Source organism: Hyalangium gracile (assembly GCF_020103725.1).
Taxonomy (GTDB): domain Bacteria; phylum Myxococcota; class Myxococcia; order Myxococcales; family Myxococcaceae; genus Hyalangium; species Hyalangium gracile.
The window spans coordinates 57,672-115,342 of the sequence record NZ_JAHXBG010000005.1; the positions used below are offsets into that span (position 1 = coordinate 57,672).

Sequence of the window (57,671 nt, forward strand, 5' to 3'; positions counted from 1 at the left end):
GGCCGATGCCGCTGCCCTGCGGCTTCGTCGTGAAGAAGGGCACGAAGAGGTTGGCCGTGTCCGCCAACCCCGGGCCCTCGTCCTCCACCCACAGCTCCACCGCGTCGGCCGAGGCCCTCGTCCAGGACACCCAGACACGGCCCTTGCTCTCCCGGGCCGCGTCCACCGCGTTGCGCACCAGGTTGATGAGCAACTGCTCCAGCTGATCCCCATCCGCGCTCACCGTGAGCGCCGGGCCGGGACGCACCTCCACCGGCAGCCGCGTCTCCAGCGCCACCACCCGTCGCACCCAGGACTCCAGCTCCAGCGGCCCCAGCCTCGGCGGAGGCAATTTCGCCAGCTTCGCGTACGCCGACAGGAACCGGGCCAGCGACTCGCTGCGCCGCTCGATGATCCCCAGCCCCGACTTCGCGTCCTCGTCCCAGTCCGCTGGCCGCCCTCCCTGCACCAGCGCGTCCCGCAGCGCACCCGCGATGGACTGGATGGGCGTCAGCGAGTTGTTGATCTCGTGGCTCAGCACCCGAACCATCCGCCGCCACGCCTCGCGCTCCTCCTCGCGCAGCGCCAGCCGCAGGTCCGCCAGCACCACGAGCTGGTGCGGCAACCCGCCCTGCCGGAACGTGCCCCGCCGCAGCTCGTACGGCCCGCCCTCCACCGCGAACGTCCGAGTGAGCCGGCGCGGCACCGGCCCCTCCAACAGCTCGGTCAGCCCCAGCGTCCCCGCGCTCTTGTTCACCAGGTGCGCGCGAGGCAGCCCCAGCAGCCGCTCCCCGGCGCGGTTGACCAGCTTCAGCGTCCCCTCCGCGTCGAAGGTCAGCACCGTGACCTCGATCTCCTCCATCACCTGCGTGAGCAGCGCGCCCGCCTCCAGCGCGCCCAGCCGCTGCTCCCGCAGCGTGTCGCCCAGCGCGTTGACCTCCAGCATCACCTCGCCGAGTGGATCGTCCCCGCGCGCGCCTCGCCCGCGCACCGAGTAGTCCCCCTCGCGCAGCGCGGCCAGCAGGTTGGCCACCGTCTGCAGCGGCCGGGACACCCGCTCACGCACGGCGAGCGCCGCGCCCAGGTGCACCGCCACCACCACCACGGAGAACGTCCACTGCACCTTCGCGCTCACGTCTCCCGTCCACAGGAGCACCAGCGTGGCAATGGAGCCCGGCAGTCCCGCCAGCAGCGCCAGCAGGAAGATGCGGAGATCGTGCGGGAGCGATCTCCGGGGGCGGCTCACCGCGCTCCCTTGATGCCGTAGTACTGCATCCGCCGGTACAGAGCGCTGCGCGAGAGCCCGAGCGCCTTCGCCGCGTCACTGACGTTGCCGTCGTTCCGGGTGAGCGCGCGCTCGATGAGGTAGCGCTCCACCTCCTCCAGCGTCATCTCCTCCAGGCGCGACGAGCCCTCGCGGCTGGTGCGCCGCAGCAGCAGATCCTCCGGCGTCACCTCGTCCCCGCTGGCCATGAGCAGCGCGCGCTCCACGGTGTGCTCCAGCTCGCGCACGTTGCCGGGCCACGAGTAGGCCATCAGCGCCTCCAGCGCCCCCTGGGACAGGCGCATCCCCGCGCGGCCATAGCGCCGGCCCTGCTCGGACAGGAAGTGCGCGGCCAGCGGAGGAATGTCCTCGCGCCGATCCCTCAGCGGCGGCAGCTGCACCTCCACCGTGTTGAGCCGGTACAGCAGATCCTCGCGGAAGCGGCCCTCGGCCACCGCCCTGGCCAGATCCACGTTCGTCGCCGAGACGACCCGCACCGACACCCGCCGCACCTTCGAGGAGCCCACCGGGTGCAGCTCGCCCGTCTGCAGCACGCGCAGCAGCTTGGCCTGCTGGGTGAGCGGCATGTTGCCGATCTCGTCCAGGAAGAGGATGCCGCCATCGGCCAGCTCGAAGCAGCCGATGCGGTCCGTCTTCGCGTCCGTGAAGGCGCCCTTCACGTGGCCGAACAGCTCGCTCTCGAAGACACCCTCGGAGAGCCCGCCCGAGTTCACCGCCACGAAGGGGCTGTCCGGGCGCCCCGAGGCCGCGTGGAGCCAGCGCGCCACCACCTCCTTGCCCGTGCCGTGCTCTCCGGTGATGAGGACGTTGGCTCCCGAGGGTGCCACCCGCTCCACCAACCGCCGCACCGCCTGCATCGGGCGGGACTCGGCCAGGAAGGCGGGCCGCTCGCCTCCCTTGCGCAGGTGGGTGTTCTCCTCCTCCAGCCTCCGGGAGCGTTTCAGCGCCCGACGCAGCTCCAGCTGCGTGCGCAGCAACGTCAGCAGCCGCGTGTTGTCCCACGGCTTCTGCACGTAGTCCCGAGCGCCCGCGCGCATCGCCTCCACCGCGCCCTCCACGCTGCCCCACGCCGTCATCACCAGCACCGGCAGCGTCGCGTCCAGCTGGCGCACGCGGGCGAGCAGATCCAGCCCCTCGCGCCCGGAGGTGGTGTCGCGCGCGTAGTTGAGGTCCATCAGCAGCACGTCCACGTCCTCGGCCTCCAGCATGGCGAGCACGCCCGCCGGAGACTGGGCCGTCAGCACCGCGTACCCGTCGCGCTTGAGCAGCAGGCGCAGCGCCTCCAGCACGTCGACCTGGTCGTCGGCGATGAGGATGCGTGCTCGCGAGTCGACCTCGGGTCGGGGAGCACTGTCAGGGGTGGAGGGAGCGGTGTCGGACACTGTGTTTTCCTGAAGAAGACGGACTCTGCCAGAAGGCCCGCGAGGAGGGGGAGCGGGATTCTTGGCCCTGGCAGGCTCGGACAAGCTCGGAGGGCAGGCGTGGGCTCACCCTCTCTCCAGTCCGTTCAGCGCGCTTCCTGGATCCAGCCATCGGCCATCTGCACGACGCGGCTGCCGTAGGCGGCGTTGGCCTCGGAGTGCGTCACCTGCACCACCGTGGTGCCCGCGCGGTTGAGCGCCTGGAACATCTCCATGATCTGCCTGGCCTGCGTGGAGTGCAGGTTGCCCGTGGGCTCGTCGGCCAGCAGCATCTTGGGGCTGGCGATGAGGGCCCGGGCGATGCCCACCACCTGCTGCTGCCCGCCGGAGAGCTGGTTGGGGTACAGGTCCTTCTTCCCCACCAGCTGGAAGCGGTCCAGCATGTCGCCCACCAGCGCCTCGCGCTCGGAGCGCTTGAGGTTGCGGTACGACAGCGGCACCTCCAGGTTCTCCGCCACGGTGAGCCCGTCCAGCAGGTGGTACTGCTGGAAGACGAAGCCGATGGTGCTCTTGGCCAGCTCCGCGCGATCCTTGGGCTTCATCGCGTGCACGGCCCGGCCGTCCAGGAAGTACTCACCCGTCCACTCGGCGTCGAGCATGCCCAGGATGGACAGCAGCGTGGACTTGCCCGCGCCCGAGGGGCCCATCAGCGTGACGAACTCGCCGGGCTGCACGTCCAGCTGGATGCGGCGCAGCACCCAGGTCCTCCCTCCCGCGATGGGGTAGGACTTCTCGACGTTCTTCAGGGAGATGAGGGGTTGGGACATGGAATTCACTCCGCACGCAAGGTCAAAGCGGGGTCCACCTTCGCCGCGCGGCGCGCCGGCAGCCAGCTGGCCAGCAGCGCCACGCCCGCCAGCAGCGCGGCCACGCCCACGAAGGTCAGCGGATCATGCGCCTGCACTCCATAGAGGAGCGCGCTCAGCAGCCGCCCCAGGCCCAGCGCCAGCAGCAGGCCCACGCCCACGCCCAGCAGGGTCAGGCGCATGCCGTGCTTCACCACCAGCCCCAGCACGTCCCCCTGGCGCGCCCCCAGCGCCATGCGGATGCCCAGCTCCCGGGTGCGCTGTGTCACCGTGTAGGCGATGACGCCATAGATGCCCAGCGAGGCGAGCACCACCGCCACGCCCGCGAAGATCATCAGCAGCACCATGGAGAAGCGGCGCTGGGCCACCGAGCCGTCCACCACCGCCTCCATGGGCGCCACGTCATACAGCGGCAGATCCCGATCCACCGCGCGCAGCTCGGCCTGCAGCGTCGCCAGCAGCGACTCCGGCGCCTGGCGGGTGCGAACGACGAGGTAGGCCCCCAGCACCGGCCGCTGCAACACCGAGTAATAGGCGGTGGCACGCGCGGGAACATCCAGCCCCCACTCCCTCACGTCCTTCACGATGCCCACCACCGTGGCCCACGGCGCATCCGGCGTGCGGCTCTGGGGACGGATGCGCTGGCCGAGCGCCTCCTCCCCCGGGAAGAAGGCGCGGGCCATCGTCTCGTTGATGACCACCGCATGAGGCGCGGTGAAGCCATCCGAGTCCGAGAGCATCCGCCCCCGAAGCAGCGGCACGCGGAGCACCTGGAGGTAGTCCGCGCTCACGACCCGGTACTCCACCGCCGGACGTTCCGGATCGCCCGGTGACATGGGCTTGCCTTCCACCTGCGTGGTCCAGTCACTGCGGCCCGTGAGCGGCAGCAGCGTCGACAGGCCCGCGGCCTCCACGCCAGGCGCCGCCCGCGCCCGCTCCAGGAACTCTCGGAGCACCGCCGCGCGCTTGGGCTCCTCGCTGTAGCGCTCCTCAGGCAGGGACAGCCGCGCGGTGAGGACTCCCTGGGGCTCGAAGCCCGCATCCACCGCCTGCAGCGCCACGAAGCTGCGCAGGAAGAGGCCCGCGCCCACCAGCAGCACCAGCGCCAGCGCCACCTGGGACACCACCAGCACGGAGCGCACCCGCCCCGAGCCGTGGCCCGTCGTGCCTCGCTCGCCCTCGCGCATCGCGCCGTGCAGATCCGCGCGGCTCGCCTGGAGCGCGGGCACCAGCCCGAAGAGCACTCCCGTCAGCACCGAGATGGCCGCGGTGAACACCACCACCCGGCCGTCCAGCCGCACCTCGGCGGCCCTCGGCAGCCCGTCACCAATGATGGCCAGCAGCACGTCCATGCCCCACATCGCCAGCAGCAGGCCGAGCACGCCTCCCGACAGGGCGAGCACCAGGCTCTCCGTCAGGAACTGCGTCATCAGGCGCCTACGGCCCGCCCCGAGCGCCGCGCGGATGGAGATCTCCCGGCTGCGCGCCGCGGCCCGGGCCAGCAGCAGGTTCGCCACGTTGGTGCAGGCGATGAGGAGCACGAAGCCCACCGCGCCCAGCAACAGCCACAGCGTGGAGCGCACCCCGCCCACCGTCTGCTCCTCCATGGACAGCACGGTGTTGTGCCACCCCCCCTTCGTGCCATAGCCCTGGGGGTTCGCCGCCAGCATGTCCGCCACCACGCGCTGCATGTCCTTGCGCGCGCCCTCCACCGTCACCCCCGGCTTCAGGCGGGCCACGATGTCCAGGAAGCGCTGGCCCCGGGCCGGCGGCTCGAGCAGCTCCGGCGTGGGCGCGAAGGGCACGTAGAGGTCCGTCCGCTGGGGGTACTCGAAGCCCGCGGGCAACACGCCCACCACCGTGTAGGGCTGTCCGTCCAGGCTCAGCGTCGTGCCCAGGATGTCCGGCTTGGCGCCGAAGCGCCCGCGCCACACCCGGTGCGTGAGGACGACCACCCGATCCCGGCCCTGCGTCTCCTCCTCCGGAGAGAACCCGCGGCCCATCATCGGCGACACGCCGAGCGTGGGGAGCAGGGAGGCGGAGGCGAGGGTGGCGCGCAGGCGCTCGGGCACGTCCTGGCCCGTGAGCGTGATGTCCGCCACGGCGTAGGCCCCCACCGACTCCAGCGTCCGTGGCCGCTCCTGGTAGTCCCGGAACTCGAGCACCGAGGTTGGAATGTTGTTCAGCCCCAGGCTGGGGAAGTTCCCGAAGATGCGCACCAGCCGCTCCGGCTCGGCGAAGGGCAGCGGGCGCAGCAGCACGCCATTCACGACACTGAAGACCGCGCTGTTCGCGCCAATGCCGAGCGCCAGCGCCAGCACCGCGGCCAAGGCGAAGCCCGGCGTCTTGCGAAGGAGGCGCAGCGCGTAGCGCGCGTCCTGAAGGAGGTGATCCATGGAATGTGGCTCCTCGAATGAGTGAGGCCCGGGTGCTCACCCGGGGCCCTTCCCCCTGCCCCCCTCCGAGGGAGCCGGGATTCAGCGCAGGCGCTCGTCCTGCACGACGCGACCGTCGAACAGGCTCACCACGCGCGTGCCGAGCCGCGCCTGGGCGGGATCGTGCGTCACCATGATGAGCGTGGCGCCCCCCTGGTGCAGCTCGGACAAGAGCTGCATCACGGACTCGCCGTTCTTCGAGTCCAGGTTACCGGTGGGCTCGTCCGCCAGCAGGATGAGCGGATCGCCCGCCACCGCGCGAGCCACCGCCACGCGCTGCTGCTGACCGCCCGAGAGCTGCCCCGGCATGTGGCGCGCCCGGTGGCTCATGCCCACGCGCTCCAGCGCCTTCTCCACCCGCGCCTTGCGCTCGTCGGCGGCCATGCCCCGATACGTGAGCGGCAGCTCCACGTTCTCGAAGACGGACAGGTCGCCAATCAGGTTGAAGCTCTGGAAGATGAAGCCGATGTGCCGGTTGCGCACCAGCGCCCGCTCCGTGGAGGACAGGTCCAGCACCGACTTGCCGTCCAGCAGGTAGGTGCCCTTGCTGGAGGTGTCCAGCAGCCCCAGCACCGCCAGCAGCGTCGTCTTCCCCGAGCCGGAGGGGCCCACGATGGACAGCCACTCGCCCGGCCGCACCGTGAGGTGCACGTCCGAGAGGGCGTGCGTCTCCACCTCCTCGGTCTCGAAGACCTTGGTGACGCCCTCCAGCTGGATGAGCGCCTTCTGGGGCACCGCGTCCGCCGCGCTCGCCGGCGCCGTCACCGCCACACCACTGGCCTTCGCGCTCTCCGGAACCGTCGTGTTCATCGCACTCTTACCCGATCCACCGCGTCCCATGCGGTCATGTCCGAGAGGACTACCTGATCGCCCTCGGTAAGTCCCTGCACCACTTCAATGGCGTTCACCGAGCCCCGGCCCAGCTGCACCGGGACGCGCACGGCCTCGTCGCTGCCCGGCATCAGCCGGAAGAGCGACACCGTGGAGTTCGGCTGCGCGCCCGCCGGCCGCCCGACGGACAGCACATCCCCCAGCCGCTCCAGCTCCACCGTCCCCTCCACCGTGAGATCGGGCCGCGCCCCCCGGGGCAGCTCCGCCGGCAGCGTCACCTCCACCCGCACCGTGCCCTGGCTCGCCGCCGGAGCCACGCGCGCCACCGTGCCCTCCACCACCCCGTTGCGCGTGTCCACCTGCGCCTTCTGCCCCACCTGGATGTCCCGCGCCTGCGTCTCGGCGATCCGCAGCTCCGCCTTCAGCCGCTCGGGCTTCACCACCTTGGCCAGCACCGTCCCCGGCGTCACCCACTGCCCCAGCTCCAGCGGCAGCTCCGTCAGCACCCCGGCCTCGCCCGCCTTCACCTGCATCGACTCCACCTGTGTACGTCGGAACCGGGCGACCGCTTTCAATCGTTCGATCTGTCCCTGCTGCGCCGCGAGCTGCTCTCGCGTGCTGGCCTGGAGCACGTTCAGCCGCCGGCGCTCCAGCTCCAGGCGGGTGGACAGCTCCCCGGCCTTCTCCCGGGCCTGCTGGGCCTCCAGCGTGGGCACATAGGCGCGGTCCAGCAGCGCCACGGTGGCCTGGGCCTGGCGGCCCGCGTGGGCGGACTCGGCCTCCAGGCTGGCGATGGCGCCCTCTTGCGAGATGCGCTGCGTCTCCAGGCTGGTGCGCAGGGCGATGAGCTCGGCCTCCGCGCTGGCGAGCTGGCGCTCGGCCTCGAGCGCCTGCAGCTGCACGTCCGGGTTGGACAGCTCCATCAGGAGCGTGTCCGGCTGCACGGGAGCGCCCGGGCGCACGTGAATGCGCTCGACGCGGCCCGCCGTGTCGGCGGTGAGCCAGCGGATGTGCTCGGGAACGAGCGTGCCCGCGCCCTTCACCTGGCGCAGCATGGGGCCGCGCTTCACCGTATCCATCCACACGCTGCCCCGCTCCACCGTGGGTGCGGCGGCGCGGAGCTGGGAGAGGCCCAGCGTCACACCCGCGAGCGCGAGCACCCCGAGGGCTCCGAAGATCCAGGGCTTGCGGTTGGGTTTGCGAGTCCGAGGAATGTCCACGGGCGAGTGACAAAGCGAAGGCCGTGCCAAGGCGGGATCGGGCTCCAACCCTCTGGAACTCCTGGGGATTGTCCCCCTCGTCCCAGAATCGCTGCCCGATTGCGCGAAGTGCCGTCCCAGAAACGAACACCGCGCCTTGAGGCCTCCCGCATCCTTATATGCGGATGTCGCTCCCCTGCTCGCCGCTACGCCCCGCGTGGGTTCGTCTCGGAGTTGGGGCGTCACTTCCCAGAGGCGGGCAGTCCTCGAGGGCGCGCGCTGCTCGCTCCGAGGCTCAGCCTCGCCTGAACGTGGCGCTCATGGCTGGATGAAGTCGATGAGCAGGAACGCGCTGCTGACGACGTAGACGGCGATGACGGAGCACATGACGACGAAGGGGTTGGAGTCATTCTGGATCTGGGAGCCGAACATGGGGTGCCTCCTGGTGGCGTGCATCGCGCACGCGCACTCTCACAAGGCAAGGCCCGGGCCAGCCCTCCCCGCGTGGCTGCGACGCCGGCCCGCGACAGGCCCTCCGCAATGCCGAGCAGTTACGCGTCCTTGTGAAGCACGGCGCGACGCGGCCTGGCCGAGCGCACGAATCGCCATGTCATTCGTGGGATGAGCCGCTTCGAGAGCGGACAATCTGGCAGCGAGGCCGCAGCCGAGCCGTCGGTGCGCGGCTCACGGCAGGTGTGGAGCGACGTGCGCTGAGTCGCTCGACGCGCTCTCCTCCGCGGACGGAGCCGCGAGCCACCGGGCGAGACTGCCGAGCCCCACCGCCGCCGAGAGGTAGAGGAAGGGCAGCCAGCCGGGGATGCCCAGGAAGAGCACCTCGTGGTGGACGAAGGTGCCCGCGTGCACGAGCAGGATCTCGACAGTGGGACCGAGGATGGCGGTGAGCACCGCGATGCCCACGCCGAGCAGCGTCCGATCGCAGATCCACCAACCAAGCACGAAGATGCCGCCCAGGATGGCGGAGCGCAGGGTCCAGGCCCAGGGCGCCACGGTGAGCCAGTAGGCCGCGATGAACAGCCCCATGCCCAGGGCAGCCTTCCACGCGGGCAGCGGAGGCTCGTCCCGCCCGAGCAACGGCCGCGCGACACCTCCGGCATAGGCACCGGCGAACAGCAGCGGCACCCACCAGGCGGCCCTGGCCATGAAGGGCGTCGTATAGGTCAACGCACCGAAGTGCGAGTGGATGCCGTCGAGCAGGGAGCCCAGCGTCGCCCCCAGGCCGGTGAGGATGAGGGCGGTTCTGACGAGGCGAAGCCTTCTTCCGTGCATGCCCCCACTATAGGTGACGGCGCACGTAGCCCTGACGAATCGCAGGAGCCGCGGGGCCCGGCCACCGCAGAGGAAGCGCCTGGCAGGTACTCCTGTCCCGGCGCTCCCTCACGCTCCGTGAGACGCGATCAGCGTCGCGCCGTGGCCCGACGCGCGGTGCGAGGAGGCTCCGGCGTCACCCACCGCTCGTCCACCGTGGCGAAGCCCACCACCAGCTCACCCGCGAGCTGTCCCGGCCCCTTCTTGTCCGGGCGCCGCAGCCAGTCGTTGAGCACGCGGCCCTTCCCATCTCGCCGGACATCCCGCAGGGACAGGTGCAACTTCGAGCGCTTCACTCCGCCCCCCGCGCGGTGCACGAACGTCACCAGGCCATCGGGCGCCACGCGCTCCACCACTCCCACGTGCGTGAGCCCGTCGTTGCGCCGCCCGTCGCGGTTGCGATCGTACGTCTCCTGGAAGAAGACGAGATCTCCAGGGCGCGGCTGCGAGCGGAGCGCACCCAGCGCCTGGGCCTTGCGGTACATGGCCGCCACCCCGCTCTCTCCGGGCCGCACCTCCTCGGGCAGCAGGTTCAACCCCGGCCTCCAGTAGGCCAGGTAGGTCAGCCCGGAGCAGTCGTCATTCACCTCGCGGCTCACCCGGGCGAGCGACGGCAGCCCCACCCACATCGCCGCGCGAGAGACGGCCTTGCGACCGATCTGGGATCGCGCATCACCCACGCCCCGGCGCGCTGCCTCGGCCTCTGGCCCACGCAACAGCAGCACGCCCACCATCACACTCAGCAGGATTCGTCGGTACACGCTGAGCGAGAGGGAGCAACCCACGTGCCGGGCCGCGCCTGCCTGGAGCCGTCCAGCAGCCGACGTTGCCATGAGACGAAGGAGCAGGAAGTGGAACGCGGCTTCCCTTCACGTTCCCCAAAAACGGTCCGCGCCACCGGAGCGAGCGCTCCAAGGTCCACCCTCCCCGGTGGCGCGGCCGTAGAGCATCGGGGCGCGAGGCCCCAAGTCCCGTAAACGCGACGATTAGCTATCAGAAGCTGACAGGGCCAGGGACTCCGAGTCAACCTGTTGGGTCGCTTGCCCGAGTGCTTCCACCCACCGCTCCAGCAAGTCCATGAGCGCGCTGCGATCCTCTCCGGCCAGCGGGAGGAGCAACCGGGCGATGCGCTCCTGGACGATGCCGTCGACCTGCTCGGCCAGGGCGCGCCCCTTGTCGGTGAGACGCACACTCACGTGCCGGCGATCATGCCGCATGATCTTCACGCGCGCCACCAGCTCCGCCTCCTCCAACCGGTCGACCAGGCGAGACATCCGGGGCATGGCAATCCCCCCCAGTCGCTCCGCCAGCAGGTTGATGGTGAGGAAGCCCTCCGCCCGGAGCCACCAGAGCGTCTCGAAGTGAAGGGGCTCGAAGTTCCCTTCGGCTGGAGCCGCAAGCGGGCTGGAGAAGACGCCTCTGCGGCCTACATCGATCAAGAGGTGACGCAAGCGAGCCACCTGCACTCTCACCTCTTCCGACAGGTCGGACATCCGGCAAACCTCCCTCACGGGCCCCCCGTACCGGCCCCCAACAGGCGGTCCAGCCGGTCTTCAACGGGCCTCATACTGCCTCAACGTCCCGCGGATGGGGGCATATCGGCCGACTTTTCGTGAGCGGAGGCGCTGAACCTCACGGGTCGGGTGCCGGACTCCCCTTGCCCGCCAGTGCGAGCAGCTCGGAAACGGTGACGAACCGGTAGCCCTGGGCCTTCAGTCCCTCGAGAATCCGGCGGGTGGCCTCGATCGTGCCCGGCTTCGTGGCCCACCCGTCGTGCAGGAGGATGATGGAGCCCGGCCGGGTGGCCTCGAGGACGCGCGAGGTGAGGAGCGAGGCATCCTGGGTGGCGTGGTCGTCCGGCACCACGTCGAAGATGATGTGCTTGCGGTTGTCGCGCGCCAGGAGCCAGGGCAGGACGAGCAGCTTCTTGCCAAACGGGGCCCGGAAGAAGATCTCCCCGCGCGCGCCCACCTCTCGCAGCAGGGCGTCCGTGCGGGAGATCTCCTCCTGGATGGTGGAGGGCGAGCGGAACACCAGCCGCTTGTGCGAATAGGAGTGGTTGCCGACCTGATGGCCCTCGGAGATGACGCGCGCGGCCAGCTCGCGGTGGGCCTCGATGTTGCGCCCCACCATGAAGAAGGTGGCCTTCACCTGGTGCTGCGCGAGCAGCGCGAGCAGCGGGGGCGTGTTGGCCGGGCTCGGCCCGTCATCGAAGGTGAGCGCCACCACCTTCTCGGACGTCTCCACGCGATGGTGCAGCTCACCGAAGACCTGGAAGGTGCGCGCCTTGGACAGCTGCCACAGGCCGAACAGCACCACCAGGAGGGCCAGGACTCCGATACCCCATCGTTTCCGGTTCATGTCGGCTCAGCGCTTGGAGGACCCGGAGGCCCGGCGAGCGAGCACACCCTTTATGTCGTCCAGGGAGATGCCCAGGGGTCGGACGGCCACGAGCAGGTGGTAGAGCACGTCCGCCGCCTCCTCCGCGGCGCGGTCCTTGTCCCCGTCGGCGCAGGCGGTCACCAGCTCCGCGGCCTCCTCGCCGATCTTCTTGAGGCGCAGGTTGCGGTCGTCCAGGAGCCGGCGGGTGTAGCTGGGCTTCTCGCCCTCCACGGGTGCCTTGGCGGCGCGCTCGGCGATGGTCGTGTCCAGGGCCACCAGGGCGTCCGGGCGGCCCGGGCCGAAGCAGGTCTCCTCGCCCGTGTGGCACGCGGGTCCAGCCTTCTCCACGCGCGCGAGCACCGCGTCGCCGTCGCAGTCGGCCGTGAGGGACACCACGCGCTGCACGTTGCCGCTGGTGGCGCCCTTGTGCCACAGGCCGCGAGTGCGCGAGCGGTAGTGCATCTCGCCGGTGGCCAGGGTGCGCTCCAGGGCCTCGCGGTCCGCGTGGGCCACCATGAGCAGGTCGCCCGAGCGAGCGTCCTGTGTCACCACCGTCACCAGCCCGTTGCCCTTGGTGAAGTCCAGCTTGGAGAGATCCAGCATCACTGCCTCTTCGTGGCGCCGAGCAGCTCGCGCACCTGTGTGGCGAGCGCTCCGTTCGTCGCAATGCCGTTGCCGCCGAACGAGGTGCGCGCCCCCGTCCAGTCGGAGAACACCCCGCCCGCCTCCTCGATGATGGGCTGCAGCGCCGCCGCGTCCCAGGGCGAGAGGAACTCGTCCACCATCACCTCGGCGCGGCCCGTGGCCACCAGCAGGTAGCCGTAGCAGTCACCCCAGGTGCGATCCATGGCCGCCTTGGCCGCGAGCGCCCGCCAGGCGTTGCCCCGCTCCGGGGACTGGATGAAGCGCTCGTCCGTGGAGAGCACCACCGCCTGGGACAGGTCCGACACGGAGGACACCTTGGTCCGCTTGTCGTTCCAGTAGCAGCCGGCGCCGGGCGAGGCCACCAGCAGATCTCCCACGGCCGGGAAGTACGCGGCTCCGGCGAGGATGCGCTCGCCCTCGGCCACGGCCACCAGCGTGCCCCAGAGCGGGACGCCGCGGATGAACGTCTTGGTGCCGTCGATGGGGTCCAGGATCCACCGGCGCTGGGCGCCCTTGCGCGTCTCGCCGAACTCCTCGCCAAGAATACCGTCCTGGGGGAAGCGCGCCTCGATCCACTCGCGCGCGGTCTGCTCGGAGGTGCGGTCCGCCACCGTCACCGGCGTGCCGTCTCCCTTGATGTCCACGCTGACGCCCTTGCGGAAGAAGTCGAGCGCCACGTCCCCGGACTTCCGAGCCACCTCGGCGGCCGCCTGCATCAATCCCTGCGTCTCCGTCGTCATGCGACGCTCCTGATCCTCAAGCCGCTCCCCTGGAGCAGCGTCTTGATCGCCCCGACAGTGGTGAGGCCGTCGTGGAGGATGCCCGCCACCAGCGCCGCGTCCGCCCGGCCCTCCGTGAGCGCGTCCCGGACGTGCTCCGCGTTCCCCGCTCCACCCGAGGCGATGACCGGGACGTCCACCGCCTCGGCGACGGCCCGCGTCAGCTCCAGGTCATACCCCGAACGGGCCCCATCGCGATCGATGCTCGTGAGGAGGACCTCGCCCGCGCCACGTTTCACACACTCGCGAGCCCAGGCGACGGCGTCCAGGTCCGTGGGCGTCCTGCCGCCTCGGGTGTAGACGCGCCACCGGTCCGCCTCGCGCCGGGCGTCGATGCTGGCCACCACGCACTGGGCGCCGAAGCGATCCGCGCAGGCGGTGAGCAGCTCGGGGTTCGTCACCGCCGCCGAGTTGATGCTCACCTTGTCCGCGCCGGCCCGCAGCGCGCGGCCCACGTCGTCCACGGTGCGCACTCCGCCGCCCACGGTGAGGGGGATGAAGAGGCGCTCGGCGGTGCGCTGGACGACGTCCCACAGCGTCTCGCGCTCCTCGGCGCTGGCGGAGATGTCCAGGAAGGTGATCTCGTCTGCGCCCTCGGCCTCGTAGCGCAGGGCCAGGGCCACGGGGTCTCCCACGTCGCGCAGGCCTTCGAACTGGACGCCCTTGACTACCCGGCCGCCCTTCATGTCCAGGCAGACGATGAGCCGCCGCGTCAGCATCACTTCACCTCCAGGGCGACCGAGCCCTTGGTGCTGAACACCGTCCCCGAGTCCACCAGCGCGTCGCGCAGGGCGAGCCCCACGGCCTTGAAGGCCGCCTCGGTGAGGTGGTGGCTGTCGCGGCCCCGGAGGACGCGGATGTGGAGCGTCACCTTGGCGTGCTCGCAGAACGAGCGCATCCAGTGGTCATACAGCCGGTTGCGCAGCGGGCCGCGGTAGTAGAAGCGCCCGCAGGTGTCGATGGCCGCGTGCACCAGCGCGTCGTCCATGGGGATGGTGCGCTCGCCGTAGCGCGCGGCGGTGGGCGGGATGACCTGGTACACGGCGGTGCCAACGGCGATGGCCACGTCCTCCATGATGTGGTGGCGCAGGTCTCCGCGAGCGTGGAGGTTGAGGTCCAGCCCCGCGTACTTCGCGAAGGTGCCCAGCATGTGGTCGAAGAACTTCAGACCGGTGTCCACCTTGGCCAGGCCCTGACCGCGCGTCAGCTCGACGCGGATCTGGGTCTCCTTCGTCTCTCGAGTCACGACCGTCATGCGAACTCCCGTGCGACCGAGGCCGCGTCGAGCTTCCCGGTGTAGAGCGCCATGCCGATGACGGCGCCGTGGGCCCCCGCATCCGCCAGGGCCCGGAGATCCTCCAGCGTCGTCACCCCGCCCGAGGCGTAGATGCGGTGCCGGCTGCCCCGCACCACCTCCTGCATCAGCGGCAGGTCCACGCCTCCCATCTGCCCCTCCTTGTGGACGGCGGTGACGAGCAGTCCGCCCAGGGGCAGAGGCTCCAGCGCGGCGAGCACGGCGGCGATGTCCCGGGCGCTCCCGGCCGTCCAGCCGCGCGTCACCACCTCGCGTCCCTTCACGTCCGCGGCCACCACCACCTTGCCCGGGAAGCGGCTGGCGACCTCGGACAGCCAGGCGGTGTCCTCGATGGCCCTCGTGCCCACCACCACGAACGAGGCACCGCTTGCGAGCACCGCCTCCACCCGGGCCGTGTCCCGCACGCCGCCGCCCACGGTGAAGGTGAGGCCCGGCTCGTGGCTCAGCAGCCGGGAGATGGCCTCCTGGTTGGAGCCCTTGCCCAGCGCGGCGTCGAGATCCACCACATGGAACGTCTTGAAGCCCAGGGCCCGCCACTTCTTCAGCGCGTCGAGCGGATCATTCACGCGCACGCGCTCGGCGTCGTACGAGCCGCCCACGAGCTGCACGCACGCGCCCTCGCGCAGGTCGATGGCCGGAATGGCGATCACGGCGCCACCTCCCGGAGGAACGCCTGCACGAAGCGCACACCCGCGGCGGAGCTCTTCTCCGGGTGGAACTGCACCCCGAGCACCTTCCCGCGCCGCACCGAGGCCGGGAAGCGATCCTCCTCGTGCGTCGTCCAGCCCGCCACCACGTCGGACTCCTCGGCGCGGCAGACGAAGCTGTGGGCGTAGTAGACGGTGTCCAGCCGCGAGCCCGGCACCGCGGCGTCCTCCTCGACGGAGTTCCAGCCGATGTGCGGCACGTGCTTCGCGCGCAGCCGCGTCACCCGGCCCTTGAAGATGCCGAGCCCGCGGCCCTCACCCTCGTCACTGCCCTCGAAGAGCAGCTGCATGCCCAGGCAGATGCCGAGACACGGAAGGCCCTGCTCCAGGGCCTGGCGCATCCGCTCGCGTCCGGGCTCCAGTCGAGCCGCCGCGGCGCCGAACGCACCCACGCCGGGCAGCACGAGCACGTCCGTGTCCAGCGCCATCACCGGGTCGGTCTGAACGCGCACCTCGGCGCGCGTCTCGGTGGCGAGCGCCTTGGCCAGCGAGTGGATGTTCCCCGCGCCATAGTCGAACAGAGTGACTCTCACCGCCGAGCCTCCCGCAGCGCCTGGAGCGCCGTCTCCATCATGGGCCAGGGGCCACAGGCGATCCGGAGCGCGTCTCCCACTCCGGTCAGCCCCTGGAAGGCCCGCACGTTCACGTCCAGCTCGCGCATGCGCGCGGCCACCTTCGGCGCGTCGGGCAGCGGGACGAGGAGGAAGTTGCCGTCGGAAGGCAGCGGCTGGAGCCCCTCCGCCTTCAGCGCCTCCACCAGTCGGCCACGGATCTCCTTGATCTCCTCGGCCCGAGCCTTCACCCAGGGCAGCCCCTCGGTGAGGGCCGCGATGGCCACGCGCTCGGAGACGCCGGTGTGTTTGTAGGGCCCGCGCGCCTTCTCCACCTCGGACACCAGCTCGGGGCGGCCCATGGCGTAGCCCACGCGCAGGCCCGCGAGGCCGAACGCCTTGGACAGCGTCCGCGTCACGAGGATGTTCGGCCGGGAGCGCACCAGGTCCGCGTAGGTGTCGCTGGCGAACTCCGCATAGGCCTCATCCACGAGGACGAGGCCTGGGGCCGCATCCACCAGCCGCTCGAGCGCGGTGCGAGAGGCCACCGTGCCCGTGGGGTTGTTGGGAGAGCAGACGTAGATGAGCCGGGCCCCCGTGGCGAGCAGCCCGTCCACGTCGATGTCGAAGTCCGGGCGTAGCCGCACGGGCACGAACTGGAGCCCGTTCACCTTCGCGAAGTAGGACAACATCGAGAAGGACGGATCCGGGACGGCGATGCGCTCGCCCGGCTCCAGGAAGGCGCGCAGGCAGCAGTCGATGAGATCGTCCGAGCCGCAGCCCGTGGTGAGCCACGAGGGCTCGAAGCCCGTATAGGAGGAGAGGGCCTTCTTGAGCTCCGGCGCGTAGGTCTGCGGGTAGCGCGAGACGACGGAGGTGGCGCACTCGCGCAGGACGCGCTCGGCGACCGGAGGCATGCCGAAGAGGTTGGTGTTGTCGCTCAGGTCCACGCTGCACTGCACGCTGGGTGGCGAGTAGAGCGGAATGTCCTGGTAGGACGGCCGGCGAGGGATCATGGCGTCCTCCAGGCCCGAGCGGCCTCGGCGTGGGCGAAGAGACCCTCGCTGTCGGCGAGCAGGCCGACGTCCTCCGCCAGCCGAGCCGCCGCCGCATGATCCACGCGCTGGTAGGTGGTCCACCGGTAGAAGTCGAGCACGGAGAGCCCTGAGTATGCGTGGCCCAGGCCCGCGGTGGGCAGGACGTGGTTGGCCCCCGTCATGTAGTCCCCAAAGGCGACGGAGGTGCGCTCTCCGAGGAAGACGGTGCCGCAGTTGCGCACGAGCGCCAGGTGCTCCCGCGGCATGGCCGTGGCGATGAGCAGGTGCTCGGGGGCGAACTCCGAGACGAAGGCCCAGGCCTGGTCCAGCGAGTCCACGCTGAGCACGGCGCCGCGCTCGCGCAGGGCGGTGGCGACGATCTCCCGCCGCTGGGCCCGGGCCGCCGCGCGCTCCACCGCCGCGGCGATCGTCTCCGCGACCGTCACGCTCACCGCCAGCGTGACACAACAGGCGTCCGGATCGTGCTCGGCCTGGGCCAGCATCTCGCGGGCCACGGCCTCGGGATCGGCGGAGCGGTCCGCGACGACGAGGATCTCGCTCGGGCCGGCCGGCGCGTCGATGGCCACCGCGTCCACCACCTGGAGCTTGGCGGCGGCGACGTAGGCATTGCCCGGGCCGACGATGCGGTCCACGCGAGGCACGCTCTGGGTGCCATGGGCCATGGCGGCCACCGCGCCTGCTCCACCCAGGGCGAAGACGCGGTCCGCGCCGGCCAGCGCCGCCGCCGCGAGCACTCCGGCCGCGGGCAACCCATCCGGCCCCGGAGGCGAGCAGACGATGACCTCCCCTACCCCGGCCACCTTCGCGGGGACGACGCCCATCAGCACGCTGCTGGGGTACACGGCGCGGCCGCCGGGCGCATAGACGCCGACGCGCCCGAGCGGATCCGGTCGCCGGCCGACCACGACGCCGGGCTCCGTCTCCACCTCGGTGGCGAGGGGGCGCTGGGCCTCGTGGGCCTTGGCGATGTTGCGAGCGGCGCGCTCGAGGGCGTGGCGGACCTTCGGGTCCAGCGAGGCGAGCGCCGCTTCCCAGCGAGCCCGAGGCACCTCGAGAGCCGTCAGGGTGGCGCGATCGAACTCGCGCGCCATCTCCAGGAGCGCGCGGTCTCCGTCGCGGCGGACGCGGGCGATGATGTCCCGGACGCGCGAGGCGACCTGGGCATCCGACTCTCCCGAGCGATCGAGCAACTGGCGTCGGGCCTCGGGCGACAGGGCGGAGAGAGGACCTCGGTACTTCAGGGCTCCAGGGTTCACGGCATCAACCTCTCGATGCGGGTGACGAGGATGCCCTCGCAGCCCAGGGCCTTGAGGGCGTTGATGGTGCGGTAGATGGTCTTCGAGGGGACGACGGCGTGCACCGCGACGTAATCACCGCCGTTCATGATATCCACCACGGTGGGTCCATTGAGGCCCGGGAGCACCTCGCGCACCTGGGGGAGCACCCTGCGTGGCACGTTGGCCATCAGGTAGCGCTTGCCTCGGGCGGCCAGCACCGAGCCCAGGGCCTGCTTCAGCTCCTCCAGCCGCTGGACGGCCTCCGCGTCGTTGTTCTTGCAGGCCACCAGGCGGGCGCTGGACTCCAGGACGGTGACCACCTCGCGCAGGCCGTTCATCTTGAGCGTGGAGCCGGTGGAGGTCAGGTCCACGACGATATCCGCGATGCCCAGGTGGGGAGCGATCTCCGCGGCGCCGGACACGGGCACGACGACCACCTGCTGCCCGCGCTTCGCGAAGAACTCCTCGGTGAGTCGGGGGAAGCAGGAGGCCACGCGCATGCCGTCCTTCACGCCCTCGGCCGAGGTGATGCCGCTCTCCTCGCGGGCCGCCACCACGAGGCGGCACCGACCGAACTCGAGATCCATGAGCATGTCGAGCTGGCGCCCGGACTCGTTGACGAGATCCCAGCCGGTGACGCCGGCGTGGGCAGCGCCGTCGGCGACGAACTCGGGGATGTCCTGGGCGCGGACGAAGATGGCCTCGAACTCGCCTCCCAGGGAGGCGGTGAGGGCGCGCTCCCCTCGGACGCGGACCTCGAGTCCGGCGTCGTTGAACAGCTCACGAACCTCTTCGGAGAGGCGACCTTTGTTGGGGAGGGCGATCTTCAGCATCGGGACTTTCCAGGGGTGTCGGGGAGGAGAACGCTGGAACGAAAAAAGCCCGTCCAGGGAGGGACGGGCTTTCGGTCACTGCGGCAGGGCCGGGAGGATGAGGCGTGTCAGGCGTTCATCCAGGCATGCGCGCGGCGAGCGGTCCCGTCAGGGCCGAGCCGATGATGCGCATGATGGTGATGAACGGAAGTGAGACGCACGGTCCGATGAGTAACGGAAAGCCCTGGATGCGTCAACCTTCCCCTGCAGACGCTTGCAAACCCTGGAGGGAGCAAGCAGAAGCGGGCGCCATGAGTCTCCCGGACGTGATCATCGTGGGTGGAGGCGTGATGGGATGTGGCCTCGCCCTGAGGCTGCGCCAGGCGGGCGTGAACGTCACCGTGCTGGAGCGCTCCATCCCCGGCGCCGAGGCCTCCAGCGCCGCGGCGGGCATCCTCGCGCCCCAGATGGAGTCCGATGGCCCGGGCCCCTTCCTGGATCTCTGCCTGCGCAGCCGCGCGCTCTACGGCGGGCTGGCCACGGAACTGCGCGAGCTCACCGGCGTGGACATCGCCTACCTGCCCTGCGGCGTCCTCAAGGCCGGCTTCACCGAGTCCGAGCTCCACCACCTGGAGGCCACCGCGGCCTGGCAGCGGGCGCTCGGCCTGCGCGCGGAGCTGCTGGACGGAAAGCAAGCCCGCGAGCTCGAGCCAAAGCTCTCCCCGGAGGCACTGGCCGCCGTGCACTTTCCGGACGATCACCAGGTTGACAACCGGCTCCTCGTCCGAGCCCTCTCCATGGCCGTGGCGCGCGTGGGAGCCACCTTCCGCAGCGGCTACGTGCGCGGCGTGGTGGAGGAGAACGGCCGCGCGGTGGGCGTGGATCTGGACGGCGATGTCCTCCGGGCGGGCGCCGTCGTGGTGGCCGCCGGCTCCTGGTCCGGGCTGGTGCAGGGCACGGCGATGAGCCCCCACGCGGTGCGCCCGGCCCGTGGACAGATGCTCCAGTTCCAGACGCGGCTGCCCGTCGCCTCGCGCATCCTCACCTCCGAGAAGGGCTACCTCGTCCCCCGCACCGATGGGCGATTGATCGCCGGCAGCACCATGGAGTTCGCCGGGTTCGACAAGCAGGTGACCGCGGAGGGCGTCTCGCGCATCCTGGCCATGGCGCTGGAGCTGTGCCCGGAGCTCGGGCAGGCCCCGCTCACCGAGATGTGGGCTGGCTTCCGCCCCTACACCGAGGATCGGCTGCCCATCCTGGGGCCAGGCCCCCTTCCGGGCCTCTTCCTGGCCACCGGCCACTTCCGCAACGGCATCCTCCTGGCCCCCATCACTGCGAAGCTGATTACGCAGTGCATTATTGGAGACCGGCCTTCCGTGGATCTCTCGCCCTTCCGGTACGATCGGTTCAGTGCTAGGGCACCGGGCTGAAGCAACCTGCCGATTCTCTGAGTGGGGGGCGTCCGGGAAGGCAGGGAAGGTGGTAAGTTCTCGTACCTATTGGCGATCTAAACCCGGAAACCACTAGAATCCCCACCCGTGGAAGCCATTCCCCCTGCCCCTCCTCGCATCCTGATCGTGGACGACGACGATTCCGTCCGCGATGTCATCTCCGTCCTCCTCACGGAGGAGGGCTACAACTGCGTGGTCGCCAGCGGCGCCGAGATGGCCCTGGACATCGCCAGTGAGGCCGAGACGCCGCTGGTCATCAGCGACATGAAGATGCCGGGCAAGGATGGCCTGTGGCTCCTGGAGAACCTCCGCGAGCGCCATCCGGACACTTCCGTCATCATGCTGACCGGCTATGGCGACACGGAGTCCGCGGTGGACTGCCTGCGCCGCGGCGCGGTGGACTACCTGCTCAAGCCACCCAAGCTGACGGACCTCATCCGCGCCATCGAGCGCGCGCTGGCCAAGCGGCGCATCGAGATGGCTCGCAAGCGCTACCAGAAGAAGCTGGAGCGCAAGGTGCGCGACCGCACGGCGGAGCTTCGGCTGGCGCTGCGGGACATCGCGAACACGTACCAGAACACGCTGCTGGCGCTGGTAGCGGCGCTGGACGCGCGCGAGCACGAGACGTCGGACCACTCGCAGCGCGTGGTGAGCTACACGTCGGCGATCGCGCAGCGCATGGGGCTGGGCGGCAAGGAGCTGGAGGAGATCGGCCGCGGCGCGCTGCTGCACGACATCGGGAAGATCGGCGTGCCGGACGCGGTGCTGCTCAAGCCGGGCAAGCTGACGCCGGACGAGTGGCTGGAGATGCGCAAGCACCCGGACATCGGCTTCCAGATGATCCAGGCGATTCCGTTCCTGGACACGCCGGCGCAGATCGTGCTGTCGCACCAGGAGCGGTGGGACGGCGCGGGCTATCCGCGCAACCTGCAGAAGCACGAGATCCACATCGGCGCGCGCATCTTCGCGGTGGCGGACACGCTGGACGCGATGACGAGCGACCGGCCGTACCGCAAGGGCACGACGTTCGCCAACGCGATCCAGGAGATCAAGCGCTGCGCGAACACGCAGTTCGATCCGGAAGTGGTGCGGGCGTTCCTGGACATCGGCGAGGAAGGCCTGGTCCGGATCAAGATGGAGATGGCGGAGCGCAAGCTGAAGCCGCCCGAGGTGGAGGCCCAGGCGCAGGAGGCCGAGGCCGAGCTGGAGAAGCTCACCGAGGACGACGACATGGAGCTGACGCCGGCGCCCGCGTCCCCCACTCCGCTGCCCGGGAACAAGGTGGCCTGACGGGCCCAGGGGTCTGTCCGCGAGGGAGGACCCTGAGGTGGAACGAGACCAGGGTTACCGACTCGTCCTCTTCGAGCGCAGGACGGGTCAGAAACCGCACTCATCGAGTGAACGGGGCGTGCATCCCCCCGTCATCAGGTCCATATTCCACTTCAAGGATATACTCTCCCCCCCTCTGATGATGCTCCCCGCGCCATCCATCCCCGCTCCCTCGCGAGACCCGCTCGCGCCTCCCCTCCTGGATGCCCAGGGGCGGCGGATGACGTACCTGCGGCTGAGCATCACCGACCGCTGCAACTTCCGCTGCACCTACTGCTCGCCCGCTTCCTGGGGAGGCAAGAAGGATCTGCTCTCTCCCGCCGAGTTCGGACGCATCGTCTCCGTCTTCGCCGCCATGGGCATCCAGCGCGTGCGGCTCACCGGCGGCGAGCCCCTCATCCGCCCCGACATCCTCGAGATCGCCCAGCGCATCTCCGCCACGCCCGGCATCCGCCACGTGGCCATCACCACCAACGCCAGCCACCTCGAGCGCCTCGCCCTCCCCCTGCGCGAGGCCGGCGTCACCCAGCTCAACATGAGCCTGGACACCCTCTCCGAGGAGACCTTCCGCCGCATCTCCAGGCAGGGGGACTTCGCCGCCACGCTGCGCGGCATCGACGCCGCGGCCCAGGCCGGCTACGCCTCGCTCAAGCTCAACGTCGTCGTCATGCGCGGCATCAACGACGGCGAGGCCCCGGCCCTCGTCCGCTACGCGCACGAGCGGGGCATCACCCCCCGCTTCATCGAGCTCATGCCCTTCGGCCAGGGCACGCCCGTGCCCACCGCCGAGCTCGTCGAGCAGCTCCAGGCCGCCGGCCTCCCGCTCGTGTCCGAGCCGGCGGATGACGCCTCCAGCCCCACCTCGGGCCCGGCGCGCTACTGGCGCGCTCCCACCGGTCGCGTGGGCTTCATCTCTCCCCTCACCCAGAACTTCTGCGGCGGCTGCAACCGCGTGCGCGTGGCCTCCAATGGAGACCTGCGCAGCTGCCTCGGCGGACGCGCGCAGGCCCCGCTGCATCAGCTCATCCGCGGCGGCGCCTCGGACCCGGAGCTGGCCCTGGCCATCCGCCAGGCCCTGGGCGAGAAGCCAGACGGCCACCGCTTCACCGAGGCCGGCAACGGCTCCACGCTCCTGCCAATGATGGGCATCGGCGGCTGACCGTCGGGCCGCCGCCCCGCTCACGACGCGACAGAGCACCGGAACGACCTCTCCTTCGAGGCTCGCTCGGCGCTCCGTGGCGATGCTCCCTCGCGGGAGCTACTTGATCATGCGGATGGCGAACGGATACCGGTACGCCACGCCCTCGTTCACCTTCATCCCCGCCATGATCCCCAGGACCACCGCGGCGATGAACACGAGCGGGAACAGCAGGGCGCCGATGCACGCGAAGGCCAGAATCGACGAGACCATGTAGCCAATGAAGACGCCGATCTGGAAGTTGAGCGCCTCGACCGCCTGCGCGCGAACCCAGGCGGACTTGTCGCCCTTGGTCAACATGATGACGAGCGGCACCAGCACCGGGAAGACAATGCCACCAATGTGCGCGATGAGCGCCATGGTCTTGTCGTCCTGACTGGGTGCCGGCGAGCCCATCAGGAACGGCTGTTCACTCTGCTGCTGGTCCATGTGAGTCCCCTCCAAAACCGTCCGAGGCGCACATATCGCGCCCTGCAGGCCGTCTTTTGCCAGCGCCTGCGTCAAATGTCACGTAGGGGACAAGTCACGATCCGCTGAAGCCTTGGAGCCCCAACGGATCGCGGCCCTCGCTCAGCGGTAGATCTCCCCGCCCGCCTTCTTGAACTCCTCGCTCTTCTCGGCCATGCCGGCCTCCAGCGCCGACTCCGTCGCCACCCCGCTCTGCGCCGCGAAGTCACGCACCTCCTGGGTGATCTTCATGGAGCAGAACTGCGGGCCGCACATGGAGCAGAAGTGGGCCACCTTGGCTCCCTCGGCCGGCAGCGTCTCGTCGTGGAAGGCCCGCGCCCGCTCCGGATCCAGCGAGAGGTTGAACTGATCCTCCCAGCGGAACTCGAAGCGTGCCTTGGACAGCGCGTTGTCGCGCGCCTGCGCCCCCGGGTGGCCCTTGGCCAGATCCGCCGCGTGCGCCGCGATCTTGTAGGTGATGACGCCCTCCTTCACGTCATCCCGGTCCGGCAGGCCCAGGTGCTCCTTCGGCGTCACGTAGCAGAGCATCGCCGTGCCGAACCACCCGATCATCGCCGCGCCGATGCCGCTGGTGAAGTGGTCGTACCCCGGCGCGATGTCCGTCGTCAGAGGCCCCAGCGTGTAGAAGGGCGCCTCGTGGCACACGGCCAGCTGCTTCGTCATGTTCTCCTGGATCAGGTGCATGGGCACGTGCCCCGGCCCCTCGATCATCACCTGCACGTCGTGCTTCCAGGCGATCTTCGTCAGCTCGCCCAGCGTCTCCAGCTCGCCGAACTGCGCCGCGTCGTTGGCGTCCGCGATCGAGCCCGGGCGCAGGCCGTCGCCCAGGCTGAAGCTGACGTCATACGCCTTCATGATCTCGCAGATCTCCTCGAAGTGCGTGTAGAGGAAGTTCTCCTTGTGGTGCGCCAGGCACCACTTCGCCAGGATGGAGCCACCCCGGCTGACGATGCCCGTCAGCCGCCTGGCCGTCAGCGGGATGTACGCCAGCCGCACGCCCGCGTGGATGGTGAAGTAGTCCACGCCCTGCTCGCACTGCTCGATGAGCGTGTCGCGGTAGATCTCCCACGTCAGCTCCTCCGCCTTGCCGCCCACCTTCTCCAGCGCCTGGTAGATGGGCACCGTGCCGATGGGCACCGGAGCGTTGCGGAGGATCCACTCGCGCGTCTCGTGGATGTTCCGGCCGGTGGACAGGTCCATCACCGTGTCCGCGCCCCAGCGGATGGACCACACCATCTTCTCCACCTCCTCCTCGATGGAGGAGGTGACCGCCGAGTTGCCGATGTTGGCGTTGATCTTCACCAGGAAGTTGCGGCCGATGATCATCGGCTCCAGCTCCGGGTGGTTGATGTTGGCCGGGATGATGGCGCGGCCCCGCGCCACCTCGTCCCGCACGAACTCCGGGGTGATCTTCCGGGGGATGGCCGCGCCCCAGGACTGCCCCGGGTGCTGCGCCGCGAGCGAGGCCTCCACCTTCAGGTTCTCCCGCACCGCCACGAACTCCATCTCCGGAGTGATGATGCCCTTGCGCGCGTAGTGCAGCTGCGTGACGTTGGCGCCCGGCTTCGCCACGCGCGGCTTGCGGCGGTGGGCGAAGCGCAGCCCGGCCAGGCGCGGGTCCGCCTCGCGGCCGCGGCCGTACTCGGAGGTGATGCCCGGCAGCTCCTCCGTGTCTCCCCGGGCCGCGATCCAGCCGGCGCGGGTGGGCGCCAGGCCCTCCTTCAGATCGATCCGCGCCTCGGGATCCGTGTACGGGCCGCTCGAGTCATAGACATGGACCGGCGGGTTGGGCGTCACGCGCGCCTCCGGGCCGTGCCCGTGACGGGTGGGCGTCTGGCTGATCTCCCGCATGGGCACCCGCAGCTCCGGGTACCGCTCGCCGGGGACGTAGACCTTGCGCGAGGCCGGCAGCGCCCCTCGCGAGATCCCCTCCAGCACCTTGCCATCGACCTTGAGGCTCCTGGACGCTCCGCTCATACGGCTCCTCCTCGCGGCGGCATGGGAGGCAAGCGAGGCGTGGAGCGCCCGCCGCTTCCCTCCGCCGGCATGACCCGGTTCAGGTTCCAAGGGTCCGGCCGCACTCCCGGCCGTCTCAGCCCCTCCCTGGGGCACCCCTAGCGACGCGGGGCGGTGTATCTCACACGAGCGGACCGTTCAACCCGCCCGCGCAGGATCTGCGGGGTAGCAGGCAGCCGCGCAAAGCTTGCGCCCTCTGGTGGACGTCCTCACCGTCCCTTCGGGAGGCCCAAGTCTTGGACCCGAAAGTGCATAACGGGTCACCACGCATTCCTGGCGCTGGAGCCCACATATATGAAGACCGTTGGCGAGCTGATGACGCGGGAGCTCATCACCCTCAAGGAAACGCAGAACCTGGCCATCGCGGACGAGCTGCTCCGCCTGCACCGCATCCGGCACCTGCCGGTGGTGCGCGATGGCAAGCTGGTGGGGCTCATCACCCACCGCGACCTCATCAAGGCCACCGCCCTCAAGTGCCCGGACCCGACGAAGAACCCCCTGTGGGCGGCGGACATCATGAACCGCGAGATCCGCACGGTGCGCCCGGACATGGCCCTGCGCGAGGCGGTGAAGGTGATGCTGGACAACAAGTTCGGCTGCCTGCCCGTCGTGAGCGAGGACGGCAAGCTCATGGGCATCCTCACGGAGGCGGACCTGGTGCGCTACGCGCAGCAGCTCATCGCTGACCTGGACCGCATGAGCGAGGCGGCGGAGTACGAGTAGCCGCTCGGCTCCTGCCTGCTAGCAGTGCCTGCATCGAACCGCGAAAGGCTGGCATTCCCATGGCCATCGTCTTCGGAACGGACTTCTCGGAGCACGCCACGGTGGCCGCCCTCGCCGCGGCCGCCCTGGCCCGCCGCACCGGTGAGGCGCTCCACCTGGCCCACGTCCTCGAGTACGGCAGCGGTGGAGGCTCGAGCGCCATCCACGAGGCCATGCGCCGAGAGGCCGCCGCGCGCCTGGAGCAGCAGGTCCAGGAGCTGCGCCGACGCGACGTGTCGCTCACCCCGCACCTGCTGGACGGAGCGCCCGACGAGGTGCTCGTCGATCTGGCCGCCCAGGTCCACGCCTCGCTCATCGTGCTCTCCCACCACGGGCAGCGGGCCCCTCGCTGGCGCATCGGCAGCGTGGCGGACCGGGTGGTCCAGGCCGCGCGCTGCCCGGTGCTGGTGCTGAAGGCCTCTCAGCCGATCGAGGCCTGGGCCCGGGGAGAGCGCTCGCTGCGGCTGCTGCTGGGGCTGAACTTCTCCGCGCCCTCGGACGCCGCCGTCGCCTGGGTGCGGCGCATGAGGACGCTGGGGCCGTGCGAGGTGATGGCCGCGCACCACTACTGGGGCGCGGACGCGCACACCCGCTATGGCATGCCCATCTCGCCCGAGGCCGAGGTGACGCCCGAGGCCGAGCAGGCGCTGCGCCGCGATCTCACGGCGCGCATGGGGGACATGCCCGGCAGCGGCTCCGTCTGGGTGCACCTGGAGCCGGGGCTCGGACGCCCCTCCGAGGCGCTGATCCACCTGGCGCGCAAGGAGGCCGTGGATCTGGTGGTGGTGGGCACGCACCAGCGCTCCGGCGCGAGCAAGTGGTGGCATGGCTCCGTCTCCCAGCACGTCCTCCATGACTCGCCCACCTCCGTGCTGTGCGTGCCCACCAGCGCCGCCACGACGCGCGTCATCCCTCGGCTGCGCCGGGTGCTGGCGCCCACGGACCTGTCCGAGCTGGGCTCCAGCGGCGTGCGCCACGCCTACTCGCTGGCCCCGCCCGGCGGCACCGTCTACCTGCTCCACGCTCTGCCGCCGCCCGCGGGCGCCCCCATCGGCGCCGGGTATGTCCTCCCCGAGCCCACCTCCGCCCAGGAGCGCGCCGAGCGGGAGCAGATCGCCGCGGAGCTCAGGGCCCTCATCCCTCCCGAGGCCACCGCTCGCGGCATCACCACGCGCGTGGAGCTCGTCACCGGCCGCAAGGTCTCCGAGGCCATCTGCCAGGCCGCGGAGCGCCTGGACTGCGACGTCATCTGCCTGGCCACCCACGGACGCTCGGGCCTCACCCGCGCCCTGGCCGGCTCGGTGGCACAGGAGGTGCTGATGAACGGCACGCGGCCGCTGTACGTCGTCCGCCCACCCCGAGACGAGTGACGGATGAGCTCGAGCCCCACCCACGCGCTGCAGACGGAGGCACCGGAGCCTCCCCCCGCCGCCGCCCCCGCGAGCGCCCGCCAGAGGCACTGGGTGCGCCCCGCGCTCGCCGTCGTGGGAGTGGCCACGAGCCTCCTGGTGGCCTGGCTGGGGGTGGACAGCCCCACCATCGCGCGCTCGATCGCGATCGCCGGGGTGTGTCTGACGCTGTGGCTCACCGAGCTGGTGCCGCCCTTCGTCCCCACCCTGCTGCTGCTCGGGGGCACGGCCGCGCTGCTGGGCCCGCTGGAGCCTGGGTACAAGCTGTCCGCGGTGCTCGCGTGGTGCGCGGATCCCGTGCTCGTGCTCTTCCTGGGCGGCTTCACGCTGGAGGTCGCCGCCTCGCGGCATGGGCTGGATCAGGCCGTGGCCCAGCACGTGCTCCGGCTGGCGCGGGGGAGCCGGCGGCTGCTGATGCTCCTCGTCACCGTGGGCGTGGCCTTCCTCTCCATGTGGATGTCGAACATCGCCGCCGCGGCGATGATGCTGGCCTCGCTCCGGCCGCTGCTCCACGCCTCGCACCACGACACCGCCCTGAAGCGGGCCCTGCTGCTGTCCGTGGCGCTCGGGGCCAACTTCGGCGGCATGGCCACGCCGGTGGGCACTGGCCCCAACGCGATCGCCATCTCCGCGGCCACGCCCTACTCCCAGGTGACGTTCGTCAAGTGGATGGCCTTCGCCCTGCCCCTCACCGGGCTGATGCTCCTGGTGGGCTTCGTGCTCCTCGTGGTGAGCTACCGGGTGCGCGGCCGCTTCGAGCTGCCCGCCGCCCCCACCCGGAAGCTGGACACCCGCGCCCACTGGGTGCTCGGCGTGTTCGTCGCCTGCGCCGGCCTGTGGCTCTCCGAGCCGCTCCACGGCCTGTCCGCGCCGCTCGTGGCGCTGGGGGCCACCGCGGCCCTCTTCGGCTCGGGCCTGCTGCGCCGGGAGGACCTGGGGCGGCTGGACTGGTCCACCCTCTTCCTCATCGCCGGTGGCATCTCCCTGGGCCGGCTCGTGGAGCACTCGGGGGTGGTGGCCACCGCGCTGCGGGGCGTGGACTGGAGCGCCTGGCCCCAGGTGGCCCAGGTGGGGCTGCTCGTGAGCCTGGCAGCCCTGCTCTCGGCGCTGATGAGCAACACCGGCACGTCGGCGCTCCTGATTCCCATCGCCGTGCAGCTCTTCCCCTCCGCCTCCATGCCCATCCTCGTGGCCATGGGGTGCTCCTTCGGCGTCCCCTTCATCATCAGCACCCCGCCCAACGCCATGGTCGCCGGCGAGGGGGGCGTGGAGTCCTCGGACCTGCTGCGCATGGGCCTGCCGCTCATGGCGCTGGGCTGTCTGGTCGTCACCCTCACCGGCCCCTGGGTCCTCCGCTTCTTCGGCCTCTCCTGAGCCATGGCACACATGTTGAATTGAGCCGCATCTCCACCGTCCCGGAGCCCTCATGACATCCATCTCCGCCATCGAGTTCGAGACCCGCCTCCAGTGGCAGGGAGCGGATCGCGCCACGCTGTCGACCGAGCACACGCCCGCGCTGCCGCTCGGTGGGCTCATCGCCGGGCACCCGACCCCGGACCGGTGGTCCCCCGAGACGCTGCTGGTGGGGGCCGCGGAGGGCCGCACGCTCCAGAGCTTCCTGGAGCGGGCTCGGACCGAGGGGCTCGAGATCCTCTTCTACCAGAGCAGTGCGATGGGCCGCCGCGTGGAGGGCCAGGACGCGCCCCCTCACTTCACGGATCTCATCGTCCGGCCCCACGTCGCGGTCCGCACCGAGGCGGACGCGGAGCGGGTGCGGCGCATCTTCGAGGAGCTGCCGTGCCGGTGCTTCCCCAGCACCATCCTCCACCTCACGCCTCGCATCGAGCCCGTCGTGGAGGTGTGGGATGGCCCTCGCGCCGCGGACCGAGGCCCCCCCGCCGCGCTCGGGACGAACGCCACCGCCTGAAGCCGCCCCCTCCTCCACTCCTTCCGCGGGCCCCCGGCTCGCACTCAGGCCTATCCCCCACCGGGTGGTGACCTGCTAGCGTGAACCTCATGGCTGCTGAACGCATCCTGGTTGTCGATGACGAAGACAATGCCCGCCGTGCCATCGTCACCATCCTCGGCGAGGAGGGGTACGAGGTCACCGAGGCCTCCAACGGCGCGGACGCGCTGGCGCGCATCCCCGAGTTCTCGCCCGCGGTGGTCCTCTCGGACGTGCGCATGCCGCAGATGGACGGGCTCACGCTGCTCAAGAAGGCGCGGGAGCTGGGCTCGGACGCCACGTTCGTGATGATGACGGCCTTCGCGAGCGTGGAGACCGCCGTCGAGGCCATGCGCGCGGGCGCCGACAACTACCTGGTCAAGCCGCTGGACGCGGACGCGGTGCTCGTCATCCTCGGCAAGGCGCTCGAGAAGCGCAGCCTGGTCCGAGAGACCCAGACGCTGCGCGATCAGGTGCGCCAGCGCACCCGCTTCCACAACATCATCGGGGACTCGCCCCAGATCCAGGGCGTGTACGACGTCATCCGCCGCGCGGCGAACACCCGCGCCACGGTGCTCATCCTCGGCGAGTCCGGCACGGGCAAGGAACTCATCGCCCAGGCGCTGCACCAGGAGTCCCCGCGCAAGGACAAGCCCTTCGTCCGCGTGCACTGCGCGGCGCTGTCCGAGAACCTGCTGGAGAGCGAGCTGTTCGGCCACGAGAAGGGCTCGTTCACCGGCGCCGTGGCGCGCAAGGAGGGCCGCTTCGAGCTGGCCGACGGCGGCACCCTCTTCCTGGACGAGATCGGCGAGATCTCCCCCGCCGTGCAGGTGAAGCTGCTGCGCGTGCTCCAGCAGCGCGAGTTCGAGCGCGTGGGCGGCACGCAGACGCTCAAGGTGGACGTGCGCATCGTCGCCGCCACCCACCGGGATCTGCAGGCCGAGGTGAAGGCGGGCCGCTTCCGAGAGGACCTCTTCTACCGGCTCAACGTCGTCTCGGTGACCCTGCCCCCGCTGCGCGAGCGCAAGAGCGACATCCCCGCGCTGGTGAGCCACTTCCTGGAGAAGTACAGCGACACCTACGGCAAGCAGGTGAAGGCGCTGGCGCCGGGCACCCTCCAGGCCCTGCTGGCGCACGACTGGCCGGGCAACATCCGTGAGCTGGAGAACGCCATCGAGCGCGCGGTGGTACTGGCCCAGGGCCCGGAGCTGACCACGGACGATCTGCCCCCCGTGCTGCGAGGCCCCCGGCCCTCTGGCTCCAGCGCGAACAACCTCATCCCCGGCGCCTCCATGGCCACCATCGAGCGGGAGGCCATCCTCCGCACGTTAGAGATGGTACAGGGCTCCACCAGTCGCGCTGCGGAGATCCTGGGAATCAGCGTGCGAAAGATCCAGTACCGGCTAAAGGAGTATGGCAGCGGCAAGACGCCCTCCTCCCAGGAGGACGCGGAGGAGGCCGCGGCGGAGTCCAGCGGCTGAGGAACGGAGGAACGCGTGGGGTTCTGGTTGGAGATGCTGATCGGCCTGGTGGTGACGGTGCTGCTCGTCGTCTTCCTGGGCCCCGGGCTGTGGAGCTCCCGCGTGGACATCCGCAAGTCCGATGACAAGCGGGACCAGGGCCCCAGGCCGGGCCCGTAGGCCCCCAAGCTCGGAGCGCGGAGCGCGGAGCGCGGAGCTCAGCGCACGGCCGCCGGGGCGATGAGCTCACGAACCTCGCCGTGCCAGCTCCCCTTCTGGAGCAGGGGCAGGACGCTGCCTCGCTCGTCCGTCCAGGTGATGGACGGCGGGCCCGCCAGCTCCAGGCGGCGCACCTTCGAGGTCGCATTCACGAAGGTCGGTCCCCAGGAGAACTCCGCGTCCGGGCTCAGGAGCATCCACACGCTGCGCGCCGTGCGGTCCGCCGGATCGTAGACGACGAGCGTGGCGTGCATCCCGAACTTCCGGGCGTGCGCCAGCGCGATGGGGACCAGGTCCAGGTGCGCGTTGCTGATGTGCAGCGCCAGCACCCCGTGGGGCCCCAGGTGTCGGCGGTAGACGGAGACCGCCTCGTCGGTGAGCAGGTGCACGGGGATGGAGTCCGAGCTGAAGGTGTCCACCGCGAGCACGTCGAAGCCCTGGGCCTCGCCCCGCTCCAGCTCCCGCTCCAGCGAGATGCGGGCGTCGCCCTCGATGATCTCCACCCGCGCGGGAGTGTCCGCCAGATAGCTGAAGTAGCCCCCCTCCCCACGCGCCAGGGAGATGATCTTCGGGTTGATCTCGTAGAAGCGCACCGAGTCCTCCGCCCGGGCGAGCGCGGCCGAGGAGCCCACGCCCAGCCCCAGCACGCCGATGCGCAGGCCGGGAGCCAGGCCTACCGCCTCGCGCAGGCGACGGTGCTCGGCGATGGCCAGCCCCAGCCCGCTCTCGAGCGTGAAGTAGGACATGGGGAGCCGCCGCTTCGTGTCCCCGGTGTACTGGACGCCGTGGGCGATGGCGCCGTGCTTGAGCGTGAAGCGGTGCTCGTCCGGCTTGCCCCGGCCCTGCTCCAGCACCTGCACCACCCCGAAGAAGTTCCGCGCCGTGAGCCGCACCTCGAAGCGGAAGTCCGCCACCGCCACGCCCAGCCCCACGATGACGAAGGCCAGCAGGAACATCCTCAGGCTCCGCCGCAGCCGCGCCAGCCGCTCCTCACCGGGCGGGCGCACGAACATCGTCACCAGGGCGATGAGGCAGCAGGCCGCCAGCGCCAGCGGGTACTCCGCGTAGGTGACGAAGAGGCGCGGCGCCACGATGGTGACGATGAGCCCGCCCAGCACTCCGCCCACCGACACCCAGAGGTAGAAGGCGCTCAGGAAGCGAGGCGCCGGCCGCAGGCGGTACAGCTCGCCGTGGCACACCATGCAGCCGGCCAGCAGCGCCGCGCCGTACGCGAGGATCTGCAAGCCCAGGGGCGTGTGCGGCCCCAGGAGGACCACGCGGGTGACGCCCGCCACCGAGGCGATGAGGAGCAGGGAGAAGAACGCGCGCGAGTAAAGCGCCTCCCGCTCGAAGGCGAGGATGAAGGTGAGCAGGTAGATCGCCAGCGGCAGCACCCAGAGGAACGGACCGGCCGCCACGTCCTGCGAGAGCTGGTTCGTCGTGGCCAGCAGCAGCACCGACGCGCACGCGCTCAGCCCCAGCCACGCCAGCGTCCGCCCCAGCCCGGGCCGAGCCCCCTCCTCCACCGGAGGGCTCGCCGGCTCCGGCGACTCCGTCCGCTCCGGTGCGGAGGCAGCGGCGCGCTTCCACAAGTCCCAGGCGCACACCGCGCAGCCCACGACGAAGAGGACGAAGCCCGCGGCCCAGCCCCAGCCCTGCACGCCGCGCGGCACATATGGCTCGACGAGGAAGGGGTAGCTCAGCAGCGCCAGCAGCGAGCCCGCGTTCGACAGGGCGTAGAGCCGATAGGGCGAGGCTCCCGGCCGCGCCCGGGCAAACCAGCTCTGCAAGAGCGGCGCGCTGGTGGACAGCACGAAGAAGGGCAGGCCGATGGTCACCGCCAGCATCGCCAGCAGCCGGCCGGTGAGCCCCTCCACCCCTTCCGGCCGCCACTCCGGCCCGGGCGCCACCGGCGAGCCCACCCACAGCGCGCGCACCGCGAGCACCCCCACCGTCAGCCCCAGCAGCCCCAGGTGCAGCCTCACCTGGGAGCGCGGCGCCAGGCGCGTGGCCACCCCGTGCGCGTACGCGTAGCCGGCCAGCAGCGCCGCCTGGAAGAAGAGCATGCAGGCCGTCCACACCGCCGGCGTGCCGCCAAACCACGGCAGCGCGAACTTGCCCACCAGCGGCTGGACTCCAAAGAGCAGGAAGGCGCTGGCGAAGAGCGTGAGGGCGTACCGGGGCATCGGCCGGGTAGGCTACCCCACCCGTGAGTCCGGGACAGGCGTGGCCTTCGGCAACCGCAGCACGAAGCGCGCTCCGCCACCCGGCGCGTCCCCCACCTCCAGCGTTCCGCCGTGCTGCGTCACGATGGAGTGCACGATGGAGAGCCCCAGCCCCGAGCCCTGCGCCTTGGTGGTGAAGAAGGGCTCGAAGATGCGGTCTCGCACCGCCGGGGGAACGCCCGGCCCCGTGTCATCCACCATCACCCACACGCCGCGGGCTTCCTCTCCCGCGGAGATGCGGACCTCGCCGCCCGCCGGGGTCGCATCCAGGGCGTTGAGCGCCAGGTTGATGAGCACCTGCCGCAGGCGCTCCTCCTCCCCCGGCACCCGGGCCACGCTGACGGGCCCCGCCACCTCGAGCTTCACCTTGCGCGCCTCGGCCTGGCCCCCGAGCAGATCCACCACCCGCCGCAGCAGCGGCTCCACCTCCACCGGCTCCGGACGGAAGTCGCGCGGCCGCGCGAACTGGAGGAAGTCCTCCAGGATGTGGTCCAGCCGGCGGATCTCGTCACGCACCAGGTTCAGCGGCTCGAGCAGGCTGCCCTGCTGGGCGTCCGGCAGCTTGCGCACGCGACGCTCCAGCACCGAGAGCTGCAGCGCCGCGGCGTTGAGCGGGTTGCGGATCTCGTGGGACAGGCCCGCCGTCATCGTCCCCACCGCCGCCAACCGCTCCGTCACCTGGGCCCTCCGCGCCAGCTCGCGCTTCTCCGCCTGCAGCCGCACCTGCCGCATGGCCTGCTCCAGCGTGAGCAGCAGATCCTGGGGCGCGCACGGCTTCATCAGGTAGGCGCAGGCCCCGGCGCGCACCGCCGCCACCGCCGTCTCCAGCGTGGCGAAGCCCGTGAGCAGCACCACCTCGGACTCGGGCATCTCGCGCTTCAGCTCGGCGGCCAGCGCGGTGCCATCTCCGTCCGGCAGGCGCAGGTCCACCAGCGCCACGTCGAAGCCGGCCTTCGCGTGCTCGCGGGCGGCGCGGCAGCTCTCCGCGATGCGGACCTCATAGCCCGCGTCTCCCAGCAGCTCGCGCAGGTTGTCGAGGAAGGCCGCGTTGTCGTCCACCACCAGGACGCGCGGACGACGGACATCGGGGCTCATGCGGCGGACCTGTGCGCGGAGTACGTCCGCTCCAGCGCGGCCACGAGCGCCGCGGTGTCGAAAGGCTTGTGGAAGACTCCCGCGGGCGTCTGCTCCAGCGCCACCTCCGGGTAGGCCGTGATGACGAAGACGGGCATGTCCGGGAAGCGGCCCTCCAGCCGGCGCAGCGCCTCGCCGTCGGGGCCTCCGGGCAGGCGCAGGTCCACCAGCGCGGCGAAGGGCTTCACCATGGAGAGCCGGTCCGCCTCCATCACCGAGCGCGCCGTCACGCAGGAGAAACCCCGCGCGCGCAGCACCTCGCAGAGGTTGTCCGCAAGCGCCGAGTCGTCCTCCACCAGCGCCACCAGCCCGTCCCTGCGCGCCGAGGACAAGAGCCCCATCAGCGTCTGCACCGGCACCGGCTTGGGCAGCACCGCCAGCAGCCCCTCGTTGCGCGCCGCCTCCAGATCGTTCTCTCCCGGGTACGCGGTGATGACCACCACGGCGATGCCCGGGTCCACCTTGCGGATGTGGTGCACGGCGACCGCGCCGCTCATGCCCGGCATCTTCATGTCGGTGAGCAGCGCGTCGAAGCGCGTCTCCCTCACTCGCGAGAGCGCCTCGGCGCCATCGGTCACCACCGTGGCCGCGTCGCCCATGTCGCGGAGGATCTCGGCGATGTTCTCCGCGAAGGCTCGGTTGTCATCGAGCAGCAGGTAGTGTCGCACGCGGCTCTCCCTGAGGATTGAGCGGTAGTCGGAGCAAGAAGCGTGCGCCCGCGCCCGGCTCGGAGCGGGGCGCGTAGGCGATCGTCCCTCCGTGGCGCTCCAGGATGCGCCGGACCAGGGGCAGGCCCAGGCCGATGCCCCGCGCCTTCGTCGTCATGAGCGGCTCGAAGAGGCGCCGCCGGATGGACTCGCTCACCCCGGGCCCCGAGTCCTCGAAGATCAGCTCCACGAAGCCGGGCGCCGTCGTGGCCGTCAGCTCCACCGTCCCCGTCTCTCCCAGCGCCTGGACGGCGTTCTCCAGCAGGTTGAGGAAGACCTGGCGCAGCTGGTTGGGGTCCCCCGTCAGCTGGGGCAGCTGCTCCAGCCCTCGCTGGCTCACGGTCACCCCCGGGGGATGCTGCACGGCGGAGACCGCGCTCTGCCACACCTCCGCCAGCCGCACCGGCTCGTGCTTGAGCGGCCTGTCGCGGATCATGTCCAGCAGATCCGAGACGATCCGGTTGGCGATCACCACCTGCTCGCCGATGCGGTCCAGGTGCTTGACGACGCGCTCGTCCACCGACGCCAGCCGCCCCTTGAGGATGAAGAGCGACGTCTCGATGACGCCGAGCGGATTGCGCAGCTCGTGGCCGATGGAGCCCACCAGCTGCCCGAAGGTGGACAGCCGCTCGTTGCGCGCCTGCTGCGCCAGCAGATCCTCCCGGTAGGTGTGCAGCATGATGGCCAGCTCCAGGTCGAGGATCTTCGACAGCGCCCGGCGCACCGCGCCCAGCTCCTGTGGCCGCTCGCGGTAGTGCTCGTCGATGAGGGCGTTGAACTCCTGCCGCAGCACGTTCATCGCGCCGAACATGTAGTGCTGGGGCAGCGCGATGCGCACGTGCATGCGCCCGATGCGGCAGCGCAGCTCGAAGTACGCCTCGTCCCACGGGCCCCGCAGCAGCTGATCCATCCAGATCTGCAGCGTGCCCTTGAGGTGGCCCACCTGGCTCTCCCCGCCCTCGAGCGCCGTGCGGGCGCCCTCGTGCTCGAGGATGCGGGCGTAGAACACCTCGGCGACGCGAGCGAAGTGCCCGCGCGCCACCGAGTGAAGGGCGAGCAGGAACTGCTCGTCCTCGGGCCCGAAGCCCACGTATCTCTTGAGCTCCTCGAACAAGGTTTCCGCCATGCGCGGGCAGCCTAGCGCCAGCAGGGGCGCCGAGCAGCCAGTTCAAGACATGAAGGGCTGACGCTCGCCGTGACGCCTACCCCGCTACGGGTGAAAAGACCCATGGGAGCTGGTCCACCCGGCAACCGGCCTGCCGGGCCAGCTCCATCAAGAGCAGCTCGCGGTGGACGCGCAGCTCCAGCCGCGTGCGCTGCTGGTGCTTGAGGAAGTGAAGCCCGTGAATCACCTCGAGCATGCTGGCCTCCCCCGAGGCGAGCGCGAGCAGCGACGAGCCCAGCGCCTCCTCCGCGATGGGCAGCAGCTGGTGCTCCACGTCATCCAGGCGGCGCTCCACCGTCCCCAGCCGCCCCAGCACCCGCTCCATGTCCCGGCTCAGGCTTCCAGCGCGCCCCTTGGGCTTGAAGGCGGGGCCCGCCAGCGCCTCGCGATCCAGCGTCCCGTCCGGAGACCAGGGCTGCGCCTTCTCGCCCCCGAGGATGGCGCGCTCCGGGTCCTCCCGGTCCAGCTCCTCGAGCAGCTCCGTCCGCGCGTCCCTCAGGTCCTCGATCTCCTGCTGGGAGGCGAGCGCCTCCGCCTCGAGCCGCACGCGCTCGTGCACGTAGATGACGTCCTGGGAGGCCTGGGCCGAGAGCTGGATGAGCGTCTCCAGGAAGTCGCCCACCCCCTGCTCGATCTCCGTGGCCGACCGGTTGAAGCGCAGCCACAGCTGGATCCGGGCCTCCTCCTTGCCGGGAGACTCGAGGAAGCGCGACAGGCTCAGGCCGCGCGACGAGGCGGGAGCCGCGGGCGCGGGCGGGCGCTTGGGGGCTGGCTGCACGGCCAGCGGTGAGCCCGGCTCGACGCCGCCCGCCTGGCTGGAGGGCACGTACAGAAGCGTGGCGAGCAGGAGGATGCAGACACCGCGGGCAACCATGGGGGACTCCGTCCGCCGGAGAGAAGCTCCGGCACACCTCCCTGGAGCAATCCTCGCGCCACCCCCGAACTACCCGAGAGGCCACTCCGGCACGCGCAAGTCTTGCGGCAGGCCCGGGAACCCGCGCAGGCGCTGCACTCAGTCTCCCCAAAATTCCGTATTAGCGGTAAAACCTGCTGCCGCTTCATTCCAGACGTCCTGGAGCCCCCCCGGGAAGCGGACAGTCCGCATCTCATAGCCGTGGAAATGTTTTAATCCTTACTCCGACTTGCATCACTTAGGGGAAACCAAGGCTCGAGCCGCGGCTCCCCCCCGGATCGAAAGACTTCTGTGCCCCAAGGGGAATCCATGAACGCAGTCGCGCACGGGAGCAGCATGGGGGATCCGTCCTCGGCGCTCTTCGCAAGCGCCGAGGTGGTGGGCCGCCGCTACCAGGTCCTGGAGGTGGTGGGTCGAGGTGGAATGGGCACGGTCTACCTCGCCCGGGATCGGCTCGCCGGCGTCGTGGCCTTGAAGCGGCTGCACCGCTCGGTCGACGAGATCGCCGAGGACGCCACCCGCAGCTTCGGCTCCAAGACGGCGCCCCCGGAGATCGCCATCGGGCTGGCCGACGAGTTCAAGGTCCTCACCTCCCTGCACCACCCGCACGTCATCAGCGTGCTGGACTACGGGTTCGATGACCAGGCGCGCCCGTACTACACGATGGATCTGCTCAAGGGCGCGCAGACCATCACCGAGGCCGGCAAGCACCAGTCTCACGAGGTCCGGGTGGGCCTGCTCGCGCAGGTGCTCCAGGCGCTGGCCTACATGCACCGGTGGGGCGTCATCCACCGCGATCTCAAGCCGGCCAACGTGCTCGTCGTCGACGGGCAGGTGAAGGTGCTGGACTTCGGCCTGGCCATCGCCCGCGAGCGGCTCGATGGGCAGGGCACGGTGGGCACGCCGGGCTTCGTGGCGCCGGAGCTCTTCGAGGGCCACCCGGCCTCGGCCGCCTCGGATCTGTTCAGCCTGGGGATGATCGCCTACCGGCTGTTCGCCGCGCCGGCTCCCGGACGCCCCGCGGGCCTGCCCCCCGGCTTCGAGGAGAGCCCGCTCGGGCAGGTGCTGCGCAAGCTGAGCGCGCCCGACCCCGGCGAGCGCTACCGCGGCGCCGAGGAGGCCCTGGCGGCGCTGACGGAGGCGACCGGCCACCAGATCGTCACCGAGACGTCCGCCACGCGCGAGAGCTTCCTCCAGGGCGCGCGCTTCGTCGGCCGCGAGCGCGAGCTGCACAAGCTGGAGGACGTGCTCGATCAGGCGCTGCATGGCCGCGGCAGCGCGTGGCTGGTGGGCGGCGAGAGCGGCGTCGGCAAGTCCCGCCTGCTGGATGAGGTGCGCACGCTGGCCCTGGTGCGCGGCGCGGTGGCGGTGCGAGGCCAGGGCGTCACCGGCGGCGGCAGCCCGTACCAGGAGTGGCGCTCGGTGCTGCGCTGGCTGGTGCTGCTGGCCGAGCCGAACGACTTCGAGGCGGGCGTGCTCCGGCCGCTGGTGGAGGACCTCGAGACGCTGCTCGGACGCGCCGTGCCCGCCATGGTCGAGCTGGACCCGGAGATGACGCAGGCGCGCCTCTTCGCGGTGGTGGAGGATCTGTTCCGCCGCGTGCCGCAGCCCACGGTGCTCATCCTGGAGGATCTGCACTGGGCGCACGGCGAGTCGCTGCGCCTGCTGGCCCGCATCGCGTCCCTGGCCCGGACGCTGCCCCTGCTCATCCTCGCCAGCTTCCGCGACGACGAGCGCCCCGAGCTGCCCACCGAGCTGCCGATGATGGAGGTGCTCCGGCTGCCCCGGCTCGGAGAGAGCGCCATCGCCGTGCTCACCGAGTCGATGATCGGCGCGGCGGGCCGCTCGCCGCAGATCGTCGAGATGCTGCGGCGCGAGACGGAGGGCAACCCCTTCTTCCTCGTGGAGGTGGTGCGCGCGCTGGCGGACGAGACGGGGCAGCTGGCTCGGATCGGCAGCGCGCCGCTGCCCGCCAAGGTCTTCCCCGGCGGCGTGAAGCAGATCGTCCAGCGGCGGCTGGCCAGGCTCCCGCCGTCGGCGCGCGAGCTGCTCCAGCTGGCCGCGGTCATCGGGCGCAGGCTCGATCCGAAGGTGCTGAGCCGGTGCGCGCCCACCATGCGCATGGACGCCTTCCTGTCCGAGTGCGCGAGCGCCGCGGTGCTGGACTTCTCCGAGGGCCAGTGGCGCTTCGCGCACGACAAGCTGCGCGAGGGCGTGATCGCGGATCTGCCGGCCCGCGCCGAGCCGCTGCTGCACCGCCAGGCCGCGATGGCCATCGAGGCGGTGTACCCGGAGTCTCCGGACTGGATGGTGGCGCTCGCCTTCCACTGGGGCAAGGCCGGGGACACGGCGAAGGAGATCCACTACGCCCAGAAGGCCGGCGAGCAGGCCCTGGCGGCCTATGCCAGCCGCGAGGCCATTCCCCACCTGGAGCGGGCCCTGGCGCTGCTGGCGCCCACGGGGGCGGATGCCCAGGCCCTGGCGCCCGAGAAGCGCGCGCAGCTGGCGCACCTCGAGGCGCTGATGGCGGACGTCTACTTCCAGCTCGGGCTGCTGGACAAGTGCCGCGCGCACGCCGAGAGCTCCCTGCGGTACTTCGGCTGGAGCGTGCCCTCGTCCTCCGTGGGCTGGGGCACGGGCGTGGCGGGCCAGCTCATCCAGCGCTTCGCCCAGGCCACGGTGCCGGAGGCGTTCGAGCTGGGCGCGCACGAGAAGCTGGAGCACCGCGCGGAGGCGGGCCGCATGCTGCTGCGGCTCACGGACATGTTCCTCTTCTCCCAGGACATGCCGCGCCTGCTCTGGTCCGGGCTGCGCATGCTCAACATCTGCGAGCCGCTGGGCCCCTCCCCCGCCCTGGCGCGCGGCTATGCGCTGATGTCGCTGGTGGCCAGCCTGCCGCCCACGCGCCCCATCGCCGAGATCTGGCTGCGCCGCTCGCAGGAGATGGCCGAGCAGGTGGGCAGCCCCATCGACGTGGCCTACGTCCTGTCGCGCAGCGCGGCCAGCGGCATCGGCACCGCGCGCTGGCACGAGCTGGAGAGCTGGGGCGAGCGCTCCATCTCCATCGCCAGCAGCCTGGGCGACTACCGGCAGCTGGAGGAGACGTGCGCGGTACTCACGTGCGCGAACACCTGCCGCGGGCGCTACAAGCGCGCCATCGAGCTGGCCGAGCGGATGGAGAGCTCGGCGCGGCGGCGCGGCGCCACGCAGACCCAGCTCTGGGGCCCGGTGATGCGAATCGGGCCGATGATGCGCATGGGCCGCTCCATGGAGGCCGTCCTCCTGGCGTCCGCGGAGCTGCCTCGCATCGAGGCCAACGTGGACGTCGCGTCGAAGATCGTGCTCTACGGCACGCTCGCGCTGGCCTGGCTGCGCCAGGAGAACGTCGAGAAGGCGCGGCAGCTGGCCACGCAGACGCTCCAGGTGCTGCAGTCCATCAAGCCCGTCACCTTCTTCCTGTACCCGGGCATCATCGCGATGAACGAGGTGCACCTCACGCTCTGGGAGCGCTCCGCCCCGGGCTCCGCCGAGCGGGAGCAGCTGATGAAGGAGGCGCGGGCGGGCATCCAGATCCTGCGCACCTTCGCGCTGCTCCTGCCGTTCGCGCGCTCGTTCTCGTGGCTGTGCCGCGGCAGCGAGGCGTGGCTCTCCGGCCGTCACGCGGTGGCGCGCCATGCCTGGCAGCGGGCGCTGGCCGAGGCGGAGGCGCACAAGATGCCCTTCGAGGAAGGACGCGCCCGGTACGAGCTCGGACGGCACATGGATCTGCAGGATCCCAACCGGAGGACCCACCTGCTGAAGGCCCGAGGGCTCTTCTCCGAGCTGGGCATGCCGGACGAGATCGCCCGGGTGCAGGCGGAGCTGGACCGCGGCTGAGCCTCAGCCCGGCGGGTTGAGCACGAGATCCAGCAGCCGCAGCGTCATCCCGCCGGTGAAGTCGATGGTGGCCCCGTTGAACCAGTCCACCTCGTCTCCCAGCAGGAGCGAGACGAAGCGGGCCACCTCCTGGACGGTGCACATCCGCCCGGCGGGGTTCATCTGGGAGTGGGCGGTCTCCAGCCGCTCCAGCGCCTCCGGCGAGTAGACGTGCTTGAGGGCCGGCGTCATCACCGTGCCGAACTTGAGCAGGTTCACCCGGTGGCCCTGGGGCCCCAGCTCGATGGCCAGGTGGCGCACGTAGATCTCCAGCGCGGCCTTGGAGGCGGTGATGAGGCCCGTGTTGTGGAGGAGCGACTCGGTGAGCGGGTTGGTCAGCCCCAGCAGGCGGGCCTGCGGCGCGAGCAGATCGCGCGCCACCAGCGCCTGGGCCCAGTAGATGAACGAGTGGGCCATGGCGTTGAAGGTGCGCTCCACCTGCTTGGGGTGGAGCTGGTCCTCCCCTCCCGAGACGAAGCGGCCCACCGAGGCGCTGGCGAGCGAGTGGACGAAGAGCTTCACGGAGCGAGGCCCCGCCGTGGCCAGGAGGGCGTCCGCGCCCTGGGCGGCGCCCTCGGGAGTTCCCGCGTCTCCCCGGTGCATGAGGATGCGGCGGCCGGTGGCGGCCACCTCCTGCTCCACCTGCTGGGCCTGCTCCAGGTAGCGCCCCCGGTGCACGCCGAACACGTCGAGCCCGCGTGAGCGCGCCACGTCCACCGCGATGGCCGCCCCCGTCCCCGAGGAGGCCCCCAGGATGACCGCCCACTGTCCGGCGCTCATGCGGCCTCCTTGCGGCCCCTGGCGCGATCCATGAGCGACTGGACGGCGCCCCGAACCTCCTGGTTCAGCTCCAGCAGCGCGGCCCGGTCCGAGGGATCGATCCCTCCGTTCAGGTGGCGCTCGATGGGCTCTCCGACGAGCTGGGTGATCTTCACCGGGATGGACAGCGAGAGCGGCCACACCCCCGTCGCGCCGATCCCCAGCCACACCGGAATCCCGGCGGGCACCCGGAGGCGCCGGCCGAGCGCATAGCCATCATTGAGGCCGATGTAGACATCATCCACGCCATCCGCCGCCACCGGGACGATGGGCAGGCCATGGCGGATGGCCAGGCGCAGGTACCCGAGCCGCTCGCCCCAGTCGACCTCGTAGCGGTGGCGGAAGCTGCGGCAGCCCTCTTTCGTCCCGCCCGGCTGGACGAGGATGTGCTCGCCGCGCGCCACCGCCTGCTCGATGCCGGGCCCATCCCCGGTGACGAAGCCCAGGCCATCCACCCCCCACTTCAGCAGCCGGTTCTGGCCGAAGAAGCCGTGGATGATGCCGTGCGGCAGATAGCCCAGCCGCTCGTAGAGACTCACGGTGAGCATGCACTGGTCGAGCGCCAGGGGCCGCCCATGGTAGGCGACGATCAGCTTCGCCCCGGGCCTCAGCAGGGTCTCGATTCCGACGACCTCGTAGCGGTGCCAGAGGCGCAGCACCCGGAACGCCGCCAGCCAGGTCGCCAGGGGAAGCCCGCTCGCCCGGCTCATCCGCCCACCTGATAGAGGAGCGCGCCCTGGGAGACGCCCGCCCCCACCCCGACCATCAGGATGCGATCCCCCGGACGCACGTCCCGGGTCCTCATCAGCAGATCGAGGCTGTATGGGATGGCCACCGAGGCCACGCTGCCCACGTCGCGGACCATCGGGATGAGCTTCGCACGGTCGATCTTCAGCCCGTCGACGATGGCATCCAGCAGGGCGCCGTTGGGCTGGTGGGGCAGCACCCACTGGATGTCCGCCAGCGACAGGTTCGCCTGCTTCAGCACCGCGTGGGTGGCGGAGCCCAGGGCATCCAGCGCGATCTGGAAGATGTCTCCGCGCGAGGCGTAGAACTGGATCTTCTCCATCTGGCCGGTGAGCAACGGCTGGCCGAAGCCGGTGTCCGGAGGCAGCGTGCCGTTGTTGGAGAGCGACACGCCCAGCACACCCTCGTTCGGGCGCGCGGTCCCGAGCACGGCGGCGGCCGCCGCATCACCACAGACCAGGTAGGGCCGCGCGTTGCCCGGCTCCAGGCCCCGCGAGGTGAACTCCACGGCGACGATGCCGACCGGCCCCAGCCCGGTGGCCACCGAGCGGGCGGCGACATCGAAGGCGGACACGAAGCCCATGCACGCGTTGTTGATGTCGAACGCGTCGCACGTGTTCGTGAGCCCGAGCGCGCCCGCGATCATGCTCGCGGTGGCGGGGGTGGTGGCGTCTCCACCGGTGGAGGTGACGAAGAGGATGCGCCGCAGGTCCGTGGGCGCCAGCTTCGCCGCCTCGAGCGCGCCGCGCAGCGCCTGCACCCCCACGTCCCGCATGCGGGTGCCGGGCTCCACCCAGTAGCGCGTCCGGATGCCCGTCCGCTCCGCCACCTTCGCCGGATCCCGGCCCAGCTTCCGGGCCAGCTCCTCCGTCGTCACCGCCCTGCCCGGCAGCACGCCGGCGGTTCCCAGGATGCGCACGGGGATCATGGCCGTACCCCCTCAGAGAAGATCTTGGACACCAGCTCGCCGCGACGCCGGGACATCCGCTTCCACCGCGCATCGATCTCGTCGAGGGTCGGCCCGGCGACTCTCGCCGCCTTGTCCACGAAGGCCTGCCCCTCGGCAAAGGCCCAGGGTGGAAGCGGAGTAAAGGGAAGATCGAAGGTCACGTCGGCACATTCCGCGTTCATGTCTCCGCCGGAGTGGAACAGGATGAGCGTCGAGCGCACCAGATCGGCCAGGCGCCCGACGGGGTTGAGGCCATGGAGGAACAACCCCAGCGCTCCCGGCAACAGGGGGCCCGGGTCCTGCGTCTCGGGAGGCGCCGAGAGCACGTTGGTGGCCACGATCAGGTTGGCGCGCTGGGACATCAACACACTGGCCGGGACGCTGTTGATGAAGGCCCCGTCCACGACGCGGCCGTGGCTGTCCGTGAAGTCCGGCGAGAGCAGCCCCGGCATGATCCCGCTGGAGCGGATGGCGGCGCCCATCGTCCCCCGCCGGAGCACCCACGCCTGGCCCTGGGAGACGTCCGTGCCCACGGGGAAGAAGGGCAGCGCGACCTTCTCCAGCCGCCGGTGGCCCAGCATGCGATCGAAGGCGAAGGTGATCGCCTTGGAGTTGAGCACGCTCGCCGCGATGACGCCCAGGAAGAGCTGCCCCTTCCTCAGCAGCAGCTCCAACCCCGCCAGGCCCAGGCTGCTGTAGCAGGCCCCAGCCACGGCTCCGAAGCTCGTCCCGCTGAGCACGTCGATGGGGATGTTCCGCTCGAGCATCCCGCGAATGACGGCGATCTCGGCATAGCCCCAGGAGCCGCCCGCCCCCAGCGCGATGCCCACCACGCGCTCGGTGATGGCCCGTCCCCAGCGCCGGAAGATCTCCTGCTCCGCCGCGCCGCACTCCGCCAGGGTGCGGGGCCTGGAGAAGCGCTCCACCTCGAGCGGGAGGCGCACCGTCCCCGCGGGAAACGCGGGGCCCGGCCTGTGCTCGGAGTCCGGCTCGATCAGGGCGGAGTAGAGGACGGAGCCCCGGTCGAAGCCCGGAGGAGGCTCCGCCTCGAGCGGATCTCGTGAGAGGTAGACCAGCTTCCACGTCACGTCCCCATCGACGAGAGGCCGGAAGCCCGGAGCGCTGCCTTCGGGAGGCTCGAGCCCGGACCACAGCCGGGGCTCCTCCACCTGCACGAAGAAGTAGTCCCACCGCCCCGCGTCCGACCTCGCCAGCCGCTGGAGCGCGAGGGCCGCGGCCTGCCCGTTGGGGGCCTCGAGGCGATAGGACGGCACCTGCCCGGAACGGAACTCCGGCAGAGGCGCGGGGGGCACCGTCGTCGAGGACGCCACCAGCTCCACCCGGAGGATGTGATCGCCGTAGGCCTGATGGGTGGCCTCGGCCACGCCCTGGAGGAGCGTGCCCAGAGACACCCGGGGCGCATCCGTCCGAAAGAGCACCACCTCGGGCGGAGTCAGCCCGGTGACCGTGTCCGCGATGCGCGTCCAGACATCCGCGGGAGAGGAGGACACGGAGCTGGCGAACAGCGGAGAGCGGCGGATGAGCCGCTCGCTGTGCTTCTCGAGGATGCGGGCCACCCGCACCGTCTCCGTGTGCAGCTTCACCGTGCATGGCGCCGGGTTGTCGCTGTGCAGCACCACGTCTCCGAAGAGGCTCCCGGGATAGAGGGCGCGGGTGAGGACGGACTCGCGCTCGGAGTCCATCGGCGGCTCCCGCCACTCCCCCAGCATCCCCTCCAGGACCAGGAAGACGCCCCTGTGCTCATCCAGGGTGCTGCCCTGGGGGATGACGACCGGATCCTCGTTGCGGCCTCCCTCGAAGGAGAGCGCCTCCGCCGTGTCGATCAGGGCATGCAGGTGCCTCACGCTGGCCCGCTGGAACTGGACGGTGTGGCGGATGGCCTTGAAGAAGGTGCGTCTGGAGCGGTGGAGCTCCGCGTGATCGTCGAGGATCCGCTCCAGCTCCCCTGCCTCCACCCCTGGCAGCGAGCGCAGCCCTCGCTCGGTCAGCAGCAGCACCTCGCTCGTGGCCACCGCCTCGATGCGAATGGCTGCCTTGGGCGCCCGCCGCTTCTCCGCCGACTGGTTCGGGTTGACCCACACCTCGCCCCGGTAGAGGGGCCGATGTGGCGCCAGGCACCCCGGAAGGAGCTGGATGAGCTCCACCTCTCCCGAGAGGACGATCAGGAGCCTGGGCAGCTCGGCGCCGCTCAGCTCCGGACTGGGGAAGACGCGGGTCCCCCGACGGAACACCCGCCGCTCCAGGAGGTGCCGTGCCTGCTCCGGATGGAAGTCGAGCCAGCGACTCAGGGCACCGAAGTGCAAGGGGGGCAGCGTCATGCGGTCACCTCCTTCTTTACTACGATGCCGTGTATGACGGTGCGGTTGAACGCACTGCGAGCAATGGCGCGAGAAGCTTCCACGAGGCGCCCCTGCTCTGAGAGGATGGCGAGCGCTCAGGCGGAGCGGCCCCCCGCCTCATGCACGAAATTCCAGGCCTGGTGACTCCATGCAAGATGATCTCTCCTCGCTGGTGGTGGCGTTGTCGAAGTCTGGGGATTTCGAGGACGCAGCCACCCGAACCCTGGCGAGCCTGATGCAACTGACGGAGCGGACGATCGCCTCCAGCAAGTTCTCCGGGCGCGGCAAGGTGCTCCGAGGCATGGTGCACCTGCGTCCCTCCGGGGGCTACCTGCGACTGGCCATCCTGGAGCAAGGCGCCACGGCGGTGCAGTCGGCCGGGAGCGCCGGCCCGCGCGGCGCCCCGAGCCTGGTGTCCGCCATCGCGTGGCGCTCGGTGGTGCAGCACGGGTGCCCCGTCTTCATCGACGTGACGCTGGGGACGCTGCGGCCCTACTCGCCGCAGTCCCCGGACAAGATCGAGGAGCTGCTGCCCGGCAGCTTCAGCAGCCAGGAGAGCCGCCAGAGCTTCCTGAGCCGGCAGGCCTCGCACGTGTGCGTGATCCCGCTGCGCACGCTGGGCTCGGGCATCGGCGGGATGATCTCGCTGGAGGCCGACAGCCCCGCGTCCATGGGCCAGGACTTCGTCTGGCGCGAGTGCGTGGAGCAGCTGCAGACCATCGCGGAGATCGCCTCGCCCTACCTCACCGGGCTGCCGTTCCGTCCGGCGCCCCAGGTGGAGGTGGACGAGTACCTGCCCGTGGTGGGCGCGTCGATGGCCAACCTGCTGCCCATCCTGAACGTGTTCGCCCAGCAGGAGGAGAGCATCCTGGTGAGCGGGGCCACCGGCGCGGGCAAGTCCCGGCTGGCGCGGTGGGTGCACTCGCGCTCCAACCGGCGCAAGGGCCCCTTCGAGGTGCTGGATCTGATCGCCGTGCCCGAGGATCTGCAGATGGCGGAGCTCTTCGGGTGGAAGAAGGGCGCGTTCACCGGCGCGGTGAAGGACAGCCTGGGCAGCATCGGGCGCGCGGAGGGCGGCACGCTCTTCATCGACGAGATCGACAAGCTGTCGCTCAAGGCGCAGGCGGGCCTGCTGCGCGTGCTGGAGGAGCGCTCCTACCGGGTGCTGGGAGACGGCGCGGGAGATCGGGGCGCGGACGTGCGCTTCATCATCGGCACCAACGTGGATCTGCGCGAGGCCGTGCGCGCGGGGCGCTTCCGCGAGGACCTGTACTACCGCATCAACGTGCTGCCGCTGCGGGTGCCGTCGCTGGACGAGCGGCGGGACGAGATCCCGCTCTGGGCCAACTACATGGTGAACCGGCGGCACAGGGAGCAGTTCCCCCAGGGGCAGGCGCGCCTGAGCTCCGAGGCGGAGCAGGTGCTGAGCCGGCGCACGTGGCCGGGCAACCTGCGGCAGCTCGACAACATCATCCGCCGGGCCTACACGCTGGCGCTGGTGGAGCACGGCGCCACGCCGGAGCTGACGCTGGCCGAGGGCCACTTCTCCCGGGCGCTGGAGTACGAGGGCGCCACGGGCGAGACACCCGAGAAGGTGGCGCACTCCGTCACGGAAGCGTTCCGCGCCGCCGCCACGGCGTTCATCGCCGAGGCCAAGCGCCGCGGCACTCCGCTGGATCTGGGCCTGGCCGAGGCGCTGGTGGGCATGGTGCTGGGTCAGGCCGTGCAGCAGATGGGCCGCGAGGACGCCTTCCGCGCGCTGGGCCGGGAGAACCTGCTGAAGAACCGCAACCACCACAAGGTGCTCAAGCGTGAGCTGGAGAAGGTGGAGGCCCTCTACAAGGATCTGGGCGAGGGCAGCTCTCCATTCGCCACGCTACTGGCCGAGGACGAGACAAACTGATCTTTCGGGCTCCCGCCGCGGGCCCTGAGCCGAAACTACACGCTCAGTTCTGTTGATCTCCCCCTGGGGTGTGGGCGTACTGTGCGCGCCTGTTCGGGGAAGGGGTCTCATGGCTCGCGTCTTGATGGTCTGCGGCAAGGGCGGCGTGGGGAAGACTACAGTTGCCGCGGCCACCGCGCTCACGGCCGCCCGCCAGGGCCACCGCACCCTGGTGATGTCCTTCGATCTGGCGCACAGCCTGGCCGACTCCTTCGATCTGGACCGGGAGCTCTTCAACTCCGCCCGCGGCGCCCCGCGGCGCGTCGAGGACAGGCTGGACGTCCAGGAGATCGACGTCCAGGAGGACCTGGGCCGTCACTGGGGCGAGATCCACGAGTACACCACGCTCTTCATGTCCACGACGGGCCTGTCCGAGGTCGTCGCCGAGGAGATGGCGGTGTTCCCGGGCCTCGAGGACATCATCGCGCTGATGTACATCAAGAAGTACGTCGATCAGCGCACGTACGACGTGATCGTCGTGGACTGCCCGCCCACGGCGGAGGCGCTGCGGTTCGTGGCCGTCACGTCGATGCTCGACTGGTACGTGCGCAAGCGCCTGCGCACGGACAAGACGCTGCTCAAGCTCACGCGCCCCCTGGCCGAGCGCATCAGCGACACCCCGCTGCCCAGCGACGCGTACCTGGTGGCCCTGGAGCGGCTGGTGGAGAGCCTGCGAGGCGTGGACGAGATCCTGCTCAACCCGGCGGTGACGTCCGTGCGGCTGGTAACCAACGCCGAGAAGATGGTGGTGCGCGAGACGCAGCGCGCCTTCATGTACTTCAACATGTACGGGATGGTGACGGACAAGATCGTCATCAACCGGCTGCTGCCCGAGGGCGAGGGCTACTTCGCCAAGTGGGCACGCACCCAGGCCCACTACGCCTCGGAGATCCGCGGCTTCTTCGAGCCGGTGCCCGTCAAGGGGTTGCCCCTCTTCGAGGACGAGGTGGTGGGCGTGGAGCGGCTGGCCCAGCTGGGCAAGAACCTGTACGGCGACGAGGATCCGGCACGCAGCTTCGTCGCCGAGCGCCCCTACGAGTTCAAGAAGCAGGACGACGAGTACACGCTGAGCCTGCGGCTGCCCTTCGTGGACAAGCGGGACATCCAGCTGTCGCGGGATGACGAGGACCTGGTCATCCGCATCGGCACCTTCAAGCGCTACGTCATGCTCCCGCGCTCCATCTCCCGGCTCGAGACGGCCGGGGCCCGCATGGAGAACGGCAACCTCCACATCCGCTTCGTCAAGGAGGCCCACCCATGAGCTACCAGCTGATCCTCAACCGCATGCTGCGCGACGCGCTCGTCCAGGTGCAGCGCCTGCCGAGGACGGACATCCAGACGGCGGTGCGGCTGGCCCGGGTGAGCCTGCTGCGCGCGAACGCCGAGCTGCTCAAGGGCGCCATGGCGATCGTCGAGCATGAGCTGAGCCGCGCCGAGGCGGCCCCCGCTCCGGAGCCCACGGAGCCACCGCAGCCCTCGCCCAAGAAGTCCATCCCCATCGAATAGAAGCCGGAGGAATCCCCATGGCCATGAAGCGAATTCTCGCGCTGGACGGAGGCGGTCCCGTCTCCCTGGTGACCGCCGTGTTGATGCGGCGCCTGGAAGATGCGCGGCCTGGTTTCATCAGCGCGGCGGACGTCATCAGCGGCACCTCGGCGGGGGGCATCATGGCCCTCATCCTGGCCTCCAAGGAGAACCCGGCCGACGGCATCAACGCCTGCATCGAGCTGTGGTCCACCGTGCCCGTCTACTCGGGCGGGCCCTTGCGGACCATGTGCGGAGTGCTCGGGCAGAGCGCGTTCTTCGTCCAGGACAACCTGGCCAAGTTCCTCAACGCGGTGATCGGCGACAAGACGCTCAAGGAGCTGGAGCGCCGGGTGGTGGTGCCCACCACCTTGATGGACGGCGAGGTGCGCGGCGTGCGCACGTGGCGGCCCAAGATCTTCCACAACTTCCCCTACCCCAACGAGCCGGACCTGGAGGAGCTCGCCGTGGACGTGGCGCTGCGGACCAGCGCCTCGCCCGTCACCTTCCCGCTCCAGGGCAAGTTCGCGGACGGCGGGCTCTACGCCAACAACCCGTCCCTGTGCGCGCTGACCCAGGTGTTCCACGCCAGCCAGAACATCGCTGAGGAGAACACGAAGGCCAACGAGGTGCGGCTGCTGTCCATCGGCGCCGGCGTGAATCCCCGCTACACCGACAAGCCCGACGCGGACTGGGGCTGGACCGAGTGGATGCTGGCGCCCAAGCAGCCCGCGCGCGTCATCGAGGTCACCTTCGACGCGGGCGTCTACGCCGTGGACTTCCAGTGCGCCGCTCTCCTGGACGGGTACTACCAGCGCCTCAATCCGCTGCTCACCCAGGAGGAGAGCCGACTCTTCTCCGAGCCCATGGACGCCAAGCACTTCGTCGAGGTGGCCGAGCGGGCGGACCTCCAGCCCACGCTGGACTGGATCGACTCCACGGACTGGATGAACAGCCCCCGCACGAAGGTCAAGCGCGCCGCCGCGGCCAAGGCCAAGGTGGCTCCCGAGGCCGAGCACCCCGTTCACGAGCTGCCGCTCCGCCCCAAGAGCTGAGGACACGAGGAACTCATGCCATCCACCACGCCAGGAGGGCGTACTACCTCCGAGGCCCGGCAGCGCCATGTCCACGGAGTGCACGAGTACGTCATCCGCTCGCGGTCCGGTCCCTCCGGAGAGACGCTCCAGGTCGTCTACGCGGTCCCGGACGAGGCGACGCTCGCGACGCTCTCGGGAGGCTCCGAGGCCCTGGGCGCGCTGCTGGAGCGCTTCGGCGCGGTGGGTGCGCGGCCCGCGGGGCTCGCGCTGCTGTCCTCGCTGCCTCGTGGCCCCGGCGGCGAGGTGGATGAGGCGGCGCTCGAGCGCGCCGAGGTGTTCGATCCGGGCCTGACGGCGCGCTGCGCGGAGGCGCTGCGTCGGGCCTCCCTGGAGGGTGTGGCGGAGGTGGAGCTCGCGGCGCCGCCCGTGCCCCTCCCCTTCCATGTGTCGGATCTGCTGGCGGACTGGCACAGCACGGGCCCGGCGCAGGAGACGGGCCCCACCGAGGAGCGCCCGACGGCGGGAGACGGTCCGCTCTCGGTGAGCGTGGGTCCCAGGCTCGAGCGTCCCGCGGGCTCGCCGAGGACGCTGGCCGCCACGCTGGTGCGGGCCGCCAACGCGCACCCCGAGCACGGCGTCCTCCACCTCTCCAAGGATGGCTCCGAGCGCTTCGAGCGCTACCCGGAGTTGCTACGCCGCGCCTCGCGCACGGTGACGGGCCTGCGCGCGCGAGGGCTTCGGCCGGGAGAGCCCGTCCTGCTGCTGCTGGATGATCCCGCGGCCTTCCTCGGCGGGTTCTGGGGCGTCACGCTGGCGGGGGGCATCCCGGTGCCCCTCACGATTCCTCCTTCGTTCGAGCCCTCCAACGGGAACGTCCGCAAGATCGGCCATGCCTGGCGGATGCTGGAGAAGCCGCTGCTGCTGACGGAGCCCACCCTGGTGGCCGCGGCCCGCGGGCTGGAGCAGTCCCTGGAGCTCGAGGGGCTGCGCGTCGCGAGTCTGGGAGAGCTCGAGGCCCATGAGCCGACCTCCGAGTTCCACGCCCCCGCGCCGGAGACGACGGCGCTGCTGCTGCTGACCTCCGGCAGCACCGGCCTGCCCAAGGCGGTGACGCAGACGCACCAGAGCCTGACGGACTGGCTGCTCGCCACCGAGGTGTGCCACGGCTTCGACTCGCGCGAGGTGTCCGTCAACTGGATGCCGCTGGATCACGTGGGCGGCATCGTCATGTTCCACCTCCGGGATGTCTGGCTGGGCGCCCGGCAGGTGCACGCTCACACGGCCTATGTCCTGGAGGAGCCGCTCCGCTGGATGGAGCTGATCTCGCGACACCGCGCCACCATCACCTGGGCGCCGAACTTCGCGTATGGCCTCATCAACGAGCGCGCTGCGACCATCGCGGAGAAGAGCTGGGATCTGTCGAGCCTGCGCTTCATCCTCAACGCGGGCGAGGCCATCGTGGCTCGCACGGCGCGACGCTTCATGTCCGTGCTCGCGCCGAAGGGGCTGCCGGCGCATGCCATGCGCCCCGCGTGGGGCATGTCCGAGACGTGCTCGGCCGTCACCTACTCCCAGCACTTCCGGCTGGACACGACGAGCGACACGGACTCGTTCGTCGAGGTGGGGGCGCCCATCCCGGGGTTCGAGGTCCGGATCGTCGACGCCGAGGACAAGCCCGTGCCCGAGCGCCGCAGCGGCCGGCTGCAGGTGCGCGGGCTGACGGTCACCCGGGGCTACCACGCCAACCCCACGCAGAATCGGGAGTCCTATACCGCCGACGGCTGGTTCAAGACGGGCGACCTCGGGATGCTGCGTGAGGGCCGGCTCACCATCACCGGGCGCGAGAAGGACCTCATCATCATCAACGGGGTCAACTTCTACAGCCACGAGATCGAGGCCGAGGTGGAGGAGGTGCCGGGGGTGGAGGTCTCCTTCACCGCCGCCTGTCCGATCCGCGTGGGCGGGCGGGACACCGACGAGCTGGCGATCTTCTTCCACCCGGTGGAGGCCGAGGGCGAGGCGCTCGTGGCCCTGCTGGGAGAGATCCGCCGCCGGGTGGCGCAGCGGTGCGGCGTGCAGCCTACCTACGTGGTGCCTGTCACCCGGGACGACATCCCGAAGACGGCGATCGGAAAGATCCAGCGCTCCCAGCTCAAGACACGCTTCGAGCAGGGTGAGTTCGACGCCACCTGCAAGCGCATGGACATCCTGGGCCGCACGGCCCAGACGGTGCCGGCGTGGTTCCATCGTCCCGTCTGGACGCGCCGTCCGCTTTCGCCGTCCGAGCCCCTGCCTGCCGGGAGCACGGTGCTGGTGCTCTCCGGCGAGCAGGATGCGCTGGCCCGCAGCGTCTGCGAGCGCCTGGCGGCGCAGGGGCACCGGGTGCTCTCCGCTCGCGCGGCGGTGACGCCCGAGTCCTATCGGAGCCTGCTCGCCACGGCGCGGCAGCAGGGTGAGCCCGTCCGGGCGGTCATCGATCTCCTGGCGCTGGCCGAAGCGCCTTCCGCCGTGGACCAGTCCGAGGTTGCCAGTGCGTCGCGGGTGGCGAGCCTGGTGGCCCTGGCCCAGGCGTTGGAGGCCGGGCACGAAGGAGAGGTGCGGCTCCTGCTCGTCACCCGACGCGGCCAGCAGGTGCTGGGAAAGGAGTCGGTGGTCGCCGAGCAGAGCCCCGCGATCGCCCTGCTCCGCTCGCTCGCCCACGAGAAGCCCTGGGTGCGAGCAAAGAGCGTCGATCTGGAAGACCCCACCTCGCCACGCAGCGTCGAGTTCCTGCTCACGGAGCTGGCCAGCCATGACGGTGATGAGGAGGTGGCCTGGCGTGGGGAGGAGCGCTTCCGCCGCGCACTCGAGCCCGTGGCGATGAGGGCCGAGGAGCGACAGCCTCTCCCGTTCCGCGCGGGAGGGTTCTATGTGCTCGCGGGCGGCGCTGGCGGGCTAGGTGTGGCGCTGGCGGAGTACCTGCTCGAGCGGTGGCGGGCGCGCCTGCTGCTGATCGGCCGGAGCGCCGCTCCTCAGGAGCGGTTGCAGTCGCTCCGCTCCCGCGCCCGTCACGTGGACGACATCCTCTATGTCTCCGCGGACATCGCCGATCCCCGCGCGCTCGGGGAGGCGCTGGCCCAGGCTCGCGCTCGCTGGGATCAGCGGCCCGATGGCTTCATCCACCTGGCGGGACAGTTCCAGTCTCGCACGCTGGACGAGGAGCGTCCCGAGGCGATCGCCTCGCGGCTCTCGGACAGCATGCGCGGCGCGCATCACCTGGCGAAGCTGGCCCGGGAGCACAAGGCCTTCTTCCTCGCCTACTCCTCGGTGAACGGCACGTTCGGCGGTCATGGAGCCGGGCTCTACTCCGCCGAGAAGCGCTACCTCGACATGCTCACCTCGGCGCTCCATGCCGAGGGACACCGGGCGTGGTCGATCGCCTGGAGCGTCTGGGACGAGGTGGGAATGAGCCAGGGCCTGGGCCTGAAGTCGGCGGCCCGCGCGGCCGGCTTCCTGCCCCTGTCGCCGCGCGAGGGCATGCGCTCGCTGCTGGGTGTGCTGCACCGTCCCCTGCCCTTCGCCCTCGTCGGCCTGGATTCCTCCCACTGGCGCATCGAGCGGCTGGTGTCGGGCGCCGAGCCTCGCTCGCTGCTCACGCTCGCGGCGTACGCCGAAGTCCCGGCTGGACGCAAGGCGCCCCGTCTCCAGGCGACGGACTGCCTCGGGCGGCCCTGGATGTGTGCTCCCCGGAGTGTCCCCGCCCTGCCCCGGCGACCGGATGGAGGCGTGGACCTCGCGGCGCTGCGGCGTCCCGAGGAGGCCACCGGGAAGGTGGCTCCCACCACGCAGACCGAGAAGCAGCTCGCGCTCTTGTGGGAGCGGGATCTGGGCCTCGGCCCGGTGGGCGTGCAGGACAACTTCTTCGAGCGCGGTGGCAGCTCGCTGCTGGCCGCGAAGATGATCTCCCGGATCCGCGAGTCATTCGGCGTGGCCCTGTCGCTCCACGTCCTGTTCGAGGCCGGAACGGTGGAGCAGCTCGCCAGGCGGATCGATCAGGCTCGCCAGGAGGCTCCTGCCACGCGCGCGGAGCCTCAGGGCCTGCGGCCGGATCCGGCCCACGCCCTGGAGCCCTTCCCGCTCAACGAGATCCAGCTCGCCTACTGGCTGGGCGAGAGCGAGCTGCTGGAGACCGGTGGCATCGCGTGCCGCTACCTCCAGGAGTTCGAAGCCACCGGGCTCGACACCGTCCGCCTGCAGGATGCGTGGAACCGGGTGGTCGAGCGCCACCTGATGCTCCGATGCGTCGTCCTGGAAGGCGGACAGCAGCGCATCCTGCCGCGCGTGCCCCGCCATGCCTTCCGCGAGGCCGATCTGCGCGGGTGGCGTCCGGAGGACGTGGAGGAGGCCCTCTCCACGGCCCGCCAGGAGATGATGGAGCGTCGGGCTGGCCCTGGCGGCTGGCCTCGCTTCGAGATCCGCCTCCATCACCTCGACGGGGGCAAGCTCCGGATCACCGTCGCGCTGGATCTGCTGGTGCTCGACGGTTCGAGCCTGGTGCTGGTGTTCCAGGAGTGGGGTCGCTTCTACCGCGAGCCCTCGACGGTGGCCGAGCCGCTGGAGATCACCTTCCGCGACTACATCCTGACGGCCAGCAACGCGGTCAGCTCCGAGGATCGCGAGCGCGCCCGGAGCTACTGGCTGTCCCGGATCGACTCGCTGCCACCCGCGCCCGCGCTGCCGCTCGCCCGGGAGCCCTCCACGCTGACGCGGCCGCGCTTCTCGCGCCGGGCCGTGCGGATCGAGCCGGCGAAGTGGGCCACGCTCCAGGCGAGGGCGCGCGAGTGCTCGGTGCTCCCGTCCATCGTGCTGTGCACCGCGTTCTCCGAGGTCCTGTCCCGCTGGACCCGGGAGCCCCGCTTCACGCTCAACCTCACGCGGTTCGAGCGACTCCCGCTCCACCCGCGAGTGGATGAGCTCATCGGCGACTTCACCTCCCTGGAGCTGCTCGAGGTGGATGCCTCGGGCGCGGTGGCCTTCTCCGCGCGGGCGCAGGCCGTGCAGAGCCGGCTGGTGAAGGACCTGGACGCCCAGGCCTTCCATGGCGTGGAGGTGATGCGCGCCATGGCCGCGCGCCACGGCGGCACGCGGGCCCCCATGCCCGTGGTCTTCACCAGCCTGCTGCGCGACTTCGCCGCCATGGACTGGCTCGGAGAGCCCGTCTTCCGCCTGGGCCAGACGCCGCAGGTGTGGCTCGACCATGTCGTCCTGGAGCGCGCGGGCGCGCTGCACGTCGAGTGGTACACCGTCGATGAGCTCTTCCCCGAGGGCCTCATCGATGAGCTGTTCGGCGCCTTCCTCTCCCGGCTGGAGGCCCTGGCTGCTTCCGAGGCTCGCTGGGATGCGCCGGTTTCGGCCCTGGCGCCTCCGCCCTGCACCGGACCGCTGCTGGGTGAGGGCCGGCTGCTCCACGAGCCGTTCCTCCAGCGCGCCGCCGAGGCGCCCGAGCGCATCGCCGTCATCGCTCCCGAGCGGCAGCTCACCTATGGAGAGCTACGTGCCCTCGCCGCCGAGGCCGCGGCCAGGGTCCGCCAGGCCGGGGCAGGCCCGGAGCAGCTCGTGGCCGTGGTGATGGAGAAGGGCTGGGAGCAGGTGGTGGCCGTGCTCGGCATCCTGGAGGCGGGCGCCGCATACCTCCCGATCGATCCGTCGCTCCCCCGTGAGCGCATCCGCTACCTGCTCGAGGAGGGAGGCGCCCGCGTGGCGCTCACCCAGTCCTGGGTGGACTCCCGGCTCGACTGGCCGCGGGAGCTCGTCCGGTACACCGTGGACACCTTCCACGGAGCGACGCCGGAGGCGCTCGCCTCGGCGGCTCGTCCCGACAGCCTGGCCTACGTCATCTACACGTCGGGCTCGTCCGGCCGCCCCAAGGGCGTGGCCATCGAGCACAGCGCCGCGCTCAACACCGTCCTCGACGTCAACCAGCGCTTCTCCGTGGGCCCGGAGGATCGCGTCCTCGCGCTCTCGTCGCTCAGCTTCGACCTCTCGGTGTGGGACGTCTTCGGCGCGCTGGCCGCGGGCGCCGCCATCGTCATGCCCGAGGCGCGCTCGGAGCGCGTCCCCGAGCACTGGGCGCGACTCATCGAGGCCCATGGCGTCACCATCTGGAACTCGGTGCCAGCGCTCCTGGAGATGCTGGTCGAGTTCCACCGGGTTCCCGAGTCCCCGCCCCTCACCAGCATGCGGCTGGCGATGCTCAGCGGTGACTGGATCCCGGTGAGCCTGCCCGATCGCGCACGCGCTCTCTGCCCGAAGGCCACGCTCATCAGCATGGGCGGAGCCACCGAGGCGTCCATCTGGTCCATCCTCTACCCCATCGGCGAGGTGGACCCGGCCTGGGCCAGCATCCCCTACGGTAAAGCCATGGCCGGACAGGCCATCCACGTGCTCCACCCCGACCTGAGCCCCTGCCCGCCCTGGGTCGTCGGGGAGATCTTCATCTCGGGCGTCGGGCTCGCGCGCGGCTACTGGCGCAACCCGGAGCAGACCTCGAAGAGCTTCATTCCCCACCCCGCCGGGGGCCGGCTGTACCGCACCGGCGATCTCGGCCGGCTGCTGCCTGACGGCAACATCGAGATGCTCGGGCGCGCCGACACCCAGGTGAAGATCCGTGGCCACCGCATCGAGCTGGGGGAGATCGAGTCCACCCTGCTCGAGCACCCCTCGGTTCGCGGTGTCGTGGTCGCGGTCCAGGGCAAGGACGCCCAGACCCGACAGCTCGCCGCTTACGTCGTGCCGGCCGCTGCCTCGTCCGAGCAGACCTCGCCCGCCGTGCCCACCGCGAACGTGCCCGCGGCGGAGGAGCTCTCCCAGGACTCCGGCGTGGCCTCGAACATGGCGCTCTACACGCTGAGCGAGCCGGCCCGGCGCCGCAACGACTCGCCGCAGGAGCAGGTGCCGCTGCCCGCGCTGACGCCGGAGGCCGTGGCGCTCCACACGGCGCGGCGCACCACCCGGCGCTTCGCTTCCGGTCCCGTGGCTCGCGGGGACCTGGAGCGGCTCCTCACCTGTCTGCTGCCGGTCCGCATCGACTCCAGCCCGTTCCCCAAGTACCGATACCCGTCGGCCGGGAGCCTCCAGGCGGTGCAGGTGTACCTGGACGTGAAGCCCGGAGGCGTCGAGGGGCTCAGCGC

At 70.8% G+C, this 57,671-nt stretch carries 45 protein-coding genes and 1 riboswitch (2 of these 46 cut by a window edge); of the genes, 15 read left to right on the forward strand and 30 right to left on the reverse strand.

Going from position 1 to position 57,671, the window contains the following annotated elements; all coding sequences use genetic code 11:
• The 19 genes from KY572_RS11335 to hisG form a co-directional block, all read right to left on the reverse strand.
• A protein-coding gene (locus KY572_RS11335; RefSeq protein WP_224242585.1) for a sensor histidine kinase crosses the window boundary here: on the reverse strand, window positions 1–1,225 show its 5' portion. It extends 125 nt beyond the left edge of the window; 1,225 of the gene's 1,350 nt are visible here — the first part of the coding sequence; its start codon is at window positions 1,223–1,225; its stop codon lies beyond the left edge, outside the window.
• The gene (locus KY572_RS11340) at window positions 1,222–2,646 is read right to left on the reverse strand and encodes a sigma-54-dependent transcriptional regulator (protein WP_224242586.1); all 1,425 of its coding nucleotides are present in this window, start codon (window positions 2,644–2,646) and stop codon (window positions 1,222–1,224) included. The genes KY572_RS11335 and KY572_RS11340 overlap by 4 nt, the downstream gene beginning before the upstream one ends.
• A 125-nt stretch (window positions 2,647–2,771) precedes the next feature.
• Window positions 2,772–3,452 carry an ABC transporter ATP-binding protein gene (locus KY572_RS11345; RefSeq protein ID WP_224242587.1) on the reverse strand — a complete coding sequence of 227 codons (681 nt, stop codon included), beginning with the start codon at window positions 3,450–3,452 and terminating at the stop codon, window positions 2,772–2,774.
• A 5-nt stretch (window positions 3,453–3,457) separates the two neighbouring features.
• Window positions 3,458–5,887, reverse strand: a complete 2,430-nt coding sequence (locus KY572_RS11350) for an ABC transporter permease (protein ID WP_224242588.1) — start codon at window positions 5,885–5,887, stop codon at window positions 3,458–3,460.
• Window positions 5,888–5,968: 81 nt separating this feature from the next.
• Complete coding sequence (locus KY572_RS11355) at window positions 5,969–6,736, reverse strand: ABC transporter ATP-binding protein (RefSeq protein WP_224242589.1); 768 nt, start codon at window positions 6,734–6,736, stop codon at window positions 5,969–5,971.
• Window positions 6,733–8,007: an HlyD family secretion protein gene (locus tag KY572_RS11360; protein WP_224242590.1), complete on the reverse strand. Its 1,275-nt coding sequence runs from the start codon at window positions 8,005–8,007 to the stop codon at window positions 6,733–6,735. Before KY572_RS11360 ends, KY572_RS11355 begins: the two co-directional genes overlap by 4 nt.
• Window positions 8,008–8,640: 633 nt before the next feature.
• The gene (locus tag KY572_RS11365; protein ID WP_224242591.1) at window positions 8,641–9,243 is read right to left on the reverse strand and encodes an INSIG family protein; all 603 of its coding nucleotides are present in this window, start codon (window positions 9,241–9,243) and stop codon (window positions 8,641–8,643) included.
• A gap of 128 nt (window positions 9,244–9,371) precedes the next feature.
• Window positions 9,372–10,043 carry a CHAP domain-containing protein gene (locus KY572_RS11370; RefSeq protein ID WP_224242592.1) on the reverse strand — a complete coding sequence of 224 codons (672 nt, stop codon included), beginning with the start codon at window positions 10,041–10,043 and terminating at the stop codon, window positions 9,372–9,374.
• A 225-nt stretch (window positions 10,044–10,268) separates the two neighbouring features.
• On the reverse strand, window positions 10,269–10,775 hold the full coding sequence (locus KY572_RS11375) for a MarR family winged helix-turn-helix transcriptional regulator (RefSeq protein ID WP_224242593.1): 507 nt from the start codon (window positions 10,773–10,775) through the stop codon (window positions 10,269–10,271).
• Window positions 10,776–10,914: 139 nt separating this feature from the next.
• Window positions 10,915–11,643, reverse strand: coding sequence for a polysaccharide deacetylase family protein (locus KY572_RS11380; protein WP_224242594.1), 729 nt, complete (start codon window positions 11,641–11,643; stop codon window positions 10,915–10,917).
• A 6-nt stretch (window positions 11,644–11,649) separates the two neighbouring features.
• The gene (gene hisIE, locus KY572_RS11385; protein WP_224242595.1) at window positions 11,650–12,267 is read right to left on the reverse strand and encodes a bifunctional phosphoribosyl-AMP cyclohydrolase/phosphoribosyl-ATP diphosphatase HisIE; all 618 of its coding nucleotides are present in this window, start codon (window positions 12,265–12,267) and stop codon (window positions 11,650–11,652) included.
• Window positions 12,267–13,049, reverse strand: a complete 783-nt coding sequence (gene hisN / locus KY572_RS11390; RefSeq protein ID WP_224242596.1) for a histidinol-phosphatase — start codon at window positions 13,047–13,049, stop codon at window positions 12,267–12,269. The genes hisIE and hisN overlap by 1 nt, the downstream gene beginning before the upstream one ends.
• Window positions 13,046–13,807 carry an imidazole glycerol phosphate synthase subunit HisF gene (hisF, locus tag KY572_RS11395; RefSeq protein WP_224242597.1) on the reverse strand — a complete coding sequence of 254 codons (762 nt, stop codon included), beginning with the start codon at window positions 13,805–13,807 and terminating at the stop codon, window positions 13,046–13,048. The genes hisN and hisF overlap by 4 nt, the downstream gene beginning before the upstream one ends.
• Window positions 13,807–14,343, reverse strand: coding sequence for an imidazoleglycerol-phosphate dehydratase (locus tag KY572_RS11400; RefSeq protein WP_224242598.1), 537 nt, complete (start codon window positions 14,341–14,343; stop codon window positions 13,807–13,809). Before KY572_RS11400 ends, hisF begins: the two co-directional genes overlap by 1 nt.
• Complete coding sequence (locus tag KY572_RS11405; RefSeq protein WP_224242599.1) at window positions 14,340–15,053, reverse strand: 1-(5-phosphoribosyl)-5-[(5-phosphoribosylamino)methylideneamino]imidazole-4-carboxamide isomerase; 714 nt, start codon at window positions 15,051–15,053, stop codon at window positions 14,340–14,342. Before KY572_RS11405 ends, KY572_RS11400 begins: the two co-directional genes overlap by 4 nt.
• Entirely contained in the window at window positions 15,050–15,643 is a 594-nt protein-coding gene (hisH, locus tag KY572_RS11410) for an imidazole glycerol phosphate synthase subunit HisH (RefSeq protein WP_224242600.1), read from the reverse strand. Before hisH ends, KY572_RS11405 begins: the two co-directional genes overlap by 4 nt.
• Complete coding sequence (locus tag KY572_RS11415; RefSeq protein ID WP_224242601.1) at window positions 15,640–16,677, reverse strand: pyridoxal phosphate-dependent aminotransferase; 1,038 nt, start codon at window positions 16,675–16,677, stop codon at window positions 15,640–15,642. The genes hisH and KY572_RS11415 overlap by 4 nt, the downstream gene beginning before the upstream one ends.
• Complete coding sequence (gene hisD, locus KY572_RS11420; RefSeq protein WP_224242602.1) at window positions 16,674–17,975, reverse strand: histidinol dehydrogenase; 1,302 nt, start codon at window positions 17,973–17,975, stop codon at window positions 16,674–16,676. The genes KY572_RS11415 and hisD overlap by 4 nt, the downstream gene beginning before the upstream one ends.
• The gene (gene hisG, locus KY572_RS11425; RefSeq protein ID WP_224242603.1) at window positions 17,972–18,829 is read right to left on the reverse strand and encodes an ATP phosphoribosyltransferase; all 858 of its coding nucleotides are present in this window, start codon (window positions 18,827–18,829) and stop codon (window positions 17,972–17,974) included. Before hisG ends, hisD begins: the two co-directional genes overlap by 4 nt.
• 290 nt (window positions 18,830–19,119) lie before the next feature.
• On the opposite strand from hisG, the gene thiO reads away from it, so the two are divergent.
• The 3 genes from thiO (at window position 19,120) to moaA (ending at window position 22,747) form a co-directional block, all read left to right on the forward strand.
• A complete protein-coding gene (gene thiO, locus KY572_RS11430) occupies window positions 19,120–20,238 on the forward strand; it encodes a glycine oxidase ThiO (RefSeq protein WP_224242604.1) in 1,119 nt (372 codons plus the stop codon).
• Window positions 20,239–20,346: 108 nt separating this feature from the next.
• Entirely contained in the window at window positions 20,347–21,549 is a 1,203-nt protein-coding gene (locus KY572_RS11435) for an HD-GYP domain-containing protein (RefSeq protein WP_224242605.1), read from the forward strand.
• 181 nt (window positions 21,550–21,730) lie between these two features.
• Entirely contained in the window at window positions 21,731–22,747 is a 1,017-nt protein-coding gene (gene moaA / locus KY572_RS11440) for a GTP 3',8-cyclase MoaA (RefSeq protein WP_407659952.1), read from the forward strand.
• Window positions 22,748–22,846: 99 nt separating this feature from the next.
• On the opposite strand, the gene KY572_RS11445 is transcribed toward moaA, so the two are convergent.
• The gene (locus tag KY572_RS11445; protein ID WP_224242607.1) at window positions 22,847–23,215 is read right to left on the reverse strand and encodes a DUF4870 domain-containing protein; all 369 of its coding nucleotides are present in this window, start codon (window positions 23,213–23,215) and stop codon (window positions 22,847–22,849) included.
• A gap of 141 nt (window positions 23,216–23,356) precedes the next feature.
• A complete protein-coding gene (gene thiC / locus KY572_RS11450) occupies window positions 23,357–25,231 on the reverse strand; it encodes a phosphomethylpyrimidine synthase ThiC (protein WP_224242608.1) in 1,875 nt (624 codons plus the stop codon).
• A gap of 39 nt (window positions 25,232–25,270) precedes the next feature.
• A riboswitch (TPP riboswitch) is annotated at window positions 25,271–25,380 on the reverse strand.
• Between the two features lie 184 nt (window positions 25,381–25,564).
• On the opposite strand from thiC, the gene KY572_RS11455 reads away from it, so the two are divergent.
• The 6 genes from KY572_RS11455 (at window position 25,565) to KY572_RS11480 (ending at window position 31,026) form a co-directional block, all read left to right on the forward strand.
• Complete coding sequence (locus KY572_RS11455) at window positions 25,565–25,993, forward strand: CBS domain-containing protein (RefSeq protein ID WP_224242609.1); 429 nt, start codon at window positions 25,565–25,567, stop codon at window positions 25,991–25,993.
• 59 nt (window positions 25,994–26,052) lie between these two features.
• Window positions 26,053–27,402: a universal stress protein gene (locus KY572_RS11460; RefSeq protein WP_224242610.1), complete on the forward strand. Its 1,350-nt coding sequence runs from the start codon at window positions 26,053–26,055 to the stop codon at window positions 27,400–27,402.
• A gap of 3 nt (window positions 27,403–27,405) precedes the next feature.
• Window positions 27,406–28,815, forward strand: coding sequence for an SLC13 family permease (locus tag KY572_RS11465; RefSeq protein WP_224242611.1), 1,410 nt, complete (start codon window positions 27,406–27,408; stop codon window positions 28,813–28,815).
• Window positions 28,816–28,867: 52 nt separating this feature from the next.
• Window positions 28,868–29,368, forward strand: a complete 501-nt coding sequence (locus tag KY572_RS11470) for a hypothetical protein (RefSeq protein ID WP_224242612.1) — start codon at window positions 28,868–28,870, stop codon at window positions 29,366–29,368.
• Window positions 29,369–29,457: 89 nt separating this feature from the next.
• Window positions 29,458–30,867, forward strand: coding sequence for a sigma-54-dependent transcriptional regulator (locus KY572_RS11475; RefSeq protein WP_224242613.1), 1,410 nt, complete (start codon window positions 29,458–29,460; stop codon window positions 30,865–30,867).
• Window positions 30,868–30,882: 15 nt separating this feature from the next.
• On the forward strand, window positions 30,883–31,026 hold the full coding sequence (locus KY572_RS11480) for a hypothetical protein (protein ID WP_224242614.1): 144 nt from the start codon (window positions 30,883–30,885) through the stop codon (window positions 31,024–31,026).
• 38 nt (window positions 31,027–31,064) lie between these two features.
• On the opposite strand, the gene KY572_RS11485 is transcribed toward KY572_RS11480, so the two are convergent.
• The 5 genes from KY572_RS11485 to KY572_RS11505 all read right to left on the reverse strand — a co-directional run bounded on the left by KY572_RS11485 (window position 31,065) and on the right by KY572_RS11505 (window position 37,170).
• The gene (locus tag KY572_RS11485) at window positions 31,065–33,251 is read right to left on the reverse strand and encodes a spermidine synthase (RefSeq protein WP_224242615.1); all 2,187 of its coding nucleotides are present in this window, start codon (window positions 33,249–33,251) and stop codon (window positions 31,065–31,067) included.
• Window positions 33,252–33,263: 12 nt separating this feature from the next.
• On the reverse strand, window positions 33,264–34,385 hold the full coding sequence (locus KY572_RS11490) for a sensor histidine kinase (RefSeq protein ID WP_224242616.1): 1,122 nt from the start codon (window positions 34,383–34,385) through the stop codon (window positions 33,264–33,266).
• The gene (locus tag KY572_RS11495; RefSeq protein ID WP_224242617.1) at window positions 34,382–35,092 is read right to left on the reverse strand and encodes a response regulator; all 711 of its coding nucleotides are present in this window, start codon (window positions 35,090–35,092) and stop codon (window positions 34,382–34,384) included. Before KY572_RS11495 ends, KY572_RS11490 begins: the two co-directional genes overlap by 4 nt.
• Window positions 35,067–36,257, reverse strand: coding sequence for a protoglobin domain-containing protein (locus KY572_RS11500; RefSeq protein WP_224242618.1), 1,191 nt, complete (start codon window positions 36,255–36,257; stop codon window positions 35,067–35,069). Before KY572_RS11500 ends, KY572_RS11495 begins: the two co-directional genes overlap by 26 nt.
• Window positions 36,258–36,333: 76 nt before the next feature.
• Window positions 36,334–37,170: a hypothetical protein gene (locus tag KY572_RS11505; protein WP_224242619.1), complete on the reverse strand. Its 837-nt coding sequence runs from the start codon at window positions 37,168–37,170 to the stop codon at window positions 36,334–36,336.
• Between the two features lie 348 nt (window positions 37,171–37,518).
• Between KY572_RS11505 and KY572_RS11510 the strand changes: the two genes are divergently transcribed.
• Window positions 37,519–41,085 (forward strand): ATP-binding protein, encoded by a 3,567-nt coding sequence (locus KY572_RS11510; RefSeq protein ID WP_224242620.1) that lies wholly within the window; start codon window positions 37,519–37,521, stop codon window positions 41,083–41,085.
• Between the two features lie 3 nt (window positions 41,086–41,088).
• On the opposite strand, the gene KY572_RS11515 is transcribed toward KY572_RS11510, so the two are convergent.
• From KY572_RS11515 to KY572_RS11530, 4 genes are read right to left on the reverse strand one after another with little or no spacing between them, the layout of a single operon-like run.
• Window positions 41,089–41,904, reverse strand: a complete 816-nt coding sequence (locus KY572_RS11515; RefSeq protein WP_224242621.1) for an SDR family oxidoreductase — start codon at window positions 41,902–41,904, stop codon at window positions 41,089–41,091.
• Entirely contained in the window at window positions 41,901–42,653 is a 753-nt protein-coding gene (locus KY572_RS11520; protein ID WP_224242622.1) for a lysophospholipid acyltransferase family protein, read from the reverse strand. Before KY572_RS11520 ends, KY572_RS11515 begins: the two co-directional genes overlap by 4 nt.
• Window positions 42,650–43,618 (reverse strand): 3-oxoacyl-ACP synthase III family protein, encoded by a 969-nt coding sequence (locus KY572_RS11525; RefSeq protein ID WP_224242623.1) that lies wholly within the window; start codon window positions 43,616–43,618, stop codon window positions 42,650–42,652. Before KY572_RS11525 ends, KY572_RS11520 begins: the two co-directional genes overlap by 4 nt.
• Complete coding sequence (locus KY572_RS11530) at window positions 43,615–45,978, reverse strand: cyclic nucleotide-binding and patatin-like phospholipase domain-containing protein (RefSeq protein ID WP_224242624.1); 2,364 nt, start codon at window positions 45,976–45,978, stop codon at window positions 43,615–43,617. The genes KY572_RS11525 and KY572_RS11530 overlap by 4 nt, the downstream gene beginning before the upstream one ends.
• Before the next feature lie 169 nt (window positions 45,979–46,147).
• Between KY572_RS11530 and KY572_RS11535 the strand changes: the two genes are divergently transcribed.
• The 5 genes from KY572_RS11535 to KY572_RS11555 form a co-directional block, all read left to right on the forward strand.
• Window positions 46,148–47,902 carry a sigma-54-dependent transcriptional regulator gene (locus tag KY572_RS11535; protein ID WP_224242625.1) on the forward strand — a complete coding sequence of 585 codons (1,755 nt, stop codon included), beginning with the start codon at window positions 46,148–46,150 and terminating at the stop codon, window positions 47,900–47,902.
• A gap of 109 nt (window positions 47,903–48,011) precedes the next feature.
• On the forward strand, window positions 48,012–49,202 hold the full coding sequence (locus KY572_RS11540; RefSeq protein WP_224242626.1) for an ArsA family ATPase: 1,191 nt from the start codon (window positions 48,012–48,014) through the stop codon (window positions 49,200–49,202).
• A complete protein-coding gene (locus KY572_RS11545; protein WP_224242627.1) occupies window positions 49,199–49,447 on the forward strand; it encodes a hypothetical protein in 249 nt (82 codons plus the stop codon). The genes KY572_RS11540 and KY572_RS11545 overlap by 4 nt, the downstream gene beginning before the upstream one ends.
• A gap of 23 nt (window positions 49,448–49,470) precedes the next feature.
• Entirely contained in the window at window positions 49,471–50,520 is a 1,050-nt protein-coding gene (locus tag KY572_RS11550; protein ID WP_224242628.1) for a patatin-like phospholipase family protein, read from the forward strand.
• A 15-nt stretch (window positions 50,521–50,535) separates the two neighbouring features.
• On the forward strand, window positions 50,536–57,671 hold the 5' portion of the coding sequence (locus tag KY572_RS11555) for a non-ribosomal peptide synthetase (protein ID WP_224242629.1). 883 nt of this gene lie beyond the right edge of the window; 7,136 of the gene's 8,019 nt are visible here — the first part of the coding sequence; it begins with the start codon at window positions 50,536–50,538; its stop codon lies beyond the right edge, outside the window.

Coding starts and splice junctions, on each gene's coding strand:
- KY572_RS11455 (WP_224242609.1), top strand. CDS start 25,565: ATGAAGACCGTTGGCGAGCTGATGACGCGGGAGCTCATCACCCTCAAG.
- KY572_RS11445 (WP_224242607.1), bottom strand. CDS start 23,215: ATGGACCAGCAGCAGAGTGAACAGCCGTTCCTGATGGGCTCGCCGGCA.
- KY572_RS11505 (WP_224242619.1), bottom strand. CDS start 37,170: ATGGTTGCCCGCGGTGTCTGCATCCTCCTGCTCGCCACGCTTCTGTAC.
- KY572_RS11515 (WP_224242621.1), bottom strand. CDS start 41,904: ATGAGCGCCGGACAGTGGGCGGTCATCCTGGGGGCCTCCTCGGGGACG.
- KY572_RS11510 (WP_224242620.1), top strand. CDS start 37,519: ATGAACGCAGTCGCGCACGGGAGCAGCATGGGGGATCCGTCCTCGGCG.
- KY572_RS11530 (WP_224242624.1), bottom strand. CDS start 45,978: ATGACGCTGCCCCCCTTGCACTTCGGTGCCCTGAGTCGCTGGCTCGAC.
- KY572_RS11375 (WP_224242593.1), bottom strand. CDS start 10,775: ATGTCCGACCTGTCGGAAGAGGTGAGAGTGCAGGTGGCTCGCTTGCGT.
- KY572_RS11380 (WP_224242594.1), bottom strand. CDS start 11,643: ATGAACCGGAAACGATGGGGTATCGGAGTCCTGGCCCTCCTGGTGGTG.
- KY572_RS11355 (WP_224242589.1), bottom strand. CDS start 6,736: ATGAACACGACGGTTCCGGAGAGCGCGAAGGCCAGTGGTGTGGCGGTG.
- KY572_RS11550 (WP_224242628.1), top strand. CDS start 49,471: ATGAAGCGAATTCTCGCGCTGGACGGAGGCGGTCCCGTCTCCCTGGTG.
- KY572_RS11475 (WP_224242613.1), top strand. CDS start 29,458: ATGGCTGCTGAACGCATCCTGGTTGTCGATGACGAAGACAATGCCCGC.
- thiO (WP_224242604.1), top strand. CDS start 19,120: ATGAGTCTCCCGGACGTGATCATCGTGGGTGGAGGCGTGATGGGATGT.
- KY572_RS11460 (WP_224242610.1), top strand. CDS start 26,053: ATGGCCATCGTCTTCGGAACGGACTTCTCGGAGCACGCCACGGTGGCC.
- moaA (WP_407659952.1), top strand. CDS start 21,731: ATGCTCCCCGCGCCATCCATCCCCGCTCCCTCGCGAGACCCGCTCGCG.
- KY572_RS11415 (WP_224242601.1), bottom strand. CDS start 16,677: ATGATCCCTCGCCGGCCGTCCTACCAGGACATTCCGCTCTACTCGCCA.
- KY572_RS11540 (WP_224242626.1), top strand. CDS start 48,012: ATGGCTCGCGTCTTGATGGTCTGCGGCAAGGGCGGCGTGGGGAAGACT.
- hisIE (WP_224242595.1), bottom strand. CDS start 12,267: ATGCTGGATCTCTCCAAGCTGGACTTCACCAAGGGCAACGGGCTGGTG.
- KY572_RS11545 (WP_224242627.1), top strand. CDS start 49,199: ATGAGCTACCAGCTGATCCTCAACCGCATGCTGCGCGACGCGCTCGTC.
- KY572_RS11470 (WP_224242612.1), top strand. CDS start 28,868: ATGACATCCATCTCCGCCATCGAGTTCGAGACCCGCCTCCAGTGGCAG.
- KY572_RS11465 (WP_224242611.1), top strand. CDS start 27,406: ATGAGCTCGAGCCCCACCCACGCGCTGCAGACGGAGGCACCGGAGCCT.
- KY572_RS11400 (WP_224242598.1), bottom strand. CDS start 14,343: ATGACGGTCGTGACTCGAGAGACGAAGGAGACCCAGATCCGCGTCGAG.
- KY572_RS11535 (WP_224242625.1), top strand. CDS start 46,148: ATGCAAGATGATCTCTCCTCGCTGGTGGTGGCGTTGTCGAAGTCTGGG.
- KY572_RS11485 (WP_224242615.1), bottom strand. CDS start 33,251: ATGCCCCGGTACGCCCTCACGCTCTTCGCCAGCGCCTTCCTGCTCTTT.
- KY572_RS11525 (WP_224242623.1), bottom strand. CDS start 43,618: ATGATCCCCGTGCGCATCCTGGGAACCGCCGGCGTGCTGCCGGGCAGG.
- KY572_RS11350 (WP_224242588.1), bottom strand. CDS start 5,887: ATGGATCACCTCCTTCAGGACGCGCGCTACGCGCTGCGCCTCCTTCGC.
- KY572_RS11490 (WP_224242616.1), bottom strand. CDS start 34,385: ATGAGCCCCGATGTCCGTCGTCCGCGCGTCCTGGTGGTGGACGACAAC.
- KY572_RS11500 (WP_224242618.1), bottom strand. CDS start 36,257: ATGGCGGAAACCTTGTTCGAGGAGCTCAAGAGATACGTGGGCTTCGGG.
- KY572_RS11520 (WP_224242622.1), bottom strand. CDS start 42,653: ATGAGCCGGGCGAGCGGGCTTCCCCTGGCGACCTGGCTGGCGGCGTTC.
- hisF (WP_224242597.1), bottom strand. CDS start 13,807: ATGCTGACGCGGCGGCTCATCGTCTGCCTGGACATGAAGGGCGGCCGG.
- hisG (WP_224242603.1), bottom strand. CDS start 18,829: ATGCTGAAGATCGCCCTCCCCAACAAAGGTCGCCTCTCCGAAGAGGTT.
- KY572_RS11345 (WP_224242587.1), bottom strand. CDS start 3,452: ATGTCCCAACCCCTCATCTCCCTGAAGAACGTCGAGAAGTCCTACCCC.
- KY572_RS11365 (WP_224242591.1), bottom strand. CDS start 9,243: ATGCACGGAAGAAGGCTTCGCCTCGTCAGAACCGCCCTCATCCTCACC.
- thiC (WP_224242608.1), bottom strand. CDS start 25,231: ATGAGCGGAGCGTCCAGGAGCCTCAAGGTCGATGGCAAGGTGCTGGAG.
- hisN (WP_224242596.1), bottom strand. CDS start 13,049: ATGACGACGGAGACGCAGGGATTGATGCAGGCGGCCGCCGAGGTGGCT.